General features: G+C 71.1%; 39 protein-coding genes and 2 pseudogenes. 29 read left to right on the forward strand and 12 right to left on the reverse strand.

What is annotated here, in order from left to right:
• The first annotated feature begins 275 nt into the window (after positions 1-275).
• The 3 genes from I4Q55_RS10410 to I4Q55_RS10420 are packed head-to-tail and all read left to right on the forward strand — an operon-like array spanning position 276 to position 2,404.
• Complete coding sequence (locus tag I4Q55_RS10410; protein WP_206786273.1) at positions 276-710, forward strand: XRE family transcriptional regulator; 435 nt, start codon at positions 276-278, stop codon at positions 708-710.
• Between the two features lie 32 nt (positions 711-742).
• Positions 743-1,321, forward strand: a complete 579-nt coding sequence (locus I4Q55_RS10415; protein WP_307793174.1) for a hypothetical protein — start codon at positions 743-745, stop codon at positions 1,319-1,321.
• 9 nt (positions 1,322-1,330) lie between these two features.
• Positions 1,331-2,404 carry a hypothetical protein gene (locus I4Q55_RS10420; protein ID WP_206786277.1) on the forward strand — a complete coding sequence of 358 codons (1,074 nt, stop codon included), beginning with the start codon at positions 1,331-1,333 and terminating at the stop codon, positions 2,402-2,404.
• Here I4Q55_RS10420 and I4Q55_RS10425 read toward each other — a convergent pair.
• Positions 2,394-2,906 carry a 2'-5' RNA ligase family protein gene (locus tag I4Q55_RS10425; protein ID WP_307793175.1) on the reverse strand — a complete coding sequence of 171 codons (513 nt, stop codon included), beginning with the start codon at positions 2,904-2,906 and terminating at the stop codon, positions 2,394-2,396. The two genes, I4Q55_RS10420 and I4Q55_RS10425, sit on opposite strands and share 11 nt — an antisense overlap.
• Before the next feature lie 179 nt (positions 2,907-3,085).
• Complete coding sequence (locus tag I4Q55_RS10430) at positions 3,086-3,505, reverse strand: hypothetical protein (RefSeq protein ID WP_206786279.1); 420 nt, start codon at positions 3,503-3,505, stop codon at positions 3,086-3,088.
• Positions 3,506-3,660: 155 nt separating this feature from the next.
• Between I4Q55_RS10430 and dinB the strand changes: the two genes are divergently transcribed.
• Complete coding sequence (gene dinB / locus I4Q55_RS10435) at positions 3,661-4,851, forward strand: DNA polymerase IV (protein WP_206786286.1); 1,191 nt, start codon at positions 3,661-3,663, stop codon at positions 4,849-4,851.
• Here the strand turns inward: dinB and I4Q55_RS50950 are convergent.
• Both I4Q55_RS50950 and I4Q55_RS50955 read right to left on the reverse strand, forming a co-directional pair.
• Positions 4,790-5,197: a class I SAM-dependent methyltransferase gene (locus tag I4Q55_RS50950; RefSeq protein WP_206786288.1), complete on the reverse strand. Its 408-nt coding sequence runs from the start codon at positions 5,195-5,197 to the stop codon at positions 4,790-4,792. The two genes, dinB and I4Q55_RS50950, sit on opposite strands and share 62 nt — an antisense overlap.
• A pseudogene (locus I4Q55_RS50955) lies at positions 5,178-5,405 on the reverse strand (class I SAM-dependent methyltransferase); the annotation flags it as partial. The pseudogene I4Q55_RS50955 and the gene I4Q55_RS50950, both read right to left, overlap by 20 nt.
• Before the next feature lie 243 nt (positions 5,406-5,648).
• On the opposite strand from I4Q55_RS50955, the gene I4Q55_RS10445 reads away from it, so the two are divergent.
• The 3 genes from I4Q55_RS10445 (at position 5,649) to fdhD (ending at position 8,637) form a co-directional block, all read left to right on the forward strand.
• Complete coding sequence (locus I4Q55_RS10445) at positions 5,649-6,059, forward strand: Lsr2 family protein (protein WP_091312154.1); 411 nt, start codon at positions 5,649-5,651, stop codon at positions 6,057-6,059.
• A 444-nt stretch (positions 6,060-6,503) separates the two neighbouring features.
• Positions 6,504-7,802, forward strand: a complete 1,299-nt coding sequence (locus I4Q55_RS10450) for an MFS transporter (RefSeq protein ID WP_206786290.1) — start codon at positions 6,504-6,506, stop codon at positions 7,800-7,802.
• A gap of 1 nt (position 7,803) precedes the next feature.
• Complete coding sequence (gene fdhD / locus I4Q55_RS10455; RefSeq protein WP_206786292.1) at positions 7,804-8,637, forward strand: formate dehydrogenase accessory sulfurtransferase FdhD; 834 nt, start codon at positions 7,804-7,806, stop codon at positions 8,635-8,637.
• Here fdhD and I4Q55_RS10460 read toward each other — a convergent pair.
• Genes I4Q55_RS10460 through sucC form a run of 3 tightly spaced genes read right to left on the reverse strand, consistent with a single transcriptional unit; the run spans position 8,625 to position 11,650 of the window.
• Positions 8,625-9,620 (reverse strand): LysR family transcriptional regulator, encoded by a 996-nt coding sequence (locus tag I4Q55_RS10460; protein ID WP_206786294.1) that lies wholly within the window; start codon positions 9,618-9,620, stop codon positions 8,625-8,627. The two genes, fdhD and I4Q55_RS10460, sit on opposite strands and share 13 nt — an antisense overlap.
• The gene (gene sucD / locus I4Q55_RS10465; RefSeq protein ID WP_206786302.1) at positions 9,620-10,501 is read right to left on the reverse strand and encodes a succinate--CoA ligase subunit alpha; all 882 of its coding nucleotides are present in this window, start codon (positions 10,499-10,501) and stop codon (positions 9,620-9,622) included. Before sucD ends, I4Q55_RS10460 begins: the two co-directional genes overlap by 1 nt.
• A gap of 3 nt (positions 10,502-10,504) precedes the next feature.
• Positions 10,505-11,650 (reverse strand): ADP-forming succinate--CoA ligase subunit beta, encoded by a 1,146-nt coding sequence (sucC, locus tag I4Q55_RS10470; protein WP_206786304.1) that lies wholly within the window; start codon positions 11,648-11,650, stop codon positions 10,505-10,507.
• A 245-nt stretch (positions 11,651-11,895) separates the two neighbouring features.
• Between sucC and I4Q55_RS10475 the strand changes: the two genes are divergently transcribed.
• From I4Q55_RS10475 to I4Q55_RS10495, 5 genes and pseudogenes are all read left to right on the forward strand, one after another.
• Positions 11,896-13,635: a thiamine pyrophosphate-binding protein gene (locus tag I4Q55_RS10475; protein WP_206786307.1), complete on the forward strand. Its 1,740-nt coding sequence runs from the start codon at positions 11,896-11,898 to the stop codon at positions 13,633-13,635.
• A gap of 14 nt (positions 13,636-13,649) precedes the next feature.
• Positions 13,650-14,879: a formyl-CoA transferase gene (gene frc / locus I4Q55_RS10480; protein WP_206786448.1), complete on the forward strand. Its 1,230-nt coding sequence runs from the start codon at positions 13,650-13,652 to the stop codon at positions 14,877-14,879.
• A gap of 1 nt (position 14,880) precedes the next feature.
• The gene (locus I4Q55_RS10485) at positions 14,881-17,007 is read left to right on the forward strand and encodes an acetate--CoA ligase family protein (RefSeq protein WP_206786309.1); all 2,127 of its coding nucleotides are present in this window, start codon (positions 14,881-14,883) and stop codon (positions 17,005-17,007) included.
• Positions 17,008-17,114: 107 nt separating this feature from the next.
• The gene (locus I4Q55_RS10490; protein WP_206786311.1) at positions 17,115-18,494 is read left to right on the forward strand and encodes an OFA family MFS transporter; all 1,380 of its coding nucleotides are present in this window, start codon (positions 17,115-17,117) and stop codon (positions 18,492-18,494) included.
• Positions 18,495-18,673: 179 nt separating this feature from the next.
• Positions 18,674-19,978: pseudogene (locus I4Q55_RS10495) on the forward strand (OFA family MFS transporter); the annotation flags it as partial.
• 75 nt (positions 19,979-20,053) lie between these two features.
• Here I4Q55_RS10495 and I4Q55_RS10500 read toward each other — a convergent pair.
• Positions 20,054-20,791 carry a GntR family transcriptional regulator gene (locus I4Q55_RS10500; protein ID WP_206786450.1) on the reverse strand — a complete coding sequence of 246 codons (738 nt, stop codon included), beginning with the start codon at positions 20,789-20,791 and terminating at the stop codon, positions 20,054-20,056.
• 266 nt (positions 20,792-21,057) lie between these two features.
• Here I4Q55_RS10500 and I4Q55_RS10505 point away from each other — a divergent pair, with 266 nt between their 5' ends.
• From I4Q55_RS10505 to gcl, 7 genes are all read left to right on the forward strand, one after another.
• Positions 21,058-22,047 carry a 2-dehydropantoate 2-reductase gene (locus I4Q55_RS10505; protein ID WP_206786313.1) on the forward strand — a complete coding sequence of 330 codons (990 nt, stop codon included), beginning with the start codon at positions 21,058-21,060 and terminating at the stop codon, positions 22,045-22,047.
• A gap of 12 nt (positions 22,048-22,059) precedes the next feature.
• Positions 22,060-23,982: a molybdopterin oxidoreductase family protein gene (locus I4Q55_RS10510; RefSeq protein ID WP_206786315.1), complete on the forward strand. Its 1,923-nt coding sequence runs from the start codon at positions 22,060-22,062 to the stop codon at positions 23,980-23,982.
• A 1-nt stretch (position 23,983) separates the two neighbouring features.
• Positions 23,984-25,729: an NAD(P)H-dependent oxidoreductase subunit E gene (locus I4Q55_RS10515; protein ID WP_206786317.1), complete on the forward strand. Its 1,746-nt coding sequence runs from the start codon at positions 23,984-23,986 to the stop codon at positions 25,727-25,729.
• Entirely contained in the window at positions 25,726-26,583 is an 858-nt protein-coding gene (locus I4Q55_RS10520; protein ID WP_206786319.1) for a 2Fe-2S iron-sulfur cluster-binding protein, read from the forward strand. Before I4Q55_RS10515 ends, I4Q55_RS10520 begins: the two co-directional genes overlap by 4 nt.
• Before the next feature lie 138 nt (positions 26,584-26,721).
• Positions 26,722-27,534 carry a hydroxypyruvate isomerase family protein gene (locus tag I4Q55_RS10525; protein ID WP_206786321.1) on the forward strand — a complete coding sequence of 271 codons (813 nt, stop codon included), beginning with the start codon at positions 26,722-26,724 and terminating at the stop codon, positions 27,532-27,534.
• A complete protein-coding gene (locus tag I4Q55_RS10530; protein ID WP_206786323.1) occupies positions 27,531-28,418 on the forward strand; it encodes an NAD(P)-dependent oxidoreductase in 888 nt (295 codons plus the stop codon). Before I4Q55_RS10525 ends, I4Q55_RS10530 begins: the two co-directional genes overlap by 4 nt.
• A 1-nt stretch (position 28,419) precedes the next feature.
• The gene (gene gcl, locus I4Q55_RS10535) at positions 28,420-30,111 is read left to right on the forward strand and encodes a glyoxylate carboligase (RefSeq protein WP_206786325.1); all 1,692 of its coding nucleotides are present in this window, start codon (positions 28,420-28,422) and stop codon (positions 30,109-30,111) included.
• Between the two features lie 25 nt (positions 30,112-30,136).
• Here gcl and I4Q55_RS10540 read toward each other — a convergent pair whose 3' ends face one another.
• Positions 30,137-30,427, reverse strand: coding sequence for a hypothetical protein (locus tag I4Q55_RS10540; RefSeq protein ID WP_206786333.1), 291 nt, complete (start codon positions 30,425-30,427; stop codon positions 30,137-30,139).
• 294 nt (positions 30,428-30,721) lie between these two features.
• Between I4Q55_RS10540 and I4Q55_RS10545 the strand changes: the two genes are divergently transcribed.
• From I4Q55_RS10545 to I4Q55_RS10585, 9 genes are all read left to right on the forward strand, one after another.
• A complete protein-coding gene (locus tag I4Q55_RS10545) occupies positions 30,722-31,600 on the forward strand; it encodes a xanthine dehydrogenase family protein subunit M (RefSeq protein ID WP_206786343.1) in 879 nt (292 codons plus the stop codon).
• Positions 31,591-32,061 carry a (2Fe-2S)-binding protein gene (locus tag I4Q55_RS10550; RefSeq protein ID WP_206786346.1) on the forward strand — a complete coding sequence of 157 codons (471 nt, stop codon included), beginning with the start codon at positions 31,591-31,593 and terminating at the stop codon, positions 32,059-32,061. Before I4Q55_RS10545 ends, I4Q55_RS10550 begins: the two co-directional genes overlap by 10 nt.
• Positions 32,058-34,349, forward strand: a complete 2,292-nt coding sequence (pucD, locus tag I4Q55_RS10555) for a xanthine dehydrogenase subunit D (protein WP_206786355.1) — start codon at positions 32,058-32,060, stop codon at positions 34,347-34,349. Before I4Q55_RS10550 ends, pucD begins: the two co-directional genes overlap by 4 nt.
• Before the next feature lies 1 nt (position 34,350).
• A complete protein-coding gene (locus I4Q55_RS10560; protein ID WP_206786357.1) occupies positions 34,351-34,833 on the forward strand; it encodes a nucleoside deaminase in 483 nt (160 codons plus the stop codon).
• Between the two features lie 110 nt (positions 34,834-34,943).
• Complete coding sequence (locus I4Q55_RS10565; protein ID WP_206786359.1) at positions 34,944-36,389, forward strand: NCS2 family permease; 1,446 nt, start codon at positions 34,944-34,946, stop codon at positions 36,387-36,389.
• A gap of 10 nt (positions 36,390-36,399) precedes the next feature.
• Positions 36,400-36,777, forward strand: a complete 378-nt coding sequence (locus tag I4Q55_RS10570) for a gamma-glutamylcyclotransferase (protein ID WP_206786367.1) — start codon at positions 36,400-36,402, stop codon at positions 36,775-36,777.
• Positions 36,774-37,862 (forward strand): glycerate kinase, encoded by a 1,089-nt coding sequence (locus I4Q55_RS10575; protein WP_206786369.1) that lies wholly within the window; start codon positions 36,774-36,776, stop codon positions 37,860-37,862. The genes I4Q55_RS10570 and I4Q55_RS10575 overlap by 4 nt, the downstream gene beginning before the upstream one ends.
• Before the next feature lie 27 nt (positions 37,863-37,889).
• A complete protein-coding gene (locus I4Q55_RS10580) occupies positions 37,890-38,585 on the forward strand; it encodes a TetR/AcrR family transcriptional regulator (RefSeq protein ID WP_206786371.1) in 696 nt (231 codons plus the stop codon).
• A gap of 118 nt (positions 38,586-38,703) precedes the next feature.
• The gene (locus I4Q55_RS10585; protein ID WP_206786373.1) at positions 38,704-40,926 is read left to right on the forward strand and encodes a glycoside hydrolase family 15 protein; all 2,223 of its coding nucleotides are present in this window, start codon (positions 38,704-38,706) and stop codon (positions 40,924-40,926) included.
• Between the two features lie 4 nt (positions 40,927-40,930).
• Here I4Q55_RS10585 and I4Q55_RS10590 read toward each other — a convergent pair whose 3' ends face one another.
• Positions 40,931-41,800, reverse strand: a complete 870-nt coding sequence (locus tag I4Q55_RS10590) for an NAD(+)/NADH kinase (RefSeq protein ID WP_206786375.1) — start codon at positions 41,798-41,800, stop codon at positions 40,931-40,933.
• Positions 41,797-42,798, reverse strand: coding sequence for an SPFH domain-containing protein (locus tag I4Q55_RS10595; protein WP_206786377.1), 1,002 nt, complete (start codon positions 42,796-42,798; stop codon positions 41,797-41,799). The genes I4Q55_RS10590 and I4Q55_RS10595 overlap by 4 nt, the downstream gene beginning before the upstream one ends.
• Positions 42,799-42,875: 77 nt before the next feature.
• Here I4Q55_RS10595 and I4Q55_RS10600 point away from each other — a divergent pair, with 77 nt between their 5' ends.
• The gene (locus I4Q55_RS10600) at positions 42,876-43,553 is read left to right on the forward strand and encodes an NUDIX domain-containing protein (RefSeq protein ID WP_206786378.1); all 678 of its coding nucleotides are present in this window, start codon (positions 42,876-42,878) and stop codon (positions 43,551-43,553) included.
• Between the two features lie 164 nt (positions 43,554-43,717).
• Here the strand turns inward: I4Q55_RS10600 and I4Q55_RS10605 are convergent, their stop codons facing one another.
• On the reverse strand, positions 43,718-43,879 hold the full coding sequence (locus I4Q55_RS10605; RefSeq protein WP_374194461.1) for a transposase family protein: 162 nt from the start codon (positions 43,877-43,879) through the stop codon (positions 43,718-43,720).
• Between the last annotated feature and the right edge of the window lie 55 nt (positions 43,880-43,934).

Here is a 43,934-nt window from a genome sequence, read left to right on the forward strand (position 1 = left end):
TCGGTTGGGGGGGGGGGGGGGTGGGGGGCCCCCGGGGGGTGGGGGGCCCCACCACCGGCGCGAGACCGAACGGGGCGGCGCGGCGGAAGGTGAAGCGCGTGGCCACCCCCAGCGGCCACGTGGGTCACCCGTGGGCCGCTGCGCCACCCCGGGCCGGTGTCACGTTTCCGAAACACCAGACAGGCGTATCGTAGTCTTTCCGACACAGGGTGTGTCAAGTTTTCGGTACAGCTATCCTGATTGGTGTCACGTTTCATGGCTGCAGGTGGTGTGTGGTGAGCGAAGAGCGCAGTTTCGCCGAACGGCTGGCGCACTTGATCGCGACCGTGCACCCACCGGACCGCAAGCCGTACTCCTACCGGGAGATCGCGCACGGCGTCGCCGAGCAGACCGGCGTCTCGATGTCGGCGACCCACGTCCAGCAGCTGGCCGTCGGCGCGCGCAAGGACCCGAAGCGCTCGCACATCCAGGCGCTCGCCCAGTTCTTCGGCGTCCCGGTCACCTACTTCTTCGACGACCAGGTGGCCGGTCAGGTCGACCGCCAGGTCGAAGACGTCGTGGCGTGGCGCGACAGCGAGGCGCGCAACCTGGCGCAGCGGGCCATGCGGCTCTCGCCGCGCGACCGCGAAACCGTGACGGCGCTGCTCGATCAGCTCGGCAGCTACGACGACACCCGGCGTCGTGCCGGCCGGCGGCGGAAGCCGGAGTGATGGCCGCCGGCTCGGCTACGATGACCTCGTCCGTGTTCGCGCCCCGGTGCACCCGGCTGGCGCCCGGTGAGCGGGGAGGACCCATCGACGAGCGTGGCCTGCCGGCCCTCCGCGAACGGGCACGCGAGCGCGTGCGGGCGGTGCTCGCCGCCGTCCCGCTGCCCCGGCCGTGGTCGATGAACGCCTGGGTCGACGGTCTCGAAGCGTGGCGCGGGCGCGACATCGACCTCGTCCCGATCGCGTACCGGCCCGGCCAGCCGTCCGGCGCGTGGCAGGCCCGCCCGGACTACGACCTGATCGCCTACGTCGAGCACACGTCGGCGCTGCACCAGGACCACATCATCGCCCACGAGCTCGCCCACATGCTGTGCGCGCACACCGGGACCTGCCTGATGTCGGAGGCCGAGGCCGCCGAGCTCGCCCCGGACCTGGCGCCGCGGGCGTTGTCGCACCTGCTCACCCGCGTCACGACCGGCACCGACGAGTACGAGGCCGAGCTGATGGCCGTGCTGCTGCTGAGCGCGGCGACGAGCGAGCCTGCCGCCGTTCAGCCGGGCGCGTCCGGCCGGGCGGCGGACCAGGCTAGGCGGCTGGCGGCACTCCTGGGATAGTCGCATCCCGTGATCGACATTCTTTTTGTCGGGGTCGGGCTCTTCGCCTTGGGCGCCGGGATCTGGCGCGCGGTCCGCGCGCGACGCACCGGCACGGGTGCGGGCCTGGCGGTTTCGCTGATCGCGCTGGGCGCGGCGTTCTGCTTCCTGTCGAACCGGGCGCAGCAGTTCGAGAGCGAGATCTACCCGAGTCTCGGTCGGCTGCTGTCGAACCTGGCGACCATGGTCGCGGCGTACGGGATCGGCCTGACGGTCGCGGAGATCAGCGGAACCCGCGACCGCGGCCGGCGCACCCGGCCGATCGCGCTCGGCGTGGCGTTGACGGTGCTGGTGGTGACGTTCTTCAGCACCCCGGACCTGCCGCGCGGCATCGGCGTGTTCGACGAGCTGTACCGCACGCACCCGACGCTGGTGGTCTACGTGTTCACCTACACGGTGTACCTGGGCCTCGCGGTGATCGACATCGGGATCATGGCGGCGGTGACGATCCGGGCGAGTGGCGGAGCGTTGCGCGCGGGGCTGGCGTTGTTGCTGCTGGCGTCGGGGTTCGCGGTGGCCTACCTGGCGGGGAAGGTGGTCGCGACGATCCGCGCCCTGCAGGCCGACCACCCGGCGAAGGCGTTGTGCCGCGGCCCGTTCTCGACGGTGCCGTGTGCTCTCGACGTCGGTTTCCCGGCGATCTCGGTCCTGCTGATCGTCCTGGGCCTGACGATCCCGGCGGTTCCGGGCCTGGTGGCCGCACGCCGCGACGCCCGGACGCTCCGCCTGCTCCGGCCCCTGCGCGAGCACCTGACCCGGCGCTTCCCGCAGATCGCCCGGATCGACCCGGCGGGCCCGTCCCGCCGCGAGCGCCTCCTGGCGGCGATGAGCGAGACGAACGACGGCTTGATCCTGGCGGGCGTGACGCCGGACCAGCCGCCCACGGCGGCGGCCAGGCTGGTCCGCGACCTCCCGGACGAGCCGGCCGAGGCGGAGCCGCCCACCGCGCCGGCGGAACCGTTCGCCGCCGACGTGGCCAGGTTGCGGGCGATCGCCCGCGCGTACCGGAGCCTGGAGGGGACACCCCCGGGCCTCACCCGCTGAACGGTGCCTCCAGCCGCGGTTCCCAGCCGCGGTCGGTCTGGGCGACCAGCTGCAGAGCCGCGGCCCGGCCGGTGATCGGCAGGAGCGGCCGCACGTCTCGGGCCACGCGGTCGAGGGTGTCGGCGGACCCGCCCATCGCGACGGTCAGGTGAGCGGCGGGGCGCGGACCGAACCGCCCCCCGTACGGCGGGATGCCGGGCCACCGCGCGCAGGCGGCGTCGGCGATCGGCTGAAGGGAAGGAGCGGCGAGAGCCACGAAACCGGGAGCGGTCACCAGCTCGGTGAGTTCCACCTCGGGAGGCGAGAAGCCGGCCGCCAAGGACCGGACCGCCGCGACGACCTCTTCGGTCAGCGAGGTGTCCGGCAAGAAGGGGTAGAGAGCCGTGACGTGGGCGGGCAGGCCGGGACGCACGAGAGCGGGATCGACCCGCCGAGCCGCGGCGAGCGCCGGTTCGGCGGTGGGCAGCAGGATCACCAGCGCGGTGGTTCCGGGTTCGGGCACCCCCGCATCATGGCAGCGGCACCGAGGCGATCACCGGCCCACCGGCCCGGATCACCGTCGGCAGGCCACGGCGGCCACGGCAGTGAGGCGGCGCGGCTTCCGCACCCGGGGTGGAAGCGTGGCTTCCGGGCGAGTTCTTGGCCGTGGGCGGCAGCGGGCCTCCGCATCCGGCCGTCGCGTCAGGCGGCCGCGGTCTCCGGGAACCGGCCCGCGCGGGCCAGTGCCAAGCTCCGCCGGCACAGTTCCACGAGTTCCCGGTTCGCCCGGCTGTCCGGCACCGACCCGCACATCCCGCAGCGAATGGTCACCTCGCCCGCCAGTTCGTCCACCGCCACCAGCGCCTGGTGGTCGCAGCGGCGGCACCAGCGGTACCCGATCGCCGGGTTCGTGTGCACCGGCGAGGCCACGCAGTCGTGCAGCCAGCGGCGGTGCGTGCGGCACGTGACGCGGTCCGTCGGGTCGAGGCCGCCGGCGTCCTCCGTCCGGTCTTCGCGGGCCAGCGTCGTCGCCAGCAGGGGCTGGCGCGCCGCCGCCGGCTTGTCTTGCGGGCTCGGTGCGGCCCACGCGTGGTGGTCGCCGCATCGGCACTTCTCGGTCATGTCGCCCCCAGTGGTCGGGTCGTTCGATTCCTCGAGTGTGAGCGGGGCAACAGTGCGTCACAACCCCAAAAAAGCGGACTTTCGACCGGCGGCACGTCACCCGCGGCGGGCGGATGAGCGGACTTCGGCCCGGGGTTTGTGCGAACATATGTTCTATGACCGTCGAGGGGCCCATCCTGCACGCCGACCTCGATTCGTTCTACGCCTCGGTCGAACAGCGCGACGATCCGGCGCTCAAGGGGCGGCCGGTCATCGTCGGCGGCGGAGTGGTGCTCGCCGCGAGTTACGAGGCCAAGGCCTACGGCGTGCGCACCGCGATGGGCGGCGCGCAGGCCCGGCGGCTCTGTCCGCACGCGGTCGTCGTGCGCCCGCGGATGTCGGCGTACCTGGCCGCCAGCCGGGCGGTGTTCGACGTCTTCCACGACACCACGCCGTGGGTCGAAGGCCTCTCGATCGACGAAGCGTTCCTCGACGTCGGAGGGCTGGCCAGGATCGGCGGACGGCCGAGCCGCATCGCCGAACGGCTGCGCGCGGACGTCGCCGAGCGGGCCGGGCTGCCGATCACCGTAGGGGTGGCGCGCACGAAGTTCCTCGCCAAGGTCGCCAGCCGCGTCGCCAAGCCCGACGGCCTGCTCGTCGTCCCGCACGACGCCGAGCTGGAGTTCCTGCATCCCCTGCCGGTTTCGGCGCTCTGGGGCGTCGGCAAGGTCACCGCCGAGAAGCTGCGGGCACGCGGGATCACCACGGTGGGCCAGCTGGCCGCCTCCGAGCACGTCGACCTCGTCGGCCTGCTCGGCCGGGCCGCGGGGGCGCACCTGCACGACCTGGCACACAACGAAGACCCGCGCCGCGTGGAGGTCGGCAGGCGGCGGCGCTCGATCGGCGCCCAGCGGGCCCTCGGGCGCGGCAGGCGGACCCCGGCCGAGCTCGACGTCGTGCTGGTGGCCTTGGTCGACCGGATCGCCCGCCGGTTGCGTGCCGCCCGCCGCGTCTGCCGGACGGTGACGATCCGCCTGCGCTTCGCCGACTTCTCCCGCGCCACCCGCTCGCACACCCTGACCGATCCGACGGCGGGCACTGGCGTGCTGCTCGCCGCGGCGCGCGAACTCCTCGCCGCCGCGCTGCCGCTGATCGCCGACCGCGGGATCACCCTGCTGGGCGCGGCGCTGTCCAACCTCGCCGACGAAAACCCGTTCCAACCGGCGCTGCCGTTCGAAACCCAGCGCGCCACCGAGCTCGACTCCGCTCTCGACGCCGTTCGCGACCGGTTCGGGAAGGCCGCGGTCACCCGCGCGGTGTTGCTCGGCCGCCCGGACGACTTCGAAGTGCCGATGCTGCCCGACTGAACGTCTTCGGCGCCGGCCCGGAATGCGCGCGTGCGCGGAAAGCGCGGGGCCCACGGCGGGGCGCCAATCCGCCCGGATCCCGCAATGCCGTGGCAATCGCCGCGCGGCTCAGGTAGCCGGTGACACCGAGCCAGCTGACGAACACGGGGCGAAACGGGTCGAGTCCACTCTGGACCGGCCGTTCCCGGAGCCGGTCGGCTTCGAAGCCGACCGGGACGAAGGTGGCCGAGCCCGTTCGGCGACGTCGGCGGTTCCCGATTGACCAGCAGGGTCGCCGGGCGGCAGACCTCGAACACGCGGAATCGTCCGGTTGCCGTCCGATACGCGAACGAATCGAGCCCGGCACCGAGAATCACATACTGGTCTATACCGGAATTGCCGCGCATCAGGCGCGCTTCGGCGAACCGGCTCCGCCCAGGACAGGCTGGTGCCGTGGAGCCGGTGGCAGACCGGCGGTAGCGCGTCGGAGAAGCGGAACGGCCCGGCGTCGGCGAGCAAATGTGCTGCCCGCGCGGTGGCGGCCGTGAACGCGGCGCGGCTGACGCGAGGAGCATTACCGGGAAACTCCACTGCGGTCAGCCTGTGACGGTACCGATTCGATTTCGACCGTATCACGAAAATGAATTTTTTGCAAAGTGCCGAGCATTTAGGCTCGGTTGCGGGTCACTCTGGACGCGGGCGACCCGCTCGCCCGGGCGGCCATTGTGGACGCTTCAGGGTGTCGCGCGTGCCGGGCATGATTCGACAGGTTAGGGTCTGTCCGACCGTGTTCTGGAGAAGATGAGGAACGACGAATCATGGCGCAACGGGTTCAGGTCCAGATGGTGGACGACCTCGACGGCAGCGAGGCTTCGCAGACCGTCCCCTTCAGCCTCGACGGCGTGACGTACGAGATCGACCTGTCCGAGGAGAACGCCTCCGCGCTGCGGGACGAACTCGCTCGCTACGTCGCCGCCGCGCGGCGCATCGGCGGCCGCAAGGTCCGCCTCGCGACCGGCCAGTCGCTGTCCGGCCCGTCGGGCTCGGGCACCGACCGCGAGCGCAACCGGCAGATCCGCGAATGGGCGCAGGCGAACGGCTACGAGGTCGCCGAACGCGGCCGCCTCTCCAGCGAGATCATCGCCGGTTTCGAAGCCGACCAGGCCGCGGCGGCCGAGCCGGCCGAAGCCAAGCCGGCGCGCAAGCGAGCGACTCGCAAGAAGTCTTGAAGCCGGTGCCGGCGAAGCCGTGCCATCGCGCGCGGTTTCGCCGGCTGGTCGCCGCCTGAGCGTTTTCGGTGGCGTTGAGTATTTTTCCGGTGCCGCACCGTCACGCGACCGGTTCGATGTGGACGGCCCGGCGGTTCCGCCTGCGGCAAACGGGCGGCGCACGATTCGTCGCACGACGAAAGCTTGTCGGAGGGTGGCTCCGATGGCCAGACTGTCAGTGCTCCGCGCGGCCGGTACCGCCGTGGAGCACCGGTCCGGTGGCCGCCTCCTCCCTCGATGGCCACCGGGCCGCCTTTCTTTCGCCCGTGACGGCCTCCCGCGCTGACGTCGATCGTCCATCCGGGCGGCGGCTCGACCCTCCCTGTGGACATCCGTGCCGGACAAGCGCACACTCAGCCTACTCCATACTGCATACAATCTTCAGTTTGCTGGGAGGCGGTCGGCATGACCGAGGTGCGTGAGCTCCGGGACGTCTACGGAAGGCAGTACCGCGTCGGCGAGTCCGACCGGGAGCTGCTCGGCCGGCCGCGGACGTGGATCACCTGGCTCGCCGCGGCGGCCATGCTCGCCGCCGGCGTGCAGCAGTACGGCTTCGGCGCGATCGTGCCGTCGCTGAGCCGGACGCCCGGCTGGACGTTCGGCGGGATCGTGCTCTCCTTCGCGGTGTGGGCCATCTGCCAGGCCGGCGCCGCGTTCCCGGTGGCATGGCTGCGCGAACGTGGCCTGCTCCCGGCACCCGCGGCGATGGCTGCCGGCGCGGTCCTGTGCGCCGCCGGGCTCGTGACGCTCGGCCACGCGACCAGCATGCTTACCGTGTTCCTCGGCTACTCCGTGCTGGGCGGGCTCGGCACCGGCCTGGTCTACGCCACCTGCGTCGGCGCGGTGCTCGCCTGGTTCCCCGACCGCACGGGGGCCCGCGCCGGCCTCGTGAGCGGGGCGTTCGCCTTCGGCAGCGTGCCCTTCGTCGTGCTCGCCGCCGCTCTTCCGGCCGCGCGGCCGGTGCTGCTGGACGTCACCGCCGCGGTCGTGTTCGCCGTCATCGCCGGGTGCGCGGCGCTGCTGCGGTACCCGCCGCGGCACTGGTGGCCCGCCACGCCGGAGCCCCGGACGTGGGCCCTCGACCGGACGCACAACCGGCGTCCGGCGGTCCGGCACTACCGGCCGGCGGAACTGTTCCGGTGCGGTACGACGCTTTCGCTGTACCTCGTGGTCGTGCTCGCGGCCGCCGTGCTGCTGTTCGACCTGGCCTACCTGGCGACGTTCACGGCCGCGCGCAGCGGACCGGGACTCGCCGCCACCGCGCTGGCGCTGCTCGCCGCGGCCACCGGCGGCGGCCGTGTCCTCATCGGACGGCTCGCCGACCGGCTCGGCCGGCACCGGATCCTGCGTTTCGCCCTGTTCGCGGGCGGTGTCGCGCAGTTCGTGCTGTTCTATTCCGGCGAACACCGGCACGCCGTCGGTCTTCTGCTGGGCGTCGCGCTGGCCGGTCTCGGCAACGGGTGCTGCTACACGCTGCTCGTCGGCCTGGTGCGGGAGTACTTCGGCGAGGACTCGGTGGCGCAGAACTTCGGGATCCTCTACAGCGCCAAGGCCGTCGGCGCGCTGGTCGGGATCGGGCTGGCCACGCTGTTCGTGACGCCGCACGCCTTCACCGCGGCCGCGGTACTGAGCCTGGCCGGGGCGGTGCTGTCCGGGCGGCTGAGCCAGCCCGGCCGGCCCAAGTCGCTGCTCCCGGCGGCCTGACGTGGGGCGGATGACGAGCAGGCGGCGGGTGCTGCGCGTCCACGACGGCGGGCGGACGACCCGGCCGGACACGCTGACCGTCGAGGAGCCCCTGGAGATCCGGGTGGGCGGGAAGCCGCTGACGATCACGATGCGGACCCCGGGCGACGACTTCGACCTCGCCGCCGGCTTCCTGGTCGGCGAGGGCGTGGTCCGCGCGGCGGCCGACATCCGGTCGATCCGCTACTGCGCCGGAGCGACGGCTGACGGCGGCAACACGTACAACGTCCTGGACGTCGGCCTCGCCGACGGCGTCGCCCCGCCGGACGCCTCGGTGGAGCGGAACTTCTACACGACGTCGTCGTGCGGCCTGTGCGGCAAGGCGAGCCTGGACGCGGTGCGCACGACGGTGACCTGGCCGGCCGCCGCCGACCCGTTCGTCACCGACCCGGCCACGCTGACCCGGATGCCGGACGAACTCCGTGCGGCACAACGGGTGTTCGACCGCACCGGCGGCCTCCACGCGGCGGGACTGTTCGACGCCGACGGGAAGCTGCTGTGCCTGCGCGAGGACGTCGGACGGCACAACGCGGTGGACAAGGTGGTCGGCTGGGCGGCCCGCGACGGCAGGCTGCCGGTGTCCGGAACGGCGCTGATGGTGAGCGGGCGGGCCTCGTTCGAGCTGGTGCAGAAGGCGGCGATGGCCGGGATCCCGTTGCTGGCGGCGGTATCGGCGCCGTCGTCGCTGGCGGTCGACCTGGCCGAGGAGCTGGGTTTGACGCTGGTCGGCTTCCTGCGCGGGACGTCGATGAACGTCTACACGCGACCGGACCGCCTGGGTGTTCAGCCGAGCTGAGCCAGAACGGCGGCGACGGCGGGTCCGCAGCCGGCCCGCCGGACGGCAACGAGCTGCCACGGAACGGCCGGCGAGAACCGCCGCACGGTGAGATCGGCAAACCGAGCGGCAACGGAGGCGGGAAGCACACAGGCGGCGATCCCGGCCCGCACGAGCCCGGCGGCCACGGCGAGGTCATCGACTTCGAGGGCGACGAGGCGCTGGGGGAAGGCCCGGTCGACGGCATCGCGGATGGCCCAGCCCACCGGGAAGTCCACAAGGGACAGGGCCGAGAGATCGGCGGGGGCGGAGGGCGAGCCGCCGGGAGCGGTGGCGAGGACCAGCTCCTCGGCGGGCAGGGGGGTGACGACGGCTGCGGAGGCGGCCTCGGCGGGTGCGGTGGCGGGGTTGGGGTGAGTGCTTGCGGGTGGAGCCGCGGCGTCGGCAGGCGCTGTAGCAAGGCCAGCGCGTGCCGCGGCAGGGGCGGGGTGTGGGCCGGCGGGTGTGGAGTCCGTCGGCGCGGCCTCGGCCGGCGTTGCGGGCGCGGCGGTCGATCCCACCGCGAAGTCGCCGCAGGCCGGCATCAGCACCACGTCCACAGTGGACTCCCGCAACCCGCGTCCCACCTCCTCCGGCCGCACCTGCCGGACCTCCACCCCGAGCCCGGGATGCTTGTGCCGCAGGGCGGCCAGCGTCCGGTGCAGGTCCGCCAGCAGTCCCGGGCACACCCCGAGCCGGACCCGGCCGGTCACCGGTGATACCGCCGCGCGGGCGCGCTCGGCCGCCTCCAGGGCCGCGCGGGCCGCCGGGACGAACGCCTCGCCCGCCGGTGTCAACACCACTCGGTGGGTCGTGCGGTGGAACAACGGGGTGCCCAGATCTCGCTCGAGGGCCCTGACCACTGTGGATACTGTCGACTGGACCGTCCGCAGGCGCTGGGCGGCCGCCGTGAACCCACCTTCCTCGGCGACCGCCACGACCACCGCCAGCTGGCGGAGCTCCATCAGGCCAGCAGCTCGCGGGCCAGCGCCGCCGTCTCGCTCGGCGTCCGCCCCACCCGGATTCCCGCCGCCTCCAGAGCTTCCTTCTTCGCCGCCGCCGTGCCCGCGGAGCCGGAGACGATCGCGCCCGCGTGACCCATCGTCTTGCCCTCCGGGGCGGTGAAGCCGGCCACATAGCCGACGACCGGCTTCGACACGTTGGCGCGCACGAACTCCGCCGCGCGCTCCTCCGCATCGCCGCCTATCTCGCCGATCAGCACGATCAGGTCGGTGTCCGGGTCCTTCTCGAACGCCTCCACCGCGTCGATGTGCGTCGTCCCGATGATCGGGTCGCCGCCGATGCCCACGCACGTCGAGAAGCCGATGTCGCGCAGCTCGTGCATGAGCTGGTACGTCAGCGTGCCGGACTTCGACACCAGCCCGATCCGGCCCGGCCCGGTGATGTCGGCCGGGATGATGCCGGCGTTCGACCTGCCGGGGGAGATGATGCCCGGGCAGTTCGGCCCGATGATCCGGGTCCGCCCGCCGGCGGCGACGGCGTGCGCCCACAGCCGCGCGCTGTCGTGCACCGGGACGCCCTCGGTGATCACCACCGCGAGCCCGATGCCCGCGTCCACCGCCTCGATCACGGCGTCGGCCACGAACGGCGGCGGCACGAACAGCACGCAGACGTCCGCGCCGGTCGAGGCCATCGAGTCCGCGACGCTGCCGAACACCGGCAGCGATCGACCCGCAAGCTCCACCTGCTGCCCGGCTTTGCGCGGGTTCACCCCGCCGACGACGTTCGTCCCGGCGGCCAGCATCCGCCGCGTGTGCTTGGCGCCTTCGGAACCGGTGATGCCGGAGACGACGACCCGGCTGTTCTCGTCCAGGAAGATGGCCACGGCTCAGACCTCCGCGATCGCGAGCTTCGCCGCCTCGCGGGCGGCATCGTCCATGGTGGCCACCACGGTGACCAGGGGGTGCGCTGCTTCGGCGAGGATCCGCCTGCCTTCGGTGACGTTGTTCCCGTCGAGCCGGACGACCAGCGGCTTCGACGCGCGCGACCCGAGGATCTCCAGCGACCGCACGATCCCGGTCGCCACCGCGTCGCACGCGGTGATGCCGCCGAAGACGTTGACGAACACGCTGCGCACCTGCGGGTCGCCGAGGATCACGGTCAGCCCGTCGACCATCACCTGCGCCGACGCCCCGCCGCCGATGTCGAGGAAGTTCGCCGGCCCGCGCGCGCCCGCCTCGGCCGCGGCCGCCGCCACGACGTCCAATGTGGACATGACGAGCCCGGCGCCGTTGCCGATCACGCCGATGTCGCCGTCGAGCTTGACGTAGTTGAGTCCCTTGGCGCGGGCCGCACGCTCCAGCGGATCACCGTCCGCGGTGCCGTCGAACGACGCGGAACGGCGGAAGGACGCGTTGTCGTCCAACGTGATCTTGCCGTCGAGCGCGACGATCCCGGTGCTCGTCAGCGCCAGGGGGTTGACCTCGACGAGCGTGCAGTCCTCGGCGGCGAACACCTCCCACAGCCGCTCGACGACGCCGGCCACTTCGGCGCGGACATCGGCGGGGAACGCGGCCGCGACGGTCGTCGCGTCGACGCCGGCCAGGGCGTCCACCGGCACGCGGACCAGGGCGTCCGGCCGGGTGGCTGCGACTTCCTCGATGTCCATCCCGCCTTCGGCCGACGCCATCGCGAGGAACGTCCGGCCGGCGCGGTCCAGCAGGAAGGACAAGTAGTACTCGCCGGCGATCTCACTGGCCTCGGTCACCAGGACGCGGTGCACGGTGTGGCCCTTGATGTCCATACCGAGGATGTCGTCGGCGGCCTGTTCGGCGTCGTCGGCTGTATGCACCACGCGGACACCGCCGGCCTTGCCGCGGCCGCCGGTCTTCACCTGCGCCTTGATCACGACCGGCCCGCCGAGGTCGACCGCGGCCGAGCGGGCCGCGGCGGGGTCGGCGGCGACCCGGCCGCGGGGGACCGGCACACCGTGCTTCTCGAAGAGATCGCGGGCTTCGTGTTCGAAGAGGTCCATGCGGGAGCGTCCTTTCCGCGTAGGGGCAGGGCGAAGGGCGTGGAGTGGTGGTCCGCGGGGGCCGGTTTCGAGTCCGGAAAAACCCTGCGGATGGCCCTGGACACAGCCAGCTAGAAGAGTGACTATATGCCTACCCCATACGGTATGCAATCTACAGTCTGCCGCGAAGGGGCCGCTGACCTCGGAGAAGGCGACACGCACCGCCGGACAAGAGAGATCCGGCGGCGGACCAGAGGAGTTGAGCAATGGCGCTGACCACGACCGGCACCACCGCGGGGGAGAGTGCCGCGGCGACCAACGGCGCCGAGCCCGCGCCCGCCACGGAGATTTCTGGCGGCCACCTGGTGGCCAAGGCGTTGAAGGCCGAAGGGGTCGACACGATCTTCACCCTGTGCGGCGGTCACATCATCGACATCTACGACGGCTGCGTCGACGAAGGCATCGAGGTCATCGACGTCCGGCACGAGCAGGTCGCGGCGCACGCGGCCGACGGCTACGCGCGGATCACCGGCAAGCCCGGCTGCGCGGTGGTCACCGCGGGGCCGGGCACCACCGACGCCGTCACCGGGGTCGCGAACGCCCTGCGCGCGGAAAGCCCGATGCTGCTGATCGGCGGCCAGGGCGCGCTGACGCAGCACAAGATGGGGTCCCTGCAGGACCTCCCGCACGTGGACATGATGACGCCGATCACCAAGTTCGCCGCCACCGTGCCGCACACCGCCCGCGTCGCCGACCTCGTGAGCATGGCCTTCCGCGAGGCCTACGCCGGCGCGCCCGGACCATCCTTCCTGGAGATCCCGCGTGACGTCCTCGACGCGCGCGTACCCCTGGAGCAGGCGCGCATCCCCGAAGCCGGCCGCTACCGCGCGTCGACGAAGAACGCCGGTGACCCCGCGGACGTCGAGAAGCTCGCCGACCTGCTGGTGCACGCCAAGAAGCCGGCCATCCTGCTCGGCAGCCAGGTCTGGACCACCCGGGCGACCGGCCCGGCGACCGACCTGGTCCGGACGCTGAACATCCCGGCCTACATGAACGGCGCCGGCCGCGGCACGCTGCCGCCCGGCGACCCGCACCACTTCCAGCTTTCGCGCCGGTACGCCTTCGACAACGCCGACGTCATCGTCATCGTCGGCACCCCGTTCGACTTCCGGATGGGCTACGGCAAGCGGCTGTCGAAGGACGCCACCGTCGTCCAGATCGACCTCGACTACCGCACGGTCGGCAAGAACCGCGACGTCGACCTCGGCATCGTCGGCGACGCCGGCCAGGTCCTCGCCGCGGTGGCCGAGGCCGCGTCGGGCCGCACCGACAACGGCGCCGTCGGCCGCAAGACCTGGCTCGAAGAACTCCAGGCGGTGGAAGAGAAGGCCAAGCAGAAGCGGTTGCCGCTGCAGCACTCCGACGCGAGCCCGATCCACCCGTACCGGCTGGTCCACGAGATCAACGAGTTCCTCACCGAGGACTCGATCTACATCGGCGACGGCGGCGACATCGTCACCTTCTCCGGCCAGGTCGTCCAGCCCAAGTCGCCCGGACACTGGATGGACCCCGGTCCGCTCGGGACGCTCGGCGTCGGCGTCCCGTTCGTGCTCGCGGCCAAGCACGCGCGGCCGGACAAGGAGGTCGTCGCGCTCTTCGGCGACGGCGCCTTCAGCCTCACCGGCTGGGACTTCGAGACGCTCGTGCGGTTCAACCTGCCGTTCGTCGGGATCGTCGGCAACAACTCCTCGATGAACCAGATCCGCTACGGCCAGGCCGCGAAGTACGGCCTCCCGCGCGAACGCGTCGGCAACACCCTCGGCGACGTCCGCTACGACGAGTTCGCGCGGATGCTCGGCGGCCACGGCGAAGAGGTCCGCGACCCGGCCGACATCGGGCCGGCGCTGCTGCGGGCGCGGGAGTCCGGCCTGCCGTCGCTGATCAACGTCTGGGTCGATCCCGACGTGTACGCCCCCGGAACCATGAACCAGACCATGTACAAGTGAGCGGAGGCCAAGGCATGGGCAAGGCACTGGAGGGCGTCCGAGTCCTCGACATGACGCACGTGCAATCCGGTCCGTCGTCGACGCAGCTGCTCGCCTGGCTCGGCGCGGACGTGATCAAGCTCGAAACCCCCGGCCGCGGCGACATCACCCGCGGGCAGCTGCGCGACCTGCCCGGCGTGGACAGCCTCTACTTCACGATGCTGAACTCCAACAAGCGCAGCATCACGCTCAACATGAAGAGCGCCGAGGGCAAGGAAGTCTTCGAGAAGCTCGTGTCCGGAGTGGACGTCCTGGTGGAGAACTTCGGCCCGGGCGTGGTCGACCGCTTCGGCTACCCGTGGGAGAAGCTGGCCGCGCTCAACCCGCGGCTGGTCTACGCCTCGATCAAGGGGTTCGGCCCGGGCCGCTACGCCGACTTCAAGGCCTACGAAGTGGTCGCGCAGGCCATGGGCGGCGCGATGAGCACCACCGGCTTCGAGGACGGGCCGCCGACCGCCACCGGCGCCCAGATCGGCGACTCCGGCACCGGCATCCACCTGGTGGCCGCCATCCTCGCCGCGCTGTACCAGCGGACCTCCACCGGCCGCGGCCAGCGCGTCCAGGTCGCCATGCAGGACGCCGTGCTCAACCTGTGCCGCGTCAAGCTGCGCGACCAGCAGCGGCTGGCCCACGGCCCGCTGGGGGAGTACCCGAACGACCAGTTCGGCGACGAGGTCCCGCGCTCGGGCAACGCCTCCGGCGGCGGGCAGCCCGGCTGGGCGGTGAAGTGCGCGCCCGGCGGGCCGAACGACTACATCTACGTGATCGTCCAGCCGCCCGGCTGGGCGCCGCTGGCCCGGTTGATCGGCAAGGCCGAGCTGGCCGACGACCCGGCGTGGGCGACGCCGGAGGTGCGGCTGTCCAAACTGGACAAGATGTTCGCGCTCGTCGAGGAGTGGACCGAGAAGCACACCAAGTGGGAAGTGATGGAGAAGCTCAACGCCCACAACATCCCGTGCGGGCCGATCCTGTCCACGAAGGAGCTGATCGAGGACGAGACGCTGGCCGAGCTCGGCTCGGTCGTCGAGGTCCCGCACCCCGAACGCGGCACGTTCAAGACCGTCGGCTGCCCGCTCAAGCTGTCCGACTCGCCGGTGGAGATCCACCGGTCGCCACTGCTCGGCGAGCACAACGACGAGGTACTGACCGAACTCGGCTACAGCGAAGCGGAACTCGACAAGTTCCGCGCGGCGGGGGTGATCTGACGTGGCGGATCGTGCGGCGGTCGAAAAGATCCTGGACCAGGCGGCAGCCGAGGGCCGGTCCTCGCTGACCGCGCCCGAGGGGCGTGCGGTCTGTGAGGCATACGGTATCCCGACCCCGGCCGAGCGGCTGGCCGGCACGGCCGAGGAAGCCGTGGCCCACGCCGAAGACATCGGCCTGCCGGTGGTGCTGAAGATCGTCTCGCCGGACATCCTGCACAAGACCGAGGCCGGTGGCGTGCTCGTCGGCCTCCGCGACGCCGAAGCGGTCAAAGCCGGCTTCACGAAGATCGTCGAGAACGCGAAGGCCTACGACGCCGAAGCGCGCATCCTCGGCGTCCAGGTCCAGCAGATGCTCACCGAAGGCCAGGAGGTGATCATCGGCTCGGTCACCGACCCGACGTTCGGCAAGATCGTCGCCTTCGGCCTCGGCGGCGTGCTGGTCGAGGTGCTCGAGGACGTCACCTTCCGGCTCGCGCCGACGTCGACCCAAGAGGCACTGTCGATGGTCGACGGTATACGGGCAGCTCGGATCCTCCGGGGTGTCCGCGGCTCGGATCCTGTCGACCGCGACGCCCTGGCCGCCGTGATCACCGGCCTCGGCGAGCTGGGCACCGACTTCCCGCAGTTGTCCGAGGTCGACCTCAACCCGGTGCTCGCCACGTCGAGCGGCGCCACCGCGGTCGACGTCCGCATCCTCGTCGACCCGGAGGCCGCGAAGGAGCCGCACCGGTTCACCCAGGAGGAGATCCTCGCCTCGATGAACCGGATCATGAAGCCGGCGGCGGTCGCGGTCATCGGCGCGTCGGCCGAGACCGGGAAGATCGGCAACTCGGTGATGAAGAACCTGGTCAACGGCGGTTACGCGGGGGAGATCCACCCGATCAACCCGAAGGCCGCCGAGATCCTCGACCGCAAGGCCTACGCGAGCATCGCCGACGTGCCCGGCGACGTCGACGTCGCGGTCTTCGCCATCCCGGCCAAGTTCGTCCCCGCGGCCCTCGAAGAAGCCGGCAGGAAGGGCGTGGCGGGCGCGATCCTCATCCCGTCCGGGTTCGGCGAGACCGGCAACATCGAGCTGCAGGACGAGGTCGTGGCGATCGCGCGCAAGCACGGCGTGCGCATCCTCGGGCCGAACATCTACGGCTACTACTACACACCGGAGAACCTGTCGGCGACATTCTGTACACCGTATGACGTCAAGGGCGGCGTGGCCCTGTCGTCGCAGAGCGGTGGCATCGGGATGGCGATCCTCGGCTTCAGCCGGTCGGCGAAGATGGGCGTCTCGTCGATCGTCGGCGTCGGCAACAAGGCCGACATCGACGAGGACGACCTGCTCACCTTCTTCGAGCACGACGAGAACACCGAGCTCATCGCCATGCACCTCGAGGACCTCAAGGACGGGCGCGCGTTCGCGGAGACGGCGAAGCGGGTCTCACAGCGCAAGCCCGTCGTGGTCCTGAAGGCCGGCCGGACGTCCCAAGGGGCCAAGGCGGCGAGTTCGCACACCGGCGCGCTTGCCGGCAACGACAAGGTCTACGACGACATCCTGCGCCAGAGCGGCGTGATCCGGGCGCCCGGGCTGAACGACATGCTCGAGTACGCCCGCGGGATCCCGCTGCTGCCGACGCCGAAGGGCGAGAACGTCGTCATCATCACCGGCGCCGGCGGCTCGGGCGTGCTGCTCTCGGACGCCTGCGTCGACAACGGGCTCGACCTGATGGCGATCCCGCCGGACCTCGACACGGCGTTCCGCAAGTTCATCCCGCCGTTCGGCGCGGCGGGCAACCCGGTGGACATCACCGGCGGCGAACCGCCCTCGACCTACCGCAACACGATCGCGCTGGGCCTCGAGGACGACCGCATCCACGCCCTGATCCTGGGCTACTGGCACACCATCGTCACCCCGCCGATGGTGTTCGCGGAACTGGTCGCCGAGGTGGTCGGGGAGTACCGCGCGAAGGGCATCCACAAGCCGGTCGTCGCGTCGCTCTCCGGTGACGTCGAAGTCGAGGACGCCAGCGACCACCTCTACGACCACGGCGTCGTCGCCTACCCGTACACGACCGAAAAGCCCGTCGCCGTGCTCGGCGCGAAGTACCGCTGGGCGCGGGCCGCGGGCCTGCTCTGAACCACCTCCACAGGGGCTGGCCCAACTCACCCGGAAAGGACGAGGATCCACCGCACGCACGACGGCAGCAGAGGGACACGAGTCAATGGTGACGAAAGAGAACTCCTATGACCGCAGCCACGTACCAGGAGATCACCGACAAGAACGGAAGAGTCTACCGGGTCGGTGAGACCGACCGGGACATCATGGGCAGGCCACGGTGGACGATGGTCGTCCTGCCCTGGGTGGCCATGATGGCCATCAGCTCGTCGGAATACGCGTTCACTTCGGCCGAGGACACGCTGTCTTCGGCGCACGGCTGGCACGGCGCCCACATCTTCTGGCTGCTGGCCGTCTGGGTCTTCTTCCAGGCGGCGGTCGCGTTCCCCGCGGGCAAGATGCGGGAAAGCGGCAGGCTGTCCGCCCGGTCGGCGATGCTCCTCGGCGCCGTGGGCACCGTGCTCGGGTACCTGGCGCTGGCCTACTCGCCCAGCGTCTTCTGGGCCTACCTCGGGTTCGGCCTCTTCGGTGGTGGCGGTGCCGGGTTCGTGTACGCGACCTGCATCAACATGGTCGGCAAGTGGTACCCGGAACGCAAGGGCGGCAAGACGGGCTTCGTCAACGGCGGGTTCGCCTACGGCTCGGTCCCGTTCATCTTCATCTTCACCAACTACCTCGACTTGGGCAACTACGGCACCATCCTGCCCGCGGTCGGGCTGTTCCTGGCCGGCGCGGTCGCGGTCAGCGGGTTCTTCTTCCGCGACCCGCCGAAGAACTGGTGGCCGGCGCACGTCGATCCGCTGAAGGTGCCGGACGACCCGCGCGTGCGCCGGTCGCTGGCGAAGAACCCGCCCGCGGTCAAGCAGTTCACGCCGCGGGAGGCGCTCAAGACCGGCATGCTGCCGCTGATGTGGATCTGCCTGCTGTGCACGGCGGGCGTCAACATCTTCGGCATCTCCGCGCAGGTCCCGTTCGGCAAGGAGATGGGCTTCGCCGGTGGCATCGTCGCGCTGGCGATGAGCCTCAAGGCGGTCATCAACGGCGCCGGGCGCGGGGTGATCGGCTGGATCTCCGACCGGTACGGGCGGCGGCAGACGCTGCTGCTGGTCTGCGTGGTGCTCGGGCTCGCCCAGATCGCGGTGTACCTGTCCGGATCCATCGGCAGCATGCCGCTGTTCCTGCTGGCGTCGATGATCTCCGGGTTCGGTGGCGGCGCGATCTTCCCGCTGTTCGCCGCGCTGACCGCGGACTACTTCGGGGAGAACAACAACGCCAGCAACTACGGCCTCGTCTACAGCTCGAAGCTCGTTTCGGGGATCGTCGGCGCGGGCCTCGGGAAGATGGTCATCGACGGGTGGGGTTACGGCGCGGCCTTCTACCTGGCGGCCGCGACGAGCCTGCTGGCGGCCGGCCTCGCGTTGTTCCTGCGCCAGCCCGGCCGGAAGCCGGGCGGGATGCGTACCGAGCTCGCCGAAACCGAGCTCGTCGCGCGCCCCGCCACCGGCTGACGTCCGGCTCGGCAGCAGCGGACCCGAGTCGGCGCGGACGAAAGAGATCTGTCATGACCACAGCGCAGTACCAGGAGATCACCGACGAGAACGGACGGGTGTACCGGGTCGGCGAAACCCCGCACGACATCATGGGACGCTCGCGCAGCTGGATGGTCTGGCTGCCGTGGATCGCGATGATGGCGGTCAGCGTCTTCGAGTACGGCTGGGGTGCCGTCGAAGGCACCCTGGAGCAGAAGTACGGCTGGACCCTGTCGGACGCGTTCTGGCTGGCCAGCATCTGGGCGGTGTTCCAGGCCGCGGTCGCGTTCCCGGCCGGGCGCCTGCGGGAGAAGAACATCGTGTCGGCGCGGACGGCCATGCTCGCCGGCGCGGTGTGCAGTGCGATCGGCTACTTCACCATTTCGCACAGCGGCAACCTGGTGCTGGCGTTCGCCGGCTACTCGGTGCTGGGCGGGATCGGCGCCGGGCTGGTGTACGCGACCTGCGTCAACATGGTCGGCAAGTGGTACCCGGAAAAGCGGGGCGCACGGACCGGGTTCGTCAACGGCGGTTTCGCCTACGGCGCAGTCCCGTTCATCTACGTGTTCGCCGCCTTCCTCACCCCGGCCAACTATTCGGTGATCCTCGACGTCATGGGCGTGTACATGCTCGTCGCCGTCGGGATCTGCGGGTTCCTGTTCAAGGACCCGCCGAAGAGCTGGTGGCCGAAGGACGTCGACCCGCTGACGTGGGCGCGCGACCGGCAGGCCGAGAACGGGGGACTGGCGAAGAACCCGCCCGCGGTGAAGCAGTTCTCGCCGGCGGAAGCCGTCCGGACCGGGATGCTGCCGCTGATGTGGGTGTGCCTGGTGATCATCGGCGGGGTTTCGCTGTTCGGCATCAACTTCCAGGTGCCGTTCGCGAAGGTGAGCCACTTCGGCGCGTTCGTCGCCGCTTCTTCGGCCGGGGTGCTGGCCGTCGTGAACGGCACCGGCCGCGCGGTCGTCGGCTGGGCGTCGGACAAGCTCGGGCGGCGGCAGACGCTCACCCTCGTACTGGTGGTCGCGGCCGTCGCGCAGTTCGGCGTGCTGTACGCCGGGAACACGCACAACCTGGTGCTGTTCATGGTGTTCGCGTTCCTGACCGGCTTCGGCGGCGGCGCGTTCTACCCGCTGTTCGCCGCGCTGGTGCCGGACTACTTCGGCGAGAACAACAACGCGTCGAACTACGGGCTGGTCTACAGCGCGAAACTGGTCGGTGGCGTCGGCGGCGGTGGCCTCGCCGCGGGGGTCATCAGCGTGTGGGGCTACACGGGCGCGTACATCCTCGCCGGGTGCATCGCGCTCCTTTCGGCGGTGCTGACGCTGTTCCTGCGCCAGCCCGGCCGGAAGCGGCCCCCCCACCCCCCAAACCACACGGGGGGGGGCCCGCCGCGCGCCGCCGCCCGGGGGGGTGAGGGTGTCGCGCCCCCCCCCGGCCCGCCCCCCCACCCTGCGCCCCAACCCGGGGGGGGGCCCGCGCCGGCCGTCGGCGTCAGCCGGCGGTTGATCCGGTGCGGCTCCCCGGTCCTGCCGAAATCAGGATCGGGGAGCCTCCGGACGTTCGTGGTAGGCCTGGCGGGTCCGTTCGGTGTGCTTGGCCATGATTTTCTCGGCCAGCTCCGCGTCCTCCATCGCGATCGCGGTGATCAGTTCCTCGTGCTCGTGCCAGGCGTCCTGGCCGCGGGGCCGGGCGATCGGCGTGTAGTACCAGCGGACCCGGCGGTCGACCAGGCCGATGAGCTCCGCCAGCACGGCGTTCCCGGACAGCTGGGTGATAAACGCGTGCAGGGCGGCGTTGGCCGCGACCAGGCCCTCGGTGTCGTCGGCCTGGAGGGCCTTGACGCCGGCTTTCTGCAGTTGCCAGAGCCGTTCGACGTCCGCCACCGTGGCCCGCTCGGCCGCGAGCTTCGCGGAGTGCGTCTCCAGCACACTGCGGACGCTCAGCAGCTGGTCGGCTTCCTCGTCGGTCGGCAGGTGCACGAACGCCCCCTGGGCCGGACGGAGGTCGACCCAGCCCTCGCTCTGCAGCCGCTGCAGTGCTTCCCGGACCGGCTGCCTGCTGACGCCGAGGTACTCGGCGAGGTCGGCCTCGACCAGGTGCTGCCCCGGTTCGAGCGTGCGGTTGATGATCAGTTCGGCGAGCGCCTCGTAGACGACCTGCCGCAGCGGGGCGGGCCGCTCGACGCGCTTGGCGGCGGTCGAGCTGAGCGAGCCCTTGGCCGTGCGGCGCCCGGTGGGGCCGCGGTCGGGCAGGGGGGAAGCGGGCTGGCTCACGGGACACCTCGAGTCGGAGAGGAAAGCGATGATCTCGATTCAGGATACAGGTTTTGGTATGCAAAATCCCAGAAACTCACCCGACTCAGGGGTTTTCTGCCGATGTGGATCAACAGTCGTCCGGCGACGTAACCCAAAGTGTCTGATTTGTCGCGCTTCGTTACGCCGCCGGAGTGGTGTCCGCAGCTTGAGGCCCATTGGCCTCTGGTTTTGAGCGCGGATCCAGGATACTGTATGCAATCACGGCCGGACCAGGGAGGCACATCATGAAGGTGGCTGTTCTCGGGGCCGGGGCGATCGGCGCCTACGTCGGGGCCGCGCTGCACCGCGGCGGGACCGAAGTGCACCTGATCGCCCGCCGGGCCCACCTCGCCGCGATGCGCGAACGCGGTGTCCGCGTGCTCAGCCCGCGCGGCGACTTCACCGCCCACCCCCACGTCACCGACGACCCCGCCGAGGTGGGCGCGGTCGACTACGTATTCCTCGGCCTGAAGGCCAACTCCTACGCCTCCTGCGGCGAGCTGCTCGCCCCGCTGCTCGGGCCGGAGACGGCCATCGTCGCCGCGCAGAACGGCATCCCGTGGTGGTACTTCCACGGCCTGAAGGGACATCCCCTGGAAGGGCAGCGGATCGAGACCGTCGACCCCGGCGGCTCGGTGACGGCGGTCCTCGAACTGCGGCGGGCGATCGGATGCGTCGTGTACTGCTCGACCGTCATCGAAGAGCCGGGCGTCGTCCGGCACCTGGAAGGCACGCGGTTCTCCCTCGGCGAGCCGGACGGCGAGATCTCGGCGCGCGCCAAGGTGCTCAGCGCGGCGATGATCGCCGGCGGGCTCAAGGCGCCGGTCGAGGCCGACCTGCGCAACGACATCTGGATCAAGCTGATGGGCAACGTCGCCTTCAACCCGCTGTCGGCGCTGACCCGGGCGACCATGGCCCAGATGTGCGAGCACGACGACACCCGCGAGCTCGTCGCCACCATGATGACCGAGACCCTCGAAATCGCCCGTGCCGCGGGCAGCGACCCGGGCGTCTCGGTCGAGAAGCGCATCGACGGCGCCTGGCGCGTCGGCCACCACAAGACGTCGATGCTGCAGGACCTCGAAGCGGGCAAGCCCCTGGAGATCGACGCGATCATCGGCGCGGTCGTCGAGCTGGCCGGCCTCACCGGCGTGCCCGCGCCCGCCCTGCGATACGTCCACGCCGCCATCTCGCTGCTCGACCACACCAGCAAAGTCCCCGTCGGGTCGCACTGACCGGAGGTCCCCGTGAAGCGCAGGAACACCGAGCCGTACGTCCGGCTCACCCAGCCCCTGGTGCGCGATTCCGGCGTGCTGCGGCCGGCGACCTGGTCCGAAGCCCTCGACCGGGCCGCCGCCGGGATCCGCCGCACCCTGGACGGCAAGGGGCCCGAGGCGTTCGGGATGTTCTCGTGCGCCCGCGCCACCAACGAGATGAACTTCGTGGCGCAGAAGTTCACTCGCGCGGTGATCGGCACGAACAACGTCGATTCGTGCAACCGCACCTGCCACGCGCCCAGCGTCGCCGGGCTGGCCCGCGTGTTCGGCAGCGGCGGCGGCACGTCGTCCTACCAGGAGATCGAAGACGCCGACGTCATCGTGATCTGGGGCGGCAACCCGCGCGAGGCGCACCCGATCTTCTTCCACCACGTGCTCAAGGCCGTCCACAAGGGAGCGAAGCTCTTCGTCGTCGACCCGCGGCAGACCAGCACCGCGAGCTGGGCCCACCGGCAGCTGCAGCTGGAGGTCGGCACCGACATCCCGCTGGCCCACGCCATCGCCCGGGAGATCATCCACTCCGGGCTCGCCAACACGACGTTCATCGAGCGGGCCACCGAGGGGTACGCCGAGTTCGCCGCGTCGGTCGAGCCGTGGACCCTGGAGGTCGCGGAGAAGACCACCGGCGTCCCGGCCGAGCTGATCCGCGAACTCGCCCACACCTACGCCCGCGCCGACCGCGGCCAGCTGTCGTGGACCCTCGGCATCACCGAGCACCACAACGGCACCGACAACGTGCTGTCGCTGATCAACCTGGCGCTGCTGGCCGGCCAGGTCGGCCGCTACGGCGCCGGGCTGAACCCGCTGCGCGGGCAGAACAACGTCCAGGGCGGCGGCGACATGGGCGCCATCCCGGACCGGCTCCCGGGCTTCCAGGACGTCCTCGACGCCGGCGTCCGGGCGAAGTTCGACACCGCGTGGGGCTCGTCGATCCCGCCGCACAAGGGCCTCAACCTCACCCAGATGCTCGACGCGATGGAACGCGGCGACCTGACCTGCGTGTACATCATCGGCGAGAACCCGGTGCAGTCCGAAGCGGACTGCGAGCACACGATCAAGCGGCTGGCCAACATCGACCACCTGATCGTGCAGGACATCTTCCTGACCAAGACCGCGCAGCTGGCCGACGTCGTGCTGCCGGCGACGGCGGCCTGGTGCGAGAGCGACGGCACCTTCACCAACTCCGAACGGCGGGTGCAGCGCGTCCGCAAGGCCCTCGAACCGCCGGAAGGCGCGCGCGACGACATCGAGCTGCTGTCGGAGCTCGCGCGCCGGCTCGGCCACGACTGGCACTACACCGGCGGCGAAGAGGTCTGGGACGAGCTGCGGTCGCTGTCGCCGATGCACGCCGGTATGTCGTATACCCGGCTCGAGGCGCTCGGCGGGATCCAATGGCCGTGCTTCTCCGAAGACACCCTCGAACCGACGTTCCTCCACGGCCGGCTGTGGGCCGAGGACCCGGCCGAACGCGGCCGCCCGGCGCCGTTCACGGTGCTCGAACACAGCCCGCCCGTCGACCTGCTCACCGAGGAGTTCCCGATCCGGCTCACCACCGGGCGGCGGCTCGATTCCTACAACACCGGCGTCCAGTCCGGCGGGTTCCCGTCGCCGCTGCGGCAGGGGGAGACCCTCGACCTCTGCCCGGAGGACGCGCGCGCACTGGGTGTCGAACCCGACGAGCTGGTCCAGATCTCGTCGCGGCGGGGTGCGATCGTGGCGCCCGTCCGGCTCGACAAGGGCCTGAAACCCGGGCTGGCGTTCATGACGTTCCACTTCCCGGACGAGGTCGACGTCAACGTCATCACCATCGAAGCCACCTGCCCGATCGCGGGGACGGCCGAGTACAAGGCCGCGGCCATCCGCGTCGACAAGCTCTCGGCAGTGGGAGCCTGAAGTGGACCTCAAGCTGCTGGACGCGATCGCGTCGCACGAAGAGCGGGAAGCCGTCGCCGGGTTCGCCGGCGGGGGCCGTGACCAGCTGCTGCCCGCGCTGCACGCGGTCAACGACCGCGTCGGCTGGATCAGCCAGGGCGCGCTCAACCTCATCTGCGAGACGCTGCACGTGCCGCCGGCCGACGCGTACGGCGTGGCGAGCTTCTACTCGCTGTTCGCGCTGGAGGAGCGGCCGGAGCGGGTGGTGCACGTCTGCACCGACCTGGCCTGCCGGATCAGTGGCGCGGATACTGTATGCGATGTCCTCACCGAGCACGTCGGCGTCGCGGGGAAGGCGCGCGGCGGGGTCACGTGGCAGCGCAGCCCGTGCCTCGGCGTCTGCGAACGGGCCCCCGCGGCGCTGACGTTCCAGGCCGGCGACCCGGCGACGACGGAACTCGTCGCCCCGGTCACCGGCGCGTCGGCGGTGCTGGCCGCCGGGCGGGCACCGTCTGTTTCGGAGGGGGCCCCGCCAGTGCTCCACCAGCGGGACGGGCTGCGGCTGCTGCGCCGGGTCGGCGTCGTCGACCCGGCCAGTCTGGACGACTACCGGGCGACCGGCGGTTACGCGGCCCTGCGCAACGCCCTGCGGATGGGGCAGGCCGCGGTCATCCGCGAGGTCACCGACTCCGGGCTGCTCGGCCGCGGCGGCGCCGCGTTCCCGACCGGGCGCAAGTGGGCGGCCACCGCCGCCCAGCCCGCCGGGCCGCACTACCTGGTGTGCAACGCCGACGAGAGCGAGCCCGGCACCTTCAAGGACCGGGTGCTCCTGGAGGGCGACCCGTTCGCCCTGGTCGAGGCGATGACGATCGCGGCGTTCGCGATCGGCGCCCGGCAGGGGTACGTGTACCTGCGCGGCGAGTACCCGCGCGCGCTGCGGCTGCTGCGGAACGCGCTGGCGGCCGCTCGCGACCGCGGGTTCCTCGGCGAGGACGTCATGGGGCACGCGGGCTTCTCGTTCGACATCGAGATCCGGCGTGGCGCGGGCGCCTACATCTGCGGCGAGGAAACGGCGATCTTCAACTCGATCGAGGGTTTCCGCGGGGAGCCCCGGACGAAGCCGCCGTTCCCGGTCGAGCAGGGGCTGTTCGGCAAGCCGACCGTGGTGAACAACGTCGAGACGCTGGTCAACGTGCCGCTGATCCTCACCGAGGGGGCGGCCGCGTACCGTTCGCTCGGCACCGAATCTTCGGCCGGGCCGAAGCTGTTCTGCCTCTCCGGCAACGTCGAGCGGCCCGGTGTCTACGAAGTACCGTTCGGGACGACGCTGCGGGAGCTGCTCGCGATGGCCGGGGGAGTACCGGAGGGTCGCTCGCTGCGCGCGATCCTGCTGGGTGGCGCGGCCGGCGGGTTCGTCCGGCCGGACGAGCTGGACCTGCCGCTGACGTTCGAGGACGCGCGGGCGGCCAAGACGACGCTCGGCTCGGGGGTCGTCCTGGTCCTCGACGACCTCGTGGACCTGGGTGGGTTCCTGCTGCGGATCGCCGAGTTCTTCCGCGACGAGTCGTGCGGCCAGTGCGTCCCGTGCCGGATCGGGACGGTGCGGCAGGAGGAGGCGATCCGCCGCGTCCTGGCGTCCGGGACGGAGGAACGGCCGCTGCTGCGCGAGGTCGGCGGCGTCATGCGGGACTCGTCGATCTGCGGCCTCGGCCAGACCGCGTGGAACGCCATCGAGTCGGCCATCGACCGGTTGGGAGCGCTGAAATGACCATTGTGGACATCGGGATTCCCAAGCGGCTGGTCGAGTTCACTGTGGACGGCGAGACCGTCCGGGTGCAGGAGGGCTCGACGATCCTCGACGCGTGCACGGCGGCGGGCAAGGCGATCCCGACGCTCTGCTACGGCGACACCCTCGAACCGGCGAACGCCTGCCGCGTCTGCATGGTCGAGGTCGAGGGCTCGCGGACGCTGGTGCCGTCGTGCTCGCGCAAGGCCGAGCCGGGCATGGTGGTGCACACCGATTCGGAGCGGACGCGCACGAGCCGCAAGGTGGTCCTCGAACTCCTGGCCTCGGCGACGGACCTGTCGACGACGCCGGGCGTGGCGGAGTGGATCGCCGAAACCGGCGCGGACCCGGACCGCTTCGGCCCGGACGCGGCGACGGTGGCGCAACCGGCCCTGGTGGACAACGAGCTGTACGTCCGGGACTACGAGAAGTGCATCCTCTGCTACAAGTGCGTCGACGCGTGCGGCGAGCAGTGGCAGAACTCGTTCGCGATCACCGTCGCCGGCCGCGGCTTCGACGCGCGGATCTCGACGGAGTTCTCGAACCCGTTACCGGACAGCGCCTGCGTGTACTGCGGCAACTGCGTCGAGGTCTGCCCGACGGGGGCGCTGAGTTTCAAGCGCGAGTACGACAAGCGGTCGGAAGGATCCTGGGACGAGTCCCGCCAGACGCGGACGACGACGGTCTGCACGTTCTGCGGGGTCGGCTGCAACCTCACGTTGCACGTCCAGGACAACGAGATCGTGAAGGTGACCTCGCCGCACGAGAGTTCGGTGACGCACGGGAACCTGTGCATCAAGGGCCGCTTCGGCTGGCAGCACGTCCAGAACCGGTAGCGGAACCCGTTCGCGCGAAGGCGCCGTGACTCGATGGGTCGCGGCGCCTTCGTCGTTCGGGCGTTGACCCTGGCGCTGGGCAACGGCTATTCTCGATATACGAAAGAAAGATTCCGGATAGCGAAATTCGAGGTCGCGATGCCTGACGAGGGCCACTCCCTGCCGTACGTCGCCAACCTGTCGATCCTGTTCAAGGAGGCCCCCCTGCTCGAGCGCGCCGCCGCCGCGCGGGACGCCGGGTTCACCGATGTCGAGTTCTGGTGGCCGTTCGGCTCCGCGGTGCCCGCGCGCGAGGACGTGGACGCCTTCGTCCGGAGCCTCGACGGGGTCCGGTTGCGGGGGCTGAACTTCTACGCCGGGGACATGGCGGCGGGGGAGCGGGGGCTCGTCTCCTGGCTCGGCCGGGAGACCGAGTTCGCCGACAGCCTCGTCGTCGCCCTCGGCATCGCCGAACGCACCGGCTGCCGCAGCTTCAACGCGCTCTACGGCAACCGGCTCGACGGCGAAGACCCGGCCAAGCAGGACGACCTGGCCCGCGTGCACCTGGACAAGGCCGCCGACGCCGCCGCGCGGATCGGCGCGCAGCTGGTCCTCGAACCGCTCTCCGGCGCGGACCGCTACCCGCTCAAGACCGCCGCGGACGCCGTGGCCGTGCTCGACGACCTCGGGCGCGAAAACGTGCGGTTGCTGGCCGATCTTTACCACCTGGCAGTCAACGGAGACGACCTGGACGCGCTCGCGACGCGGCACCTCGCCCGGATCGGGCACGTGCAGATCGCCGACGCTCCCGGCCGCCACCAGCCCGGTACCGGCGAGCTCGACATCGACGGGCACCTCGCGAAGCTGCAGAACGCGGGTTACGCGGGCTTCGTCGGAATCGAGTACGTCCCGGAACCCGACACGCTCACGTCGCTGGCCTGGCTGCCGAAAACCCGAAGGGGACGAGCATGAAACTGGGATTCATCGGACTGGGCGTGATGGGCGCCCCGATGGCCGCGCACCTGGTCGCGGCCGGCCATGACGTCGGCGGCTACGACGTCACCCCCGCCGCGGGGGAGAAGCTGCGGGCCGCCGGCGGGCGGGCCGCGACCGGCGTCGCGGACGCGGTGGCCGGGGCGGACGTCGTCATCACGATGCTGCCGAACCACCCGCAGGTCGAGGACGTCGTGCTGGCCGGCGGCGGTGTCCTCGACACCGCCGAGCCGGGCACGCTCCTGATCGACATGAGCACCATCCGGCCCGAAACGTCGATCGCGATCGCGGAAGCCGCGCGGGACAGGAAGATCCGCGTCCTCGACGCGCCCGTCTCGGGCGGGCAGGCCGGGGCCGAGCAGGCGTCGCTGTCCATCATGGTCGGTGGTCTCGAAGAGGACTTCGCGGCGGCCAAGCCGGTACTGGCCGCCGTCGGCAAGACCATCGTGCACGTCGGCCCGCACGGCGCCGGCCAGGTCGTCAAGGCCGCGAACCAGCTCGTCGTGGGTGGGATCTACGGGCTCGTCGCGGAGGCGATCGTGCTCCTGGAAGCGTCCGGTGTGGACGCCGCCACGGGCCTCGACGTGCTCGCCGGCGGGCTCGCGGGCAGCCGGATCCTGGAGCTCAAGCGCCAGTCCATGGTGGACCGGCAGTTCGCGCCCGGCTTCCGGATCGACCTGCACCACAAGGACATGGGGATCGCGCTGGCTGCCGCCCGGCAGGCCGACGTCGCGCTCCCGCTCACCGGGCTGGTCGCCCAGCTCGTCGCCGCCGGCCGCGCCATGGGCTACGGCTCCCTGGACCACTCGGCCTTGCTGAAGGTCGTCGAACAGTTGTCGGGCCGCGTCCCGGCGGAGGTGTGACATGCCCAGAATCCCCGCGATGCAGGCGGTCGTCGACGTCCTGGAGAGCGAAGGCGTCGACACCGTCTTCGGCTGCCCGGGCGCCGCCATCCTCCCGCTGTATAACGCCCTGCAAGGCCGGTCGATCGAGCACCTGATCGTCCGCCACGAAGAGGGCGCGACACACATGGCCGACGGCTGGGCCAGGACGAACGGCAACGTCGGCGTCGCCATCGGCACGTCCGGTCCGGCCGGGACGAACATGATCACCGGGCTCTACACCGCGCACGCGGACTCGATCCCGATGATCTGCATCACCGGCCAGGCCGCGACCACCAAGCTGCACCAGGAGGCGTTCCAGGCCGTCGACATCGTCGAGATCGCCAAGCCGGTGACGAAGTGGGCGGTGCAGGTCAAGGAGGCGGCGCAGCTGCCGTGGATCTTCCGTGAGGCGTTCCGGATCGCCCGCTCGGGCCGCCCCGGCCCGGTGCTCATCGACCTGCCGATCGACGTCCAGAAGCAGGACATCGAGTGGGACTCCTCGATCGACTCGCCGCTGCCGGTGACCCGGGTGACCCCGGCGCCCGCGCGCGTCGAGCGCGCGCTGGACCTCCTGCTGGCCGCCGAGCGCCCGCTGATCCTGGCCGGCGGCGGCGTCGTCCTCGGCGAGGCGAGCGAGCAGCTGCGGGCAGCCGCCGAGCGGCTCGACGTCCCGGTGCAGGTGACGCTGATGGGCAAGGGCAGCTTCCCCGAGAACCACGAGCTGTTCGCCGGGATGGCCGGCATCCAGACGTCCCAGCGGTGGGCGAACGCGGCCTTCCTGGAGGCCGACCTCGTGCTGGCGCTCGGCGCCCGGTTCGGCGACCGGCACACCGGCGAGCTGTCGGTCTACCGCGGGGAGCGGAAGTTCATCCACGTCGACATCGAGCCCACCCAGCTGGGCAAGGTCTTCGGCCCCGACCTCGGGATCGTCTCGGACACTCGGGAGTTCCTCGACGCGCTGCTGGCGGCGGTGGACCGCCGGTCGGCAACACCGAGGCGGGAGTGGGTCGCCCGGATCGGCGAGCTGAAGGAGGCGCTGCCCCGGCGTGACGACTTCGACAGCCTGCCGATCAAGGCGCCGCGGGTGTTCAAGGAGATCAACGAAACCTTCGGCGAGGACACCTACTTCGTCACCGCGATCGGGCTCTACCAGATCTGGTCAGGCCAGTTCCAGCAGGCGCACAAGCCGCGGCACTACCAGGTGTGCGGCCAGGCCGGCCCGCTCGGCTGGGAGATCCCGGCGGCCATCGGCGTCAAAAAGGCGCGGCCGGAAGCCGAGGTCGTCGGCGTCGTCGGCGACTACTCGTTCCAGTTCCTCGTCGAGGAGCTGGCGGTGGCCGCCCAGTACGACGTCGGGTTCGTGCTGATCATGCTCAACAACGAGTACCTCGGGCTCATCCGCCAGGCCGAGACCGGCTACGAGATGAACTTCGAGGTCGACATCCACTACGACGCGATCGGCACGGACAACGTGAAGATCATGGAGGCCTACGGCTGCTCCGGCACCCGGGTGCACGAGCCGGGGGAGATCCGCACGTCCCTGGAGTGGGCGCGCAAGGAGGCCGAGCGCACCAGCCGCCCGGTCCTGGTGGAGATCATGATCGAGCGCGAGGGCAACGCCGCCATGGGCGCCGCCCTCGACGCCGTCCGCGAGTTCGAGCCGGCAAGCTGAACTCGGCCTGGCCCGGCCCGGCTCGTCAGGCGAGGATCGCGAGCAGCTGGTCGCTGGAGCGATCGGCCAGGTCGGCCGGCGTGTCGATCGAGGGCGCGCCGGCCACGAAGCCCGGTCCGCGCACGACGTCGTTCGCGACGGCCTTGTAGAAGTTCTGGCGCTGGGCGTTGAACCGGGCGGCCCGGGCCAGCTCGGCCTGGCAGGCGATCGCCCGGATGATGCCGGCGAACAGGCAGGCGACCGGCAGCCCCGGCTCCTGGATCTCCAGCGGGGTGAGGCCGGTGGCGGCCGCGGCCGTTTCGATGCGGTTGAACACGACGTAGCTCCTGCACGGAAGGGGACCTGACAGCCGACGGTAACCAGGCGGAACGACACCCCGCCCGAGATTCCGCCTTCCCCGCAGGACCTTTCCCGAATACGCGGTGCCCCAGGCCGCCGTGCGAGGCCCCCGACCTCGCACGGCGGCCTTGGCGTGCCCGCGGGACGGGTATTGGAGGAAAGTACAAACGCGGGCTCGAAATTCACCCGCCTTTCAGGGGTTTTGCCGTGGTCGGGGCCACGCGGGAGCGTGTCTACTTCTTGCCGAAGCAGCCCCGAAAGGACGTCCACAGTGGAATTCCTCCGACCCGCCTCGCTGGCCGACGCGCTCGCCGCGAAGGCCGCGAACCCCGGTGCGGTCCCGCTCGCCGGTGGCACGGACGTGATGGTCGAGCTCAACTTCGACCACCGCCGCCCGGACGCCCTGCTCGACCTCGGGCGCGTGCCCGAACTGCACGAGCACGGCACCGACGGCGGCCGGATCCGGATCGGCGCGGCCGTGCCCTACAGCCGGATCATCACCGAGCTGGGCCCGCGGCTGCCCGGGCTGGCGATGGCCGCGCGGACCGTCGGGTCCCCGCAGATCCGCAACCGCGGTTCGGTGGGCGGCAACCTCGGCGCGGCCTCGCCCGCGGGAGACTCCCACCCGGCCCTGCTGGCCGCGGACGCCGAGGTCGAGATCGCCTCCGTGCGCGGTACCAGGATCGTCGCCGCGAAGGATTTCTACGTCGGGGTGAAGAAGAACGTCCTGGCACCGGACGAGCTGATCACCGCGGTCCTGCTGGCCCCGGCCACCGGGCCGCAGCAGTTCAGCAAGATCGGCACGCGCAACGCCATGGTCATCGCCGTGGCCGCCTTCGGGCTCGCCCTGCACCCCGCCGAGAAGCGGGTCGGCACCGGCGTCGGCTCGGCCGCGCCGACGCCCCGGCGGGCCTTCGCCGCCGAGGAGTTCCTGGCCGGCGAGCTGGACTGGGCCGCGCCGAAGCCCCTCGCCGACTCGGTGAAACGCCGCTTCGGCGACCTGGTCTCGGCGGCCGCGTCGCCGATCGACGACGTCCGGGGGAGCGCGGCCTACCGGCGGCACGCCCTCGGCGTCATGGCGCGCCGGACGCTGACCTGGGCCTGGACCGAATACTGTGCCCGACCTGGAGGGAGCGCGAAGTGCGCCTGAACGTCACCGTCAACGGCGAACCCCGCCGGGCGGACAACGTCTGGGAGGGCGAGAGCCTCCTCTACGTCCTGCGCGAGCGGCTCGGCCTCCCCGGCTCGAAGAACGCCTGCGAGCAGGGTGAATGCGGTTCGTGCACGGTCTACCTCGACGGTGTCCCGGCGTGTGCGTGCCTGGTCGCGGCCGGGCAGGCCGAGGGCCGCGAGGTCGTCACCGTCGAAGGGCTGGCCGACGGGGAAACCCTCGACCCGGTGCAGGAGGCGTTCGTCGAGCGCGGTGCCGTCCAGTGCGGGTTCTGCACGCCGGGCCTGCTGGTGGCGGCGCACGACCTGATCGAGCGGAACCCCGAGCCGTCCGACGTCGAGATCCGCGAGGCCCTCGCCGGGAACCTCTGCCGTTGCACGGGCTACGAGAAGATCCTCGACGCCGTCCGCGACGCCGCCGCGAAGAAGGCCGTCCGATGAGCGCGCCGTCCCGCTCCCCGCAGGAGCTGCACGACACGATCGCCGGCGGCATCGGCGAGAGCCCGCTGCGCCCGGACGGCACGCTCAAGGTGCGCGGCGAGTTCGCCTACTCTTCGGACCTCTGGCACGAGGACATGTTGTGGGGCGTCACGCTGCGCAGCCCGCACCCGCACGCCCGGATCGTCCGCCTCGACGTCTCCCGCGCGCTCGCTCAGCCGGGCGTGCACGCGGTGCTGACGCACGAGGACGTGCCCGGTGAGAACGTCTACGGCCTGAAGTTCCAGGACACCCCGGCGCTGGCCGCCGACCTGGTCCGCTACCAGGGCGAGCCGGTGGCCGTCCTGGCCGCCGACGACCCGGAGATCGCGCGGCAGGCGCTGAAGGAGATCGTCGTCGAGTACGACGTCCTGGAGCCGATCACCGATCCCGAGCGGGCCGCGCACGACGACACCCTGCCGAAGCTGCACCCGGGCGGCAACCTGGTGCGGCACCAGCGGATCGTCAAGGGCGACCCGGACGCGACCGCGGACGTGGTCGTGTCCGGTGTCTACGAGATCGGGATGCAGGACCAGGCGTTCCTCGGTCCGGAGTCCGGGCTGGCCGTGCCGGCCGAGGACGGCGGCGTCGACCTCTACCTCGCCACCCAGTGGCTGCATGTCGACCAGCGGCAGACGGCCAAGGCGCTGGGCCTGCCGCTGGAGAAGGTGCGGCTGACGCTGTCCGGGGTCGGTGGCGCGTTCGGTGGCCGCGAGGACCTGTCGATGCAGATCCATTCCTGCATGCTCGCGCTGCGCACCGGGCGTCCGGTGAAGATGGTATACAACCGACTGGAATCATTCTTCGGGCACGTGCACCGCCACCCGGCGAAGATGTACTACGAGCACGGCGCCACTCGCGAGGGAAAGCTCGTCTACGTCCGCGCGAAGCTGTACTTCGACGGCGGCGCGTACGCGTCCAAGACCCCGGTCGTGGTCGGCAACGGCACCACGCTCGGGGTCGGTCCCTACGATGTCCCGAACGCCCACATCGAGGGCTGGGGTGTGTACACCAACAACCCGACCTGCGGCGCGATGCGCGGGCTCGGCGCGGTGCAGCCGACGTACGCCTACGAGTCCCAGATGGACAAACTGGCCGCCGCGCTGGACATGGATCCCGCCGAGCTGCGCATCCGCAACGCGCTCAGCGAGGGGTCCACTGTGGTCACCGGCCAGGTGGTCGACTTCCCGGCCCCGGTGGCGGAACTCCTCCAGCGGCTGCGCGACATGCCGCTGCCGCCCTCGCGCGGCGAGCACGCCGACATCCGCGAACTGCCCGGCGGCGCGTCCAACACCACCCACGGCGAAGGCGTCGTCCGCGGGGTCGGCTACGGCGTGACGATCAAGAACATCTCCTACGCCGAAGGCCTCGACGACTACTCGACCGCGCGCGTCCGCCTGGAGGTGATCGGCGGCGAAGCGGTGGCGATGGTGCACACCGCCGCCGCGGAAGTCGGGCAGGGCCTGGTGACGCTGCAGCAGCAGATCGCCCGCACCGAGCTGGGCGTGACGCGGGTGAGCGTGCACCCGGCCGACACGAGCGTCGGTGACGCCGGCTCCAGCTCGGCGTCACGCCAGACCTACGTCACCGGCGGCGCGGTCCGCAACGCCTGCCGGGCGGTCGCGGATACGGTATACAGCCGACTGGGACGGTCGGCCGAAGGCATGACCCTGGCCGGCGGCAAGGTCGTCGCGGCCGACGGCGAAGTCGTCGCGGACCTGGCCGAGCTGCTCGGCGACACGGCGATCGAGGAGACCCGCGAGTTCCACCACCGGCCGACCTACCCGCTCGACCCGGAAACCGGGCAGGGCGACGCGCACGTCCAGTACGGCTTCTCCGCCCACCGCGCGGTGGTCGACGTCGACCTCGACCTCGGGCTGGTCAAGGTGGTGCAGCTCGACTGCGCCCAGGACGTCGGCAAGGCGATGAACCCCGACGCCGTCGTCGCCCAGATCCAGGGCGGCTCGGCGCAGGGTCTGGGCCTGGCCGTGATGGAGGAGATCCTCGTCGAGGGCGGCAAGGTGCGGAACCCGTCGTTCACCGACTACCTCATCCCGACGATCCTCGACATGCCGCCGATGCGCGTCGACGTCCTCGAGCGGCCAGACCCGCACGCGCCCTACGGCGTCCGCGGCGTCGGCGAGCCGCCCACGATCTCGGCCACGCCCGCGATCGCCAACGCCATCCGCGCGGCCACCGGCCTCGAGCTGCCGCGCGTCCCGATCCGCCCCGAGCACATCACCGGAGTCTGAGATGACCACGTCGATTTCCGCCGAGCGGGAATGGCTCGGCGAAGCCGTCCGCATCGCCACGCAGAACGTCGAGAACGGCGGCGGCCCGTTCGGTGCCCTGATCGTGCGGGACGGCGAGGTCGTCTCGACCGGCGTCAACCGCGTCACGGCGAACCTCGACCCGACCGCGCACGCCGAAGTGGTCGCGATTCGGGCGGCCTGCCAGGAACTGGGCACGTTCAAGCTGGACGGCTGCGTGCTCGTCTCCAGCTGCGAGCCGTGCCCGATGTGCCTGTCCTCGGCGCTGTGGGCGAGGGTCGACCGGATTCTGTATACCGCCGACCGTCATGACGCGGCCAAGGCCGGCTTCGACGACCGTGCCTTCTACGAACTCTTCGACCGCCCGCGCGAGACGTGGACGGTCCCCGTGACGCGACTGTCCGCAAAGGACGGATTCGCGCCGTTCGCGGCCTGGCTCGACAAGAGCGACCGCACCGATTACTGACCCACAAGGCCAGCTGACCGGAGCACAACCGATTCGAACGTCCCGCTCGGCCAGGCACGGCGTGGTGCCTGGCCCTGGCCGAGCACCCCCCACCGGCAAGGGCAGGACGAATGACCCAGACCGAAGTCCCCACCCGAGTAGTCGACGAAGTACCCCCGCAACGCCGTTCGCTGCTCGACAAGCTGTTCGAGCTGCGGGCGAGGCAGACCACGATCGGCCGCGAAGTCCGCGGCGGTCTCACCACGTTCGTCGCGATGGCGTACATCGTGCTGCTCAACCCGCTCATCCTCGGCGCCTCCGCCGACATCACCGGCGCCCGGCTGTCGGCCGCCCAGGTGACCACGGCGACCGCGCTGGCCGCCGCCGTGATGACCGTCCTCATGGGACTCGTCGGCAACGCGCCCCTCGCGCTGGCCGCCGGCCTGGGCATCAACGGCATCGTCGCCTTCCAGATGGCACCCGAGATGACGTGGGCGCAGGCGTTCGGGCTGGTCGTGCTCGAAGGCGTGTGCATCGTGCTGATGGCGGTCAGCGGCGTCCGCGAGCGGATCATGAACGCCATCCCGCGGCCGCTCAAGACGGCGATCACCGTCGGGATCGGGCTCTACATCGCGCTCGTCGGCCTGGTCAGCGCCGGGTTCGTGACCCGGGTGCCGGACTCGGCGCAGACCACGGTCCCGGTGCGCCTCGGGGCGACCGGGCACCTGCACGGCTGGCCGATCGTCGTCTTCTGCTTCGGGCTGCTGCTGATGATCGTGCTGGTGGCCCGCAAGGTCCCGGGCGCGGTGCTGATCAGCATCGGGGTGGCCACCGCGTTCGCCGTCGTGCTGCACCAGGGGTTCGGTGTCGGCGGCTGGGGCCTCACCACCCCCGCTTTGCCCGACCACGTCGTCGCCGCCCCCGACTTCGGGCTCTTCGGCCACATCGACCTCTTCGGCGGCTTCGCCTCGGCGGGCGCGCTCGCGGCCACGGTCTTCCTGTTCACGCTCGTGCTGTCCGGCTTCTTCGACGCGATGGGCACCATCACCAGCGTCTCCGACGAAGCCGGCCTGTCGAAGAACGGGAAAGTACCCCGGATGGGCCGCATCCTCCTGGTCGACGGCGCGGGCGCGATCGCCGGGGGCGTCACCGGCTCGTCGCCGAACACGGTGTTCCTGGAGTCCGCGGCCGGCGTCGGCGAGGGCGCGCGGACCGGGCTCGCCAGCGTCGTCACCGGGCTGCTGTTCGCGGGAACGCTGCTGTTCACCCCGCTGGCCGGAATCGTCCCGGCCCAGGCCGCGGCGCCCGCGCTGGTCGTCATCGGCGGCATGATGGTGGCGCAGTGCCGCACCATTCCGTGGAACGACCCGGACTACACGATCCCGGTGTTCCTGACGGCCGCGCTGATCCCGTTCACGTACTCGATCACCAACGGCGTCGGCGCGGGCCTGATCGCGTTCGTCCTGATCAAGATCGGCCGCGGCAAGTGGCGCGAAGCGGGCTGGCTGCTGTCCCTGCTGGCGCTGGTGTTCGCGGTGTACTTCGCCGTCGACGGCGTCGAAGCCCTCTTCCGCTAAGGAGTTTCCCGTGGCCCTGATGTTCTTCAACGGCGGCGCCATGCGCGGCGAGCCACTGCACCACCTGCTGGCCGGATCGCGGTTCGTGGCGGCCACGGAAACGGCCCCGAAGTACCGGTTCTACGCGGTCGGCGACCAGTGTCCGGCCCTGTACCCGGTATCGCACGGAGGCGCGCCGGTCACCGGCGAGGTCTACGACGTCTCCCTGGACGCCCTGCGGGACAAGGTACTGCCGGCCGAACCGCACGAGCTGGAGCTGGGCGTGGTGGAGCTGGCGGACGGAAGTTCGGCGTTCGCGATGGTGTTGCGGCGGCCGTACACCTCCCACGTCGCCCTCCGGGACATCACCGAGATCGGCGACTGGCGGGCGTTCAAGGCGAGCGCGTGAGGTTTCTGGTCGCGCCGGACAAGTTCAAGGGCTCGCTCACCGCGGCGGAGGTGGCGTCGGCGGTGGCCGCGGGCCTGGCTGACGTCCACCCCGCGGCGGCGGTGCGGACCCTCCCGGTGGCAGACGGCGGCGAAGGCACTCTCGACGCGGCGGTGGCCGCGGGCTTCCGCCGCGTCGAGGTCCCGGCCCGCGGCCCGACGGGAGAATGGCTGACGGCGTCCTACGCGGTGCGCGGCGACACGGCGATCGTGGAGCTGGCCGAGGCGTCCGGACTGCACCGGCTGCCCCGGCCACCGGAGCCGCTGACGGCGACCAGCGCGGGAGCGGGCGACGTCATCGCGGCCGCGCACCGGGCAGGCGCCCGCAGGATCGTGCTGGGCGTGGGAGGCAGTGCCTGCACGGACGGCGGCGCGGGGATGCTGACGGCACTCGGAGCCCGGCTCCTCGACGACGCCGGACGCGAAGTGCCCTTCGGCGGCGCGGCGTTGTCCCGGGTCGCCGCACTGGACGTGGCCGCATTGTCCGAAGTGGACATCGAGCTGGCAAGCGACGTGAACAATCCCCTGTACGGACCAAGCGGAGCCGCGGCGGTCTACGGACCGCAGAAGGGCGCATCACCCGACGACGTCGAAATCCTGGATGCGGCACTGCGGCAGTGGGCATCGATCGCCGGCCCGGAGTTCGCCTCCCGGCCGGGAGCCGGAGCGGCCGGGGGAGTGGGCTACGCCGCAATGGCGGTGCTGGGTGCCCGGATGCGCCCCGGCATCGACTTGCTGCTGGACCTCCTGGGCTTCGAGGAGGCGCTGGCCGGAGCCACCCTGGTGATCACCGGCGAAGGCTCCCTGGACAGGCAGACGCTGTCCGGCAAGGCGCCGGCCGGAGTGGCCCGCGCCGCGTCGGCCAAGGGAATCCCGTGCGTCGCGGTGTCGGGCCGCTGCGAGCTGTCGGCAGCGGAGCTGGCGAACGCGGGCATCCAAGCGGCGTACGCGTTGACAGACCTGGAACCGGACCCGGCCCGCTGCATGGCCGAGGCGGCGCCCCTGCTGCGCCGCCTCACTCACCGGATCGCGCCGCCGGACAACTGATATCAAAGTCTTGTTATCATCGTAACCATGGCGGCAAAGACGGCGGCGGACACCCGGGCGCGGATCCTCGAGGCAGCGGCAGCACTGCTGGCGGCGGAGGGGCGCGACGGCTTGTCGACCCGCGCGGTGAGCGCGGCGGCGGGAGTCCAGCCACCGGCACTGTACAGATTGTTCGGGGACAAGGACGGCCTCCTCGACGCGGTGGCGGCCTACGGCTTCGACGAGTACCTGAAGAGCAAGCGGGCAATGGGCTCGACGAAGGACCCGGTCGAAGACCTCCGCCGAGGCTGGGACCTCCACATCGAGTTCGGCTTGGCAAGGCCGGAGTTCTACGTGCTGATGTACGGAGACGCCCGCCCGGGCCGAACGTCGCCGGCCGCGCGCGAAGCGGAGGCGATGCTGCGGCAGATAGTCGAGCGAGTGGCGGCAGCGGGCCGCCTCCGGGTGAGCGTGGACAGAGCGGCACGCCTGACGCACGCGGCGGGAATGGGGGTAGTGCTGACGCAGATAGCAACACCGGAGGCAGAGCGCGACCCGGAGCTGTCGACAACAACCCGCGAGACAGTGCTGGGCCGCATCCTCACCGGCACGACCGAACCCGCGGGCTCGGACCTCCCGGAGCGCGCAATCGCACTGAGGGCAGGACTGGCAGGCGCAACGGCGCTGACAAAAGCCGAGCGAACCCTCATGGCCGAGTGGCTGGACCGCATCGCGAACGCCTAACCCAGCGCCTAGCCGAACTGAATCGATAAAGATCGGTCGGACATTGCTTGTCACCGAGCAACGCCTCAATATGTTGCGGCCAACAACATATAGACGACATCGCCGTCGGAGGCCCCCGATGATCAGGTGGAAAGCGGTCCTGGCCAGCACCGGAACAGCAATCCTGCTGGCCGCAACCCTCCACGGAACAGCCCAGGCAGCAGGAACGGCAACGGACTGCTGCGGCGGAGGAGCCTCCTGGGCAACAGGCAACAAGTCAGCCCTGGGAACGTCGGCAACGCCGACGAGCCCGGTCTGGTTCACGGTGGCCGACGGAGTGACGTCAGAGGTCTTCTACCCCCGAGCAGACGTCCCGAACATGCAGGACATGCAGTACATCGTCACGGACGGCTCAACATTCGTGGACCTCGAGCGCGACGCCACGAACCACGTGGTGAGCATGCCCGACGAGAAGGCCCTCCAGTACACGATCACGAACACGGCAAAGAGCGGCAAGTACCGGATAACGACGAACTACGCAACAGACCCAGCCCGGGCAACGCTGGTCACGAACACCCGCTTCCAGTCCCTGGACGGCGGAAGCTACCGCCTCTACCTCCTGGCCAACCCGTCAATGGCCGGCGGCGGAGCCAACGACAACGCCTGGTGGGACGGAAGCGGCTTGATGGCCAGCGGAACCGAAACACTCTTCGGCGGAACAGCGACAACAGTCGTCTCCGCACTCCGTGCATCAACGGGCTTCACGGCGCACGACAACGGCTATAGCGGAGCAGCAAGCGACTGCCTGGTGGACCTCCGCGCCGACAAAACCCTGAACAACCAGTTCGACAACATCTCCGGCACCGGCAACGTGGTCCAGTGTGGACAGATCCCGGTAGGGGCGGACACGACATTCACGGTGGCCCTCGGCTACGGCAGCACGGCGGCAGCGGCGTCCTCGGCGGCAAGCGCGTCACTGAGCAGTGGCTTCACCGCGGTGTCAGCGTCGTACCGCACCGGCTGGAACACGTACGTGAACAGCCTGAAACCGGCACCGGCGAGCGTCTCGGGCGACACACAACGCCGCCGCACGTACTACGTCGCGGCAATGGCCCTGAAAACAGCAGAAGACAAACAACACCCAGGCGCGAGCGTCGCGGGCTTGGCAACACCCTGGGGTGACTTCACGAACGGAGACCACCTCAACGACGGCTACCACCGGGTCTGGGGCCGCGACCTCTACCAGCAGGCAACCGGCCTCCTCGCCGCGGGTGACAGCGCACAGGCGAAACGCATGGCCCAGTTCCTCTGGAACTCCCAGTGGATCGGCACCCCCACGGCAGGCGACGGCACGACGTATCCGGCAGGCTCGTTCCCCCGCTACAGCCCGGTATCCGGCGTCGCGGGAGCAAGCCCCCAGCAGCTCGGCTGCTGCGAGCAGCTGGACCAGGACGCGAACGCGATCCTCCTGGCCTGGATGACCGGCCTGACCGACGCCGCGACCTACGCCAAGATCAAGACGACCGCGAACCACATCGTCGCCACCGGTCCGGACACGACCGAGCGCTGGGAGGAGCAGTACGGCAAGTCGCCGTCCTCGGTGGCGGCGGAGATCGCGGGCCTGATCGCGGCGGGAGCGATCGCCCGAGCCAACGGCGACCCGGCGAGCGCGTCGACGTGGGAGTCCACAGCGGACTCCTGGCGCAACTCCCTGGCCGGCTGGACCGTGACGACGTCGGGCTACTGGGGCGGCCACACGTACTACGAGCGTCTCGACCGAGCCGGCAACCCGAACGACACGGCGACGATCTGCTTCGACGAAGGCTGCTTCTACGAGCGTGACGTCACCGACTTCGGCTTCCTCGACCTGGTCCGCCTGGGCATCCGCCCGGCGGGCGACGCGACGATCGCGAACTCGATCGCGCCGACGGCGGCGGCGTCGGACGGCAACTCGCCCATGCAGGTGACACTGCCCAACGGCGACATCTACTTCCACCGCTACCCGCACGACAACTACGGCGAGAGCAACGCGAACTGCAGCGGCTGGCCGGCCAACGCCGGACAGCGCTTCGGCCGCCTGTGGCCGGTGCTGTCGGGTGAGCGCGGCCAGTACGAGCTGGCCAACGGCCGTTCGGCGGCGGTGTACCTGAAGTCGATGGCGGACTCGGTCAACGACGGCTACTTCGTCCCCGAGCAGGTCTGGGACCGCGCGGACGTCGGCTGCTTCGGCCTCGGCCGCCCGACGGGCAGCGCGGGCCCGCTGATGTGGGCGGAGGGCCAATACCTGCGCCTGGCCCAGAGCATGGACGCGGGCCGCAACCTCGACACCCCGTCGATCGTCAAGTCCCGTTACGGCACCTGAACCGTCAGCGCACCAGGCGGACGGTCTTCGCCGCGGGGGCGAAGGTCGCCGTCTGGCCGCGGGTGAGGGCGACCGTGTCGGCTTCGAGGCCGTCGCCGAACGCGACCAGGCGGTCGGACTCGACCTCGACCGTCAGCGGCGCCCGCGTCAGCTCGCCCTCGGTGCGGGTGGTCCCGGTCGTCGGTGACGGCCAGGCCTCCCGCACGAACCAGACCAGCCGGGCCTCGCCGGGGGCCGGCAGGGCCAGGCCGCTGCGGCGTTCCCGCCACACCGACCCGCACCAGCCGGTCGCCCCGGTGCCCGTCCCGACGAGGATGCCCGACGACGCCTGGCGTTCCGCCCGCCCGCCACCGACCCCCAGCCGGTAGCGGGCGGTCTGGTGCCCGGCGTGCCCGAGGTAGATCTCGTTGAGGGCGAGCAGCCGCTGGCCGTCGTCCGCGGTGAGCTCGGCCATCGTCCGGTGCTCGACGTCGGCCGTGGACCGCACGAGATCGGCGACGGCCTCGACCGGGTGCTTGACCAGCACGCCGGGCTCGCCCGGAGCGACCCCGATCACCGGCTGGCCGTCGAGGTACTTGGCGACGTTGGCGATCAGGCCGTCCTGCCCGACCACCACGACGACGTCCTCCGGGGTGAAGAGGAACCGGTCGAGGTCCGCGCGTTCGACCTCGCCGCGGCGCCAGTCGAGCGGGATGGCCGCGCTGGCCGCGGCGAGGGCGGCGCGCACCGCCGCGTCCGCCGCGGTCACCTCGGCGAGGTCGCGGCCCCGGGTGCGGAGGAAGAACTCGGCCTGTCCCCGGGTGCCGTGGCGGGCGAGGAGCTCGTCGAGCTCGGTGCGACGGTGGACGAGCACGACCCGCGGCGCGAGGCTCACGAGCGCACGCCCAGCTTCGTCAGCAGGGGCGTGAGCAGATCCGGGGTCAGCACGAGGCTGTCGATCTGCGGCAGGTTGCCCGCCAGTTCCTTGAGCGCGAGCCCGGTCAGCACGCCCTCCGGCAGGTCGCGGTACGCCGCCAGCCGGGCGGCCTCACCCGCGGCCTCCGCTTCGCCGAGCGCGCGCTTCCCCGCGGCTTTCACCTGCGTCAGCCGCTCCTCGCGCGACGCCTGCGCCTCCGTCTCGATCCGGTTCGCCTCCGCCGCTTCTTCGGCCTGACGCCGGGCGTTCGCGCCGCGCTGGGCGAGCAGCTGCTCCTCGCGGCGGGCCAGCTCGATCTGGTTCTGCAGCTCGTTTTCGCTGATCGCCCGTTCGCGTTCGACGGCGAGCGCGCGCCGCTCGAAGGTCGCGCGGTCGGCCTCCTGCTGCACCTTTTCCCGCGCGGTCGTCTGGAGCGCCTTCTCGACGTCGGCCTCGGCCCGGATCGCCACGACGCGGACGTCGATCACCGCCGAGCCGGTCTGCGCGAGCCGGGTGTCCTCGTCGGCCAGGCCGGCGCGGATGCGGTCGCGGACCGCGCGGACGCCGTCGACGAGCGCGGTGGCCAGCGGCGTGCGGGTCAGGACTTCGACGGCGTACTGCTGGACGTTTTCGGTGAGCAGCCCGCTGATCTGCGCGAGGGGGTCGCTTCGCCAGCGGCCGGTGTCCGGGTCGATGGAGAAGTCGATGCGCTGCGCGGCGAGCGCCGGGTCCTCGATCCGGAAGGTGAGGGCGAGCTGGACGGTGACGTCCTGGAAGTCGGCCGTGCGGGCGTGGAAGAGCAGCGGCAGCTCGCGGTCGTCGACCGGGATCTCCGAGACCACCGCCGTCAGCGGCCGGTACCAGAACGACAGCCCGACGCCGTCGTGCGCGAGCTTGCCGCGGCGGTAGTGGCGGATGTGCACGGTGGGGGCACCCCGCAGGTGCCGGAACCCGAACCGGCGATCGATGTCGGCCATGGAGCCTCCTCTTATCGTCGGCGTGACGATATGGGCTCGAGTCGCTAATCGTCAAGCTGACGATTAGGGTGGGTGGCATGGGTCACCCACCGTTCGCCGTCACCGTGGATCTGGTCGTGCTCACCCTGACCGGGGACGAGCTGTGCGCGCTGGTGGTGCGCCGGGGCGTGGAGCCGTACTTCGGCGAGTGGGCGCTGCCGGGCGGGTTCGTCCGGCCGGAGGAAGACCTGGCGGACGCGGCGCGCCGGGAGCTGGCGGAGGAGACGGGCCTGGCGCCGGGGACCGTCCACATCGAACAGCTCGCGGGCTACGGCGCGCCGGACCGGGACCCGCGGATGCGGGTGGTGACGGTGGCGTACCTGGCACTGGCACCGGACCTGCCGGTGCCGCGAGCGGGCACGGACGCGGCGGAGGCCCGATGGGCACCGGTGCGGGCGTTGCGGGACGAGCGCCTGGCGTTCGACCACGACCGCATCCTGGCCGACGGCGTGGAGCGCGCCCGCGCGAAGCTGGAGTACTCACCACTGGCGACGGCGTTCTGCGCACCGGAGTTCACGGTCGCCGAGCTGCGGCGGGTGTACGAGCTGGTGTGGGACACGCGCCTGGACCCGCGCAACTTCCACCGGAAGGTGACGGGCGCGGAGGGGCTCTTGGAGCCCACGGGCCGCACGACGACGCGTGACGGCGGCCGCCCCGCCCGGCTGTACCGGCGGGGGGAGGCTGCGGTGCTGTACCCGCCGATGCTGCGGAGCTGAGCCGGGCGCTTCGCTGACCCACCCAGGGGAGGTTGCCGGGCCTCGGAGCGCCCCAATGTGGCGTTCGGTGCGTCAGATGCACCGAAGGCCACATTGGGTGCGTTGGACGCACCGAAGGCCACATTGGGTGCGTTGGATGCAACCAACGCCACATTGAGGTTTTCTCAGTAGCGTCCGTGGTGTTCGTGGTGGGTGAGGACGAGGGCGGCTTGGACGATGTGGCCGATGCGGTGGGGGCAGAGGGTGATGCGGTGCAATGCCTGCCAGCGGGTTTTGAGGATGGCCATGGCGCGTTCACCCAGGGCCCGGGCTCGGGCGTGCAGCATGTTGTGGACCCGTTGCCGGGCGTTGAGGGGTGGTTGACCTGCGGTTTTCTTGAAC

It is taken from the genome of Amycolatopsis sp. MtRt-6, from assembly GCF_017308975.1.
Classification (GTDB): Bacteria; Actinomycetota; Actinomycetes; order Mycobacteriales; family Pseudonocardiaceae; genus Amycolatopsis.

Coding starts and splice junctions, on each gene's coding strand:
- I4Q55_RS10530 (WP_206786323.1), top strand. CDS start 27,531: ATGAAACTGGGATTCATCGGACTGGGCGTGATGGGCGCCCCGATGGCC.
- I4Q55_RS10580 (WP_206786371.1), top strand. CDS start 37,890: ATGGCGGCAAAGACGGCGGCGGACACCCGGGCGCGGATCCTCGAGGCA.
- I4Q55_RS10445 (WP_091312154.1), top strand. CDS start 5,649: ATGGCGCAACGGGTTCAGGTCCAGATGGTGGACGACCTCGACGGCAGC.
- I4Q55_RS10505 (WP_206786313.1), top strand. CDS start 21,058: ATGAAGGTGGCTGTTCTCGGGGCCGGGGCGATCGGCGCCTACGTCGGG.
- frc (WP_206786448.1), top strand. CDS start 13,650: ATGGGCAAGGCACTGGAGGGCGTCCGAGTCCTCGACATGACGCACGTG.
- I4Q55_RS10430 (WP_206786279.1), bottom strand. CDS start 3,505: ATGACCGAGAAGTGCCGATGCGGCGACCACCACGCGTGGGCCGCACCG.
- I4Q55_RS10565 (WP_206786359.1), top strand. CDS start 34,944: ATGACCCAGACCGAAGTCCCCACCCGAGTAGTCGACGAAGTACCCCCG.
- I4Q55_RS10600 (WP_206786378.1), top strand. CDS start 42,876: ATGGGTCACCCACCGTTCGCCGTCACCGTGGATCTGGTCGTGCTCACC.
- I4Q55_RS10520 (WP_206786319.1), top strand. CDS start 25,726: ATGACCATTGTGGACATCGGGATTCCCAAGCGGCTGGTCGAGTTCACT.
- pucD (WP_206786355.1), top strand. CDS start 32,058: ATGAGCGCGCCGTCCCGCTCCCCGCAGGAGCTGCACGACACGATCGCC.
- I4Q55_RS10460 (WP_206786294.1), bottom strand. CDS start 9,620: ATGGAGCTCCGCCAGCTGGCGGTGGTCGTGGCGGTCGCCGAGGAAGGT.
- I4Q55_RS10595 (WP_206786377.1), bottom strand. CDS start 42,798: ATGGCCGACATCGATCGCCGGTTCGGGTTCCGGCACCTGCGGGGTGCC.
- I4Q55_RS10605 (WP_374194461.1), bottom strand. CDS start 43,879: ATGCTGCACGCCCGAGCCCGGGCCCTGGGTGAACGCGCCATGGCCATC.
- I4Q55_RS10560 (WP_206786357.1), top strand. CDS start 34,351: ATGACCACGTCGATTTCCGCCGAGCGGGAATGGCTCGGCGAAGCCGTC.
- I4Q55_RS10475 (WP_206786307.1), top strand. CDS start 11,896: ATGGCGCTGACCACGACCGGCACCACCGCGGGGGAGAGTGCCGCGGCG.
- I4Q55_RS10525 (WP_206786321.1), top strand. CDS start 26,722: ATGCCTGACGAGGGCCACTCCCTGCCGTACGTCGCCAACCTGTCGATC.
- dinB (WP_206786286.1), top strand. CDS start 3,661: ATGACCGTCGAGGGGCCCATCCTGCACGCCGACCTCGATTCGTTCTAC.
- I4Q55_RS10450 (WP_206786290.1), top strand. CDS start 6,504: ATGACCGAGGTGCGTGAGCTCCGGGACGTCTACGGAAGGCAGTACCGC.
- gcl (WP_206786325.1), top strand. CDS start 28,420: ATGCCCAGAATCCCCGCGATGCAGGCGGTCGTCGACGTCCTGGAGAGC.
- I4Q55_RS10585 (WP_206786373.1), top strand. CDS start 38,704: ATGATCAGGTGGAAAGCGGTCCTGGCCAGCACCGGAACAGCAATCCTG.
- I4Q55_RS10490 (WP_206786311.1), top strand. CDS start 17,115: ATGACCGCAGCCACGTACCAGGAGATCACCGACAAGAACGGAAGAGTC.
- sucC (WP_206786304.1), bottom strand. CDS start 11,650: ATGGACCTCTTCGAACACGAAGCCCGCGATCTCTTCGAGAAGCACGGT.